Origin of the sequence: Streptococcus oralis (assembly GCF_021497885.1) — a bacterium.
GTDB classification, from domain to species: Bacteria; Bacillota; Bacilli; order Lactobacillales; family Streptococcaceae; genus Streptococcus; species Streptococcus oralis_BQ.
This window is the reverse complement of the sequence record NZ_CP046523.1, coordinates 969663-1027333: the sequence shown is the minus strand read 5'-3', so window position 1 is coordinate 1027333 and position 57671 is coordinate 969663. Positions and strand designations below refer to the sequence as shown.

The following is a 57671-nucleotide window of genomic DNA, read 5'->3' as shown; positions in this document are numbered from 1 at the left end:
ACCACCGTGTCGTAGATGGTATGGCTGGTGCTAAGTTTATGAAAGACTTAAAAGCCTTGATTGAGAATCCAATTTCAATGTTGGTTTAAAAAATACAGTATTTATTTTTAGAGATATAGATAAAGGAAGTAAGACATGGCCTTAGAAGTAATTATGCCAAAAGCCGGCGTGGATATGACAGAAGGACAAATCGTCCAATGGAATAAGAAAGTCGGTGAATTTGTAAAAGAGGGAGAAATCCTTTTGGAAATCATGACTGATAAAGTCAGCATGGAATTGGAAGCCGAAGAAGATGGATACTTGATTGCCATCCTCAAAGGAGATGGTGAAACTGTCCCTGTAACGGAAGTCATCGGTTACCTTGGTGAAGAAGGAGAAAACATCCCAACAGCTGGTGCTGTAGCGCCAGAAGCTAGCCCAGTGCCCGCAGCTAGTGCCTCAAATGACGATGGCAAGAGCGATGATGCCTTTGATATCGTTGTGATTGGTGGAGGTCCTGCTGGATACGTGGCTGCCATTAAAGCTGCCCAACTCGGTGGTAAGGTTGCCCTTGTTGAGAAATCTGAACTCGGTGGAACCTGCTTGAACCGTGGCTGTATCCCAACTAAGACCTACCTTCACAACGCTGAAATTATCGAAAACATCGGTCATGCAGCAAACCGTGGTATCGTCATCGAAAATCCAAACTTCACTGTTGATATGGACAAACTTTTAGAAACAAAATCTAAAGTTGTTAATACCTTGGTAGGTGGTGTTGCAGGTCTTCTTCGTAGTTACGGAGTTACTGTTCATAAGGGTGTTGGTACTATTACTAAAGACAAGAATGTCTTGGTAAATGGTTCTGAATTGCTTGAAACCAAGAAAATTATCCTTGCTGGTGGTTCAAAAGTCAGCAAGATTAACGTTCCTGGTATGGAATCTCCACTTGTGATGACCAGCGATGACATTCTTGAAATGAACGAAGTTCCAGAGAGCCTCGTAATCATCGGTGGTGGAGTTGTCGGTATCGAACTCGGTCAGGCCTTCATGACATTTGGTTCAAAAGTAACTGTTATCGAAATGATGGATCGTATCGTTCCAGCTATGGATGCGGAAGTGTCTAAGAATCTTCGCTTGATTTTGGAACGCAAAGGTATGACTATCCTAACAGGTACAAAATTGCAAGAAATCATCGAGGAAAATGGTCAACTTCGTATCAAGGTTGAAGGAAAAGACGATGTCATCGCAAGCAAAGCTCTTCTTTCAATCGGTCGTGTGCCAGACCTTGAAGGTATTGGTGATGTTGAGTTTGAATTGGATCGTGGACGTATCAAGGTCAATGAATACATGGAAACTTCTGTTCCAGGCATTTACGCACCAGGTGACATCAACGGTACGAAGATGTTGGCTCACGCAGCCTTCCGTATGGGGGAAGTTGCTGCTGAAAATGCCCTTAAAGGAAATCATGCTGTTGCCAAATTGAACTTGACTCCTGCAGCAATCTACACTCTTCCTGAAGTAGCAGCAGTAGGTTTGACTGAAGAACAAGCCCGTGAGAAATACGATGTTGCTATCGGTAAATTCAACTTTGCTGCAAACGGTCGTGCCATTGCATCTGATGCTGCTCAAGGTTTCGTAAAAGTTATCGCTGATAAGAAATACGGGGAAATCCTTGGTGTGCACATCATTGGTCCTGCAGCCGCAGAACTGATTAACGAGGCATCAAGCATTATCGAAATGGAAATCACTGTTGAGGAAATGTTGAAGACTATCCATGGACACCCAACTTACTCTGAAGTGATGTACGAAGCATTTGCGGATGTTCTAGGAATGGCTATCCATTCACCTAAGAAAAAATAAATAAGTTTTTCAACTAAATTTTCTTAAAGTAGTACGGACGGCAGCCACCTCTATTAGAGTTCCATGCCTAAAAATTGAGTCTCTTGTCTCAATTTTTCCGAGAAATGTAACGATAACACGTTACATTTCTTTTTACCACTTTAGAAAATTTGATTGCTATGAACAGAATTTAAAAACTAAATTTTTGGAAATACTATGAAATATATTATCAATCATTCAAACGACACTGCTTTTAATATCGCCTTGGAAGAATACGCCTTTAAACACCTTTTGGATGAGGATCAAATCTTCCTTCTTTGGATTAACAAACCTTCTATCATTGTAGGTCGTCACCAGAATACTATTGAAGAAATTAACCGTGATTATGTCCGAGAAAATGGTATTGAGGTGGTTCGGCGTATCAGTGGTGGTGGGGCTGTTTACCACGATCTAAACAACCTCAACTACACCATCATTTCAAAAGAAGACGAAAACAAGGCCTTTGACTTCAAGAGCTTCTCAACTCCAGTAATCAATACCTTGGCTCAACTCGGTGTTAAAGCTGAATTTACAGGTCGTAATGACCTTGAGATTGACGGTAAGAAATTCTGTGGAAATGCCCAAGCCTATATCAATGGTCGTATCATGCACCACGGTTGCTTGCTCTTTGACGTTGATTTATCAGTCCTTGCTAACGCCCTCAAGGTTTCAAAAGATAAATTTGAATCAAAAGGCGTGAAATCTGTCCGTGCCCGTGTAACCAATATTATCAATGAATTACCAGAAAAAATCACAGTTGAAGAATTCCGTGATTTGCTATTGGAATACATGAAAAAAGAGTACCCAGAGATGACTGAATACGTTTTTTCTGAGCAAGAATTGGCCGAAATCAACCGCATCAAGGATACTAAGTTTGGAACTTGGGACTGGAACTACGGTAAATCACCTGAATTTAACGTCCGTCGTGGTACAAAATTCACCAGTGGTAAGGTTGAAGTTTTTGCCAACGTCATTGAATCAAAAATCCAAGATATCAAGATTTATGGAGACTTCTTTGGTATCGAAGACGTTGCAGCTGTAGAAGATGTCCTTCGTGGAGTAAAATACGAACGCGAAGATGTTCTTAAGGCTCTAGAAACTATTGATATTACACGCTACTTTGCTGGCATTAGCCGTGAAGAAATAGCTGAAGCAGTAGTGGGATAATAAAAGAATCCATTTAAGATGGATTCTTTTATTACATTTAGACTTGATAATCAAGCTGATTAGAGTATAATAGAGAGGAAAAATGAAAAGGAGTTATTCATTAATGTTAGAAATTCCAGTAGAAAGTCTTAATCTATTTGAACAGTTAGACCGCAATGTTGTTGCTTTTTATAGAAATGAAGAAATTTCCCAAACAGAAAGTTTAAATATAAGTATCACACAAGAACATTATGATAAGAAAAATAAAGAGCTGCAGCCTTTAGGATACCAAGCTGTTCAAATACCTTTAGGAATGGCTTTAGATAATGTAATCCAGCAAGCCTATTTCCAAAATCTTATAATTGGCGGTCTTCTTCCCGATGAAATCAAAGTAAAGAAAGAGGACTTAATGCCTTTGAAAGACATTGTTGATAGTTTTTGTATTATGTACGCTGCAGCAAATAACCGACTGGAAAATGGTAAAGCTTATGAACTGATGAAGGATAAGACAGTGTATTTTATTGGTAAACTGTTGACTGACAGTCTTAAAAAAGGTGACGAAATTTCGTATATGGGAATCGAAAGAGAATCAGCTGATGGAACTTCTTATGAAGCAGTAAAATGCTTTCTAACTAAAGAGAGCGCTGAGCAATATAATGATGCAAAAAGACCAGTAAGCCACGCAAATTTAGCTTATCTGAAAGCCTTTTGGGGTAAACCAGTAATTATAGAGCCACACCGTAACTACTGGATTGAGTTTAAATAAATAAAAAACGAAAGATAAAGGAATTGGTCTTTCGTTTTTAAGTGCGATCTATATTACATAATTTATTTTATGTATTTCACAAACTATCCAAAGCATTTTTTTGTTCATCATTGACGATATGGGTATAGAGGTCAGTGACTTGTGTACTGGCGTGACCTAGCTGATGGCTAACTAAAACTTGCGATTTAGTTGCATCATAGAGCCTAGTTGCTAGGGTATGGCGTAGTTTATGGGGTGTTACACGCACTTTGAAATCCTCTGAGTATTTAGCAACCATTTTTTCAACACTGGAAGCATCGATACGATTGGGAAAACCTCTGTAAAGTGTCAGAAAGAGTGCTGTATCCGTCTTTTCAGTCTTATATCGTTGATTTCGAATGGCGAGATAATTCTCTAGGTAAGGCTTGGCAAAGGCAGCGACATTGACAGAATCACGTTTGCCACCTTTTCGAGTGACATCGATAACCATCATTTTGAGATTGAGATCTCTTAGATCCAGATTAACAGCTTCAGATAGGCGGACACCAGACGCTAGGAGAAGGGCGATAATGGCCAAATCACGTTCCTTATTTTTATTAAAGGAGGATAAGGCACGATTTGAGAGCTGGTTTGGATACTCTTGGTCGATATAAGTCAGAAAACCTTCTGTTTCATCACCTAGAAAGAGCTTTTGCTTGATGTTTTCAGCTCTGGCAGCAAGGGTTTCTTTCTTTTTCTTAGTTGAAACTTTCTTCATTACATTACGATAGAAATAAGGCTCCCCTTGGTCGTTTTCAACTTCCTCAGTTAGATACTTGTAAAGACTGGAAAGAGCTGATAAGGTCCGATTGATAGTTGTCTGTGAAACACCTTGTTTGGTTGTATTAGCATTCAGCAAAGGTCGTTCTCGTAGATAAAGGATAAAGGATTCCATATCTTTCTTTGACATGTTTTCCAAAACCGATAAAGGAATATCAGACATTTTATCAGCATTTGAAATCCCAGACTCTAAAACCCAGCTAAAAAATCGATCATATTCCTTAAGGTATTCGTACAAGGTTGTAAAACTATAGGGGACAGCAAGCTTAGATTGGTAGTATTCCAGAACATACCAGGGCATGATTTGTTTTAGTTTGTCGATTCGTTCCAGTAAAATCTCACGTTTCATGTGTTCTCTCCATATATAAGTCTACTAGTAGTATAGCATAGACTCGTATATTTTTCAAGAAAATTATAGTTTTTCGGAAAGATGATATAGGAGCTCTATTGGTTAACCAAAAAAATTTTTCTCGAAATAATGTACTTTATTCACGTGAAAACTAAATCTTTCGCATACTAAAATTCTGTACATTATCAACTTGAAAACTAAAAATACAATCTTTTAAAATAATGTACTTTATAAAAATCTATGATAAAAAAACAAGTTCAAATTTGAACCTGTTTTTAGATTTTCCTATAAGGAACAAAATGTTCTCTTATTAGCCATAGTTTCTCCTTTTATAATTAACCTTTTACATCTACTACATGAAGTATATTATGAAAAAATATTTTCTTCTTTGGTAACGGATAATACTCGCATAATCATATCATCATCCCAACTAGAAATATCAATGTTCACATTTTTATCTTTACACATTGCTTTAATCAATCTTAATAAGGTCTTATTACTATTGTCAGTAAAAAGATTGTCGTAACACTCAATCACCTTTTTATTATCTGAAAAAATAATAGGGATTTTACCCAATGTTTTATTTAACTCAGTAGTATCCCCTTTATGGTCATCTTTCAACATAAATCTACAACTAAAAAATTCGATAACAAAATCTCTCTTCATTTTCTTAACCAAGGTTTTTCGTTGATAATACTCTGAAATAAAGACACCAATAATTCCTGATGTTATAATTGAAGTGATTACAGTATTAATATCCATTCTTAATATCTTTTCGCTTTATAAATACTATTATATCATTAATTATTACTTTTTATCTTAGGAAGTATTCATATTTGTGTTAAAATAGTGTTATAAATATGAAATAGAGGTTAATATGATGAAGAATCCTTGGATTGGTGTAGCTCCAAGAGACTACAATGGTAGCAAAATAATAGTTGCTGATGACGACTGGGAATATATTAAACAGTTTATCGAAAGAAAATCTTATCTATCAAAAGACCCTAAATACGCTTTAAAACTTGAAGTCTATCCTCAACACTTTGTTGGTGATATACAGCACGCTAGTGTGATTATTCTAAGCTTGAATCCTTGCTATAGTCGAGATTATGAAGATGACTATAAATCAGATCTAGAATACGCAAATAAAATAAAAAACAATCTTGAATTAAACTCAACGAATTTTCACGCTTTAGAATTTTCAACTGATAATAATTTAGGATACTGGGGAGAAAAACTGAAAGATTGGATAATAGATAAAAAAGAAATTCTAACTTCATTAAAGACAATTACTAAAAATATTGCTCTTGCAGAATTCTTTCCTTATCATTCTATCTCTTATGATGATCGTTGTGATAAACTAGCAGGAAAAGATTATCTTCCAACTCAAAAATTCCTTTTTGACATTATTAAAAATCGTATCAAACAAAAAGATGTAAAAATAATCTTGACTCGTTCTTTCAAAAGATGGTACGAAGCAATTCCTGAGTTGAAAAATTACGAAAATTGTTTTGAAGTAAACAATCCTAGTAATCCTTCTCTAAAACCAAAAAATATCTTAAAAGTAACAAGAGTATCAGTTGAATCAAAAATTAACAATTTATTAAATGAACTTAATAAAGAAGTTCAAACTCAAGAACAGTAGCTATCAATAAAATAGCTACTTTATTTTTAAAAATGTACAAATCAATTTCTTAGATTTGATAATATGATGAACTATAAAACATACAAAACACCACTCCAGAATAATGTACAAAACAAAAATAAAATACACTTTTTAAAGAATGTACTTTACGCTTCTAATTCAGTTATATCAATGGTTTAGTTCTTGTTAAGTCAATTGTACATAAATTTTTGGTTTTTTATAAAAAGGAATAAAATAGAAAAAAGACTTAGATCTATGAAATACAGAACCAAGTCTTAGGAGTTATTATTGTGAATCATTATCTAGTGCTTTTTCTAGTTTCCAAATACTAAACCAGAATGAAATAGTCAGCAGAATAAGGAAAATAAAAAAGAGATTATCAGTAACGAAACTTCTGTTCATTCTACATAACTGAAGAGCTATATAAGGAGCTATGAGATACAAAATACATTGTATAATTGCTATTGTTTTCTTTTTCATGATTTTAATCTTACTGTACAGATTTGATACAGTAAACTCCTTTCTAGCTTTATGATTTATCATTTCTAACTTAATTATAGTCTTAATTATAGTCTTATTTTTACCAAAGTTCAATTAGTTATATGTGAAATATCTTATCTGAAAAAATAACCGATCTCTGCTCGAGAATCGGTTTCTAAAGTAATTTATTGAAAATCTAGAATTCAAAATACATAACATAAATTATGTAAATATTGCCTACAACAACAAATCTTTGACTTTTCCAATTTCACTTTTTGGAATCACTAGGTGAATCATATCACCAAGATACATTCTAGTTGAGCCGTTAACGGTTTGGTTTTTGCCATTATGGACTTGGGTGGTGATGAGTACGTTATGTGGCAAGTTTAGTTCGTGAACCTGTTTTCCAGCGATTTTGTCAGATACAGGAATTTCAATGAGGGTGACTTCTCCTTCATCTGTCGCTTCTTCTGGTAGCATTTTTTCGAGCATGGCCTCATAGACTGGAGCACCCTTGAGTAGATCCATGACGATGTAGGCGACCAAGGTCACTAAGCCAAGTGGCATGAGGTTGCGAATATCTCCAACCATCTCGGTTACGAGTATCATAGCGGTTAAGGGAGCCTTGGAAATTGCCCCAAAGTAGCCACTCATTCCCAGAATGACAAATATAGGGAATTGCTCCTGACTGACAAGCCCAAGGTTGACACAAATGACACCAACTAGGGCACCAAGTAAGGAACCTAGCGCCAGAATGGGAAGGAAGATTCCTCCTGGGAGGCCACTTCCATAGCTAATCATGCTCCAAACAAAGCGAATCAAAAAGTAAGCTAATAGAACTTGTAAACTAAAATTTTGCTCAGTTAGGGAAAGAACAAGCTGATTTCCACCACCAAGGATTTGTGGCAAGAAGATCCCGACTGGTATGATAAGGATAAAGGCTAGGATTGGATAATAAGCTTTATCCAAATGGATTTTTTGACCAATCCAGTCATAAATTCGATCAACATTGAGTACAGCCTTCTCATAGAGAAAACCAGAAAGTCCGAGAAAAACTCCCATAAAGAGGTAAATCCAATACTGGTCTAGGGTCATAAGAGGAATGTTGTCTGGCATATCCAGTACGGGTGTTAGGCCAAATATGAGCAGAGAAACAAAGTTTGCTACGAGACTGGCTGCTAGAGTTGAGACCCAGAAAAAGCGGGAAAAATGGTGATAGACTTCTTCTACAACAAAGAGGAGACCTGCAATTGGTGCATTAAAGGCAGCTGCTAAACCTGCAGCAGCTCCACTGGCAATCAGGGAACGTTCCTCTACTGGACTAGATTTGAGCCACTTGGCTATACCTTTACCACCAACTGCTCCAAGTTGAATACTTGGTCCTTCTCGACCTAGCATAAGGCCACTGGCAATAGCAAGAATCCCTAATACATATTTCTTCCAGAGAACACTCCACCAGTTAAGAGTCATCAGTCCCTTTAGTTCGGCTTCGACTTGAGGAATTCCTGAACCCTTGATATCTTTTTCTGACCGAGTTAGTTTCGCACTAAGCCAGCAAACGATTAAATAAAATAGACCAATGATAAAAAGATTGCGCACTTGGTGCGCTTGATCTTGATAAAGTCCTTGTATCAGATGGAAACCCTTTTCGATTAAGAAACGAAAAGATCCGACGATTAGCCCGACGACGAGACCAACAATGATTCCTCGTCCAACTTGGGATAATATGGTGCTTGAGGCAAAGGCAAATTCTTTCTTGGAACTGAGTGTTTCTGACTGTTCCTCCATAATCATTTCCTCTTACTTATCTTTCTTAGTTGAAACCAGTGTTTTGACTGGTTCAAAACTGGTTCGGTGAATTGGGGTGACACCTAATTTTTCCAGTCCTTCTAGGTGTTTAGCTGTCCCATAGCCTGCATTAGTAGCGAAATCATAGCCAGGATATTGGTTGTCATAGTCCTTCATAATATTATCCCGTGTCACCTTGGCCACTATAGATGCGGCTGCGATAGAGAGAGAGTTGGCATCTCCTTTAATAATGGAGGTTTGTGAAATTGGTAACTCCAGTTTCATGGCATCAATCAAGAGGTGCTCAGGTTGCGGACTGAGCTGGGAGATTGCTTCCTTCATGGCTAGTTTGGTAGCTTCATAGATATTGACTTGGTCGATGACCTGATTATCCATGATTCCAATGCCGATTGATAAGGCTTGGTCTTGAACAGCATGATAAATTTCCAGATGTTTCTTTTTAGGAATCTTCTTGCTATCGTTGAGGCCTTTAATCTTACAATTTTTAGGTAAAATAACAGCTGCAGCGACTACAGGGCCAGCCAGAGGACCACGTCCGACCTCATCAACACCTGCAATTAGGGTCACTCCTTGTTTATAAAGTTCTTTTTCATAAGAAAGCATAGCTTCCAGGCGAAGGTCTTCATCCAGTTCAGCCTGAATGGCTTTTTTACGCTTGTTGATTTCCTTTTGAACTCCAGAACGACTATCCTTTTCCAGTTCAAGAAAAAGGGGATTGTCTAAGTCTTTGACAGTAGCAAGAAGTTCTTTAATTTCTTTAATCGTCGTCATCGATGTCGTCCAATGTATCTAAGGTATAGTTACCGAGTTTTCCATCACGGACTTCCTTGACGAAGAGGCTGTAAAAGCGGTCGTAGTCGTCACGGAAACCGAGGGCACGTGTCATATCCATGATGATAACAGGCGCTTCTTCTTCTATCTTCATTTGTTTGAAGCGTTCAGCTAGCTTTTCTGGATAATGTTTTTTGAAATAATTAAGACCAAAAATGGTCACCTCATCCATAGGAAGCAACTGGTCTTTGATAGCTCCAGTCAAGGCTAGTTTTAGAGCGACGGTTTCATCTTCGAACTTAGGCCAAAGAATCCCTGGTGTATCTAGGATTTCAAGGTCTTTATTGGTTTTGAGCCATTGTTGCCCCTTGGTAACACCTGGTTTATTGCCGACAACTGCAATCTTTTTCCCAGCCAAACGGTTCATGAGAGTTGACTTACCAGCATTTGGAATTCCGATAATCATGGTCCGCAAGGTTTCAATTTTGATACCGCGTTCTTTCTGGCGTGCAATCTTATCAGCCATGAGCTTTTTAGCCGCATCTGTCACAACTTTTACAGTCACTTGCTCTTTAGAATTGATAGCCAGTGTTTGAATCCCCTGTGATTCAAAATATTGACGCCATTCTTTAGTCATTGATGGATCAGCCAAATCTGCCTTGTTCAAAATCAAAAGTTTGGGTTTATCACCAACAATTTTGGTTAACATAGGATTTTGACTAGATAAGGGTAGCCGAGCATCCACCAAAATTGTCACAAAATCAACAAATTTTAAATTCTCCTGAACCTGTCGCCGAGCCTTAGACATGTGGCCCGGAAACCATTGAATAGTAGCCATAATATTTTCCCCTTCCGACTAAAAAAACGTAATAAAACGTTTTCTTTCTCACCATCTATTCTATCATAAATTAGGTGCTTTTGCACAGACTTTGACTAAAATAAAATCACGCTATATAACATAACTTAATTTATGTAATTAAACGTTTACTTGACTTTTTTTGCTGACAGGTATATACTTAGTGTATACAAATTCGCGGAGGTAGAGCGATGAATACAGTAAAGACTCGGAAGGTGGGGAATTCTCTCACTGTGACCATTCCTAAAAATTTGGGGATGACGGAAGGTCAAGAAATGGTTGTCTACAAAGGAGTTGATGGGGTTATTGTCTTGGCTCCTAAGCTAAAAGATCCTTTTGATGGGATTGCTGACTTAAGAATGACAAATGATTTTCAAGGGGTAAAAATTATTGATAGCGAAATCTGATTATATTCCTGAAAAGCAGGATATCATTTGGCTGGACTTTGATCCATCAGTCGGTCGAGAAATCCAGAAACGGCGACCTGCCTTGGTAGTTTCTAGGAGAGAATATGCCTTGCAAACTGGTTTTGTGGCTGTCTGTCCCATCACTCATGGCCAACAACGTTTGGCAGAAAAAGGCTTGCTCGTTCCTGTCTCGTCGGATAAGGTAGATGGCGCTGTCAATCCATTTCAACTATATACATTTGATTTTCGGATTCGTAATGCTCAAAAAATAACAAGAATGGACACACAATGTTTTCAGAAAGTCGTCCAACTTTACCAATACATTTTTGAAGATACATAAATCCTACCATGCATAGACAAGGTAGGATTTTTTCTATATGAGCAATCTATCTAAAAATGGGTGAAGGCAATTGAGGAGAATGCCTCTAATCCAGCTTTCTTGTGCTGATGATAGATGTTCTGCCTGAAGGCATTCTTTTAGAAAATCTCGGACTCGTTCTGGCGCAATCTCAAACTCAAAGGCCTTCATCTTGTAGAAAAAGTCGATGAGATGCTTAGATAAGTAATCGTCTGAAAAGGATACTTCTCCACTTTTTCGATATTCTAATAAGAGACGAGAAAATCTAGCTTTTTCATCAGGCAAATCCCGAAAATAAGAATTAAGAAGCCAAGTCTGCTTTTGCTTTCGTTCAATCGGATCTTGATTCGCAATTCGCTGATCCTTTTCCAGCTCCTTTTGGTTTTGTTTAGCCTTGATAGCCCGTTCGTCTCTATTTTTACCAAAGAGGATTTTTTCCCACTTTCGTTCTTCTTGGGTCAAGGTTTCTGTAAAGCCAAAGTAATCTTGATAGGCTCGTTCTGCAGGTCCCATAGCAAGAATGAGATTGTCAGCGTATTGCTTGGCGATTTTATCTCTTTTCTTGCGTTCTTTCTCCGCTTGAATCCGTAAATGCTGCTCGTAGTCGATTTTCTCCTTGCCTAGTTTGACAAGGTAGAGTTGGTCATCGGTCTTACCAAGTAGAAAAGGTTTGATACACTTTTCCAGCACTTCTTCCATACGAGCTTTCTTCTTTGGCTCTGCCTTGGTCCAACTTCCGCCTTGAAAGACCTCTAGGAAGAGCTGATAGTCTCTCTCAGGTGCGAATTGATTGCCACGATTGGCTTTGAAAACACCTTTTTCCCAAAACCATTTTAGAAGTCGTTCGTCAAAATCGCTTTTATTGATATTGATTTTTTCCTTTTTCTGGGCCTTTCTGGTTAGTTTTTCAACTTTTCTGAGTAGTTTTTCTTCCTCTTCTAGTTGCCGATCGAGGCTAATACGATGAAAATGGCGAACACAGTCGCTTCCTATAGGGAAGAGACGTTGGCCTGTAACTCCATTAAAGAGTTCGTAGGCGTATTTTATGGCGTTCCCACAAACACAATTACTACGGCCAATACCATTAAAAATCAAGGAAACTTCATTCCATTCCTTGGTAGCTTGATCCCAAGTATCAGCTTTTGAAGCTTGTAAAACTGCATCATGAAGGGATTTTCTAACTGGAAGTGTCATGAGGTCTCCTTTCTAGGTTATACTTTTACAACTTGAACCTCGTCTTTGCCGAGTAAGATCAAGTATTTTTCAATATTTTCAATCGAATAGGCTCGTGATAAGGCTTCTCCGTATAAGGCTAACTGACCACGATAGCGGTCTATGAGTTGACTTGGTTGATCATAGCGGTCTGTTTTGTAGTCGAAAAGAACGATGCGATCCTCATAAAGTAGATAGCCATCAAGGATACCACGGACAACAAAGTCTTCCTGACTCTTTTGATCTTTTTTGAGCATGGAGAAAGGTTGCTCGCGGTAGAGATGGTCGGTATTAGCGAGAATCTCCTGACCAAGTGGTGTGTCAAAGAAAGCGAGAATTTTAGAAAGATTGATCTTGTCTCTCACAGCTGGACTAGTCTGAACTTGTTTGAGTGTTTCTGTTAGACTAGCAAGTGTTGGTTGCTGACTAAGGTCAATTCTCTGCATGAGTTCATGAGTGGCACTACCAATCTCAGCTCCTGTTACCTTTTCTTTGGTTGAAAAATCTGGCAAATCAAAGCTGATTTGCTTTTTCGGTGATTGAGTTTGGTTAGCAATTTGTACCCCTTCCATATCCATAACGGGTTCATAGAATTTCTTGATTTGACTTGGGGTTTGGACACTTGGTAGTTCAATGGCTTCGCGGTGAAGAGTATTATAAACTTCCACCTCTTTCAGCATTTCAAGGGCTTCTTTGATGATTTCTGACTGGCGGTTGTCTGCTTGAGAGCTGTCTTTTAAAGGGCTCTTGTTTTCCAATTCCCCGATAGCTTCTGTAGTCAACTGGTCTTCACCAACAAAGCGATAGCTAAAGTTGAGATTGTCCTTGGTAAAAACTTTACTGATAGCCCAGATCCAATCTTGGAAATTTCTTGCTTGCAGTCTGGTATTGCAATCTAATTTTCCATTGTTTGCTGCTGGGTATTCCTTTGCTTCCAGCTTTTCACGAGAACCCTTGCCAACAAGATAGAGCTTTTTCTCAGCTCTCGTCATGGCAACATACAGCAGACGCATCTGCTCTGAATAGCTAGCCAATTGTAATTCTTCTTCATTCTGCGTATAGGTCAGGCTAGGAATAGAGAGTTTAATGGTTTTAGGATAGTGTGCTTCCACTGCTCCTGTTTCCAACTTGGCAATGTATTTGACACCAAGCCCATTTTGACGGCTGAGAATGACGTCTGACATCGAGTCTTGCTTGTTGAAGTCCTGATCCATATTGAGGATGAAGACATAAGGGAACTCCAATCCTTTGCTCTTGTGAATGGTCATGAGTTCTACGGCATCTTTAGGCGGCGCGACGGCTACGCTTGCAAGATCATGCTGAGCCTCTAAGACTTGATCAATCATACGAATAAAACGCGCCAAGCCCTTGAAATTACTCTTTTCAAACTGGTCAGCGCGAAGAGCTAGGGCGTAGAGATTGGCCTGTCTGGCTGGACCATTTGGCAAAGCCCCAACATAGTCATAATAAAAACGGTCATTATAAATCTTCCAAATCAAGTCATAGAGAGAGTGGTTTTTGGCATATAAGCGCCAAGAATCCAAGATATCCATGAACTGATTTAGTTTTTCAGCTAGGTCCTTGTGAATTAACTCTTTCTGATCAGTTACCTGTCTTTGAGCATTGACCAGTTTCTCATAGAGATTTTCTTGGACCTTATCTTCTACTTTCTGAAGGGACAAGCGTGCCAACTCGTCCTCATCAAAGCTAAACATAGGAGACTTCATAAGTGCTACCAAGGCATAGTCTTGCAGGGGATTGTGAATGACACGAAGGGTGTCTAGCATGACTTGTACTTCTAGGGATTGGAGATAATTGTTTTGCTCACCGTCGGTTTTGACAGGTATCCCGTACTCAGACAGGGCGAGGAGAATCTGGTCATTTCGACTGCGACTGGAAGTCAAAAGGGCAATTTCCTTAAAGGCTACACCATTCTCTTGATGGAGCTTCAGGATTTCCTTGACCACTAGGCGCATTTCCCCAGTGAGTTTCGTTTCTGCTTGGCTCTCTTCTTCCTCTTGCCCACTATCGTCCTTATCGTAGAGGAGAAATTCTGCCTTGTTGTCTGGATTAGGAGTCAGTTTGGTATTGGCAAAAACAAGTTGGTGCATGCTGTCATAGTTGATTTCGCCGACCTCTTGGTCCATGAGACGTTCAAATACATGGTTGGTTGCTGACAGCACTTCTGAACTACTACGGAAATTTTCTTTAAGAAGAATCAACTTGCCTTCTTGAGGATTTTTCGTATAGCGTTGGAATTTCTCATTGAAAATCTGTGGGTCTGCCTGACGGAAACGGTAGATGGACTGCTTGATATCCCCCACCATAAAGCGATTGTGGCCATTCGACAGCAATTCTAGCATCCGTTCTTGAATGTGGTTAGTATCCTGATACTCATCAACCATGACTTCATGGAATCGTTCCTGATAAGCCTCGCGGACTTGTGGGAAATTCTCTAAAATCTCAATGGTGTAATGACTGATATCAGCGAATTCAAAAGCATTTTCCTGGCGTTTACGTTCACGATAAGCCTCCACAAAATCACCCATGAAGGTTTGGAAAGTTTTAGCTAGCTCCCAGGTGTCTTCATGATAACGCTCTTGGTAGTCGAGAATCGTTATCTGGTCTGCTAGTTGTCCTAGTTTAGAAAACAGCGCCTTTCTCTTATCGTTATAGGCATCAGCCAGTGGCTTCAATTCAGCCTTACGACTGGAATTGGCTAGAGCACGACCATTTTTCTCCTTAGAGATGGCGACAACACGCGCAAGCACTACTTGATAAGCTTGGCTATCGGACTCTTGATTTAAGGAGCCAATTTCATCCAGAACCTGTTGAACAGCTTCTAAATAGGCAGCTTTGGGAAACTCCTTGGCATCGTTATCCAGATGATAACGGAAGAAACTTTCCAAGTCCCAAAGCGCCTGTTTGATTTGCTCAGTTAGTTTGTCTTTTTCATTTGCAAAGTCAGCTTTTTCAAACCCTTTGAGAAAAGACTCGTTCAGCCATTTTTGGGGGCTACTGGTGGATTGAAGAAAATCATAGATTTTGTAGACTTGCTGGCGCAAACCTCGTTCATCCTTGCCACGTCCAGCAAAGTTCTTCACCAAACGACTAAATTTCTCTTTATTCTCACCTTGGTAATGGTCTTCAAAGACTTGATGAAAAACTTCGTTCTTTAAGAGCAATTGTTCACTTTCGTTTTGTAAAATACGGAAATTCGGTGCGATATCAATCAGATAGCCATGCTTGCCAAGGAATTTTTGTGTGAAGGAATCCATGGTTCCGATGGCAGCGTTTGGTAGATCTGCCAATTGGCGTCCCAAGTGTTGTTTGAGATCGACATCATTGGTTTCTTGGATTTGTTGGCTGATTTTTTTCTCCAAGCGTTCTTTTAGTTCTGTAGCAGCCTTGACGGTAAAGGTCGAGATAAAGAGTTGACTGATTTCTACACCACGAGTTAATTGATCCAGAATACGCTCGGCCATGACAAAGGTCTTCCCTGAACCGGCAGACGCTGAAACAAGGATATTTTGCCCTGCCGTATAAATGGCTTGGATTTGCTCGGCAGTTTTCTTTTGTACCTTGTTCGAATGCGCTTCTGTTTCTTGCAATTTTTGAATTTCTTCCTCAGTTAAAAAGGAAATGGGCTTCATCGATTCAACTCCTCTCTCATTTTTTCAAACCAAGCTTGCTTGAGCTTTTCTCCGACCAGACGCTTGCCATCAGCCTGTTCTAACTTCTCAAGGAAACGGGCTTGTCCCAAGTGATAATTGGCTTCAAATCCAGTGATGGCTTGGTGTTGCTGGACGTATGGGGCAATACTTCTGCCGTTCTCTGTGTAGGGATTGATAGCGAACTGGCCTTGTAAAATCTTCTCAGCTGCTTTCTTGTAAAGATGGGAATTATAGTCTAGTAAGAGCTGGAACTCCTCATCTGTCAGCTGATTGGCCTTGTTTTTGTTGTAAAATTCTCCCAAATGACTACTTTCTTTTTCTAAAAAGAGCCCCTGGTATTTCATTGACTTGCTGGCTTCTGCTACTGCTCCAGCCAAACTCTTAACGGTCAACAGAGATTGGACAGGCTCTGCCATTTCTAGGTACATAGCGCCGAAAAAGTTCTGTTCCCCTTCTTTTTTTAGGGCAGCAAGATAGGTTGGCAACTGGGAATTTAAACCATTAAAGAAATGAGGAAACTGGAACTGGGTCAAACTAGACTTGTAGTCCACTACTCCTAGCGCTCCATCAGCTTTCAGGCGGTCAATACGGTCAACCTTGCCTCGTACATGGACACTCCGACCATTATCCAATTGAATAAAGGCCTGGTCCTTGCCACCAAATGTTGCCTCCTCTTGGATGGTTTCAATGGCTGGATTATGGCGGAGAATATGGCCAGTTGTCCGCGCAACATCAAGCAGAACTTCCTTGGTAAACTGGGCTTCCAAACTTTCTTGATAAATAGCTTCAAATTCGCGTTCTTGGCTGGTTTCCTTGATGGCTTGTTCCAAACGCTGGTCAAACGGATTTTCATCAGGCAGTTTCAAGGCACGTTCAAAAATACGGTGCAAGAAATTCCCATGACTGCGAGCATCCGGACGAAGGCGCAATTCTTCCTGCAAACCTAAGACATAACGGAGGAAATAACTATATTCATTGCGGTAAAACTCCGTCAAACCAGAGGTAGATAGGTAAAACTCTTTGTTAGCTGGAAAAAGAGCCTGCAAGGTCTCTTTTTCTAATGGCTTGCTGCTTGGGCTAGTTGGGAGTGCAGGATTGGTAAGACCTTTCTGATCAAGTTTTTTCCCCATCACACGTGCTAGAACCTTGACAAAGGTCACATCTTGCTCATTTTCACTAGAACCTGCCTGCTGATGATAGGCAACAAGGCTAGACAAGAGACTGTGATATGAACCCATATCTTCCTTAGACAGCCCTTTGTGATTCATCCTCTTCTCTTTCCGACTAAATCCAAAATGGATCAGCTCTTGAAGATAGGCAGATTCTTTACTTTCACTTTCGTTAAAAAGACTTGGAGCCGACAAGACCAACTGCTTACGGGCAGCATTGACTAAAGAAAGCATGGTGTAGCGATTTTTCTTGAGGTTTTCACTACTTGCAATCAGTAATTGCGCTCCCTCTTCAGTCGCTTGGTTTAGGCTTTGTCTTTCTTCGTCTGTTAACAGGCTGGTGTTTTGCGCAATTTTTGGTAAATGATCCTGAGTCAGCCCGATGGCATAGACAAAGTCAGCGGTCAGAGGGGCAATCAGATCGTAACTCTGCACCAGAACAGTGTCCACTGTCGCTGGAATGGTGCGATACTGGGACAAACTCATCCCAGAATGGAGCAAGGCTAGGAAATCCTCCAGACTAACTTGTGAACCAGCAAAAACGGTCGCAAATTGTTCTAAAACATGGCAGAAGGCTTTCCAAACTTCGGCTTGTCTTTCCTGTTCTAGAAGTTCCATAGTAGCTGTCAATTCTTGCATCTGCTTGCTTAAAGCAGCATTTTTTAAAAAAGCATTCCACTTTTGCAAGAGATTTTCAGTCCTTTGCTTCCGACTGGCAAATAAGGTTTCAAGTGGCGCCAAAACGCGCAGACGAATTGCGTTCAAACGTTCCAAATCAAATTTTCCGTGGTGGGATTTGGTGAAGGTCTGCTGGAAAGCTGGCAAGCCATTGATGCCAAGATAGCGGAGATATTGCTCAAAGGCATCAATATCCGCTTGGCTAAGGTCAGTATACAAACCAGTTCTAAGAAGATTAATCATATCCTCCTGACGAAAACGGTAGCGTTTCAAACGCAAAATAGATTCGACATACTGGGTTAAGGGATGGTGGGCCATGGATTCACTTCTACCAAGATAGAAAGGAATCTGGTACTGGTCAAAAATGGTTTTCAGTGATAACTCGTAAGAAGCCACATCACCCAAGAGAATACGGAAATGCTTGTAACTCAGTTCTGGATTGTCATGTAATTGTTGACGGATGCTGCGGGCTACCAATTCCAACTCCTCTTTTTGCGTCAAGCAAGACCAGATTTGCAAATTTTCACGGTCCTTCTCATCGACATCTAAAGTGAGTTCTGAAAAATCATAAGAAGACTCCAGCAAACGAGAGGCCTTGTCAAAACTATCCATCTTTTCATGAGATTGAGAAAGGTCTTGCGCAGGTGTTTGGTATTTTGCCCCCAAATGATGAAGAAATTCCACACTGGCTTGGTAGAGATTCCCTTCAGTGAACGGACTGGTATAGGCCTTCTTGCTTGCATAAGCACCAATGACAATCTCGACACCTTTTCGATGGAGTAGATCTACTACACGCTCTTCCTCGGCAGAAAAACGGGTAAAGCTATCAATAACCAAGGCAATCTGACTGAAATCACTACTTACCTTGCCATTTTCAATAGCCTCAATCAAATGGGACAACTGACTCCCCTGAGCCAACTGGTTTTGATTAAGATAGGCAGTAACTTTCTCAAAAATCAAGAGTAAATCTGCTCGTTTATCCTCATCAGTCAAACTTTCCAAGTCTAAAAAGTTCATCTGAGCAGTCGTCATCTCATGATAAAGTTCAACCAACTGCTGGATAAATTGAGGATCCTGCTTAATAGCACCATAAACACGTAAGTCCTTGGGATCGAGTCCCGCAAGGCATTTATAAAAAGCCATCCCAAGCCCGATGTCATCTAGACTCGTCTTAGTTGGCAAATCATTCAAGACCAGGTAACGAGCCATCTGAGCAAAACGCGTGACGGTAATCGCAAAAGAAGCCTGCTGGGACAAGCATTCCAGCACGGCGCGTTCCTTTTCAAATGAAAGAGAGTTGGGTGCGATGTAGAAAACACGCTTGCCTGCAGCAACTAGCTCTTCTGCCTCTCTGGTTAGAATTTCAGTCAAAGAAGTCCGAATATCAGTATAAAGTAATTTCATCTCAGCCTCGTTTGCTTTATCAAAGTTTCTTACTCTATTATAGCAAAGTTCGCTTCACAGTCCAAATCCAAAATTCTAGTTGACAATCATTTAATTAGCAAATCAATCATCCTTCATCATCCACTTTCATATGCTGAAAGATATAGAGAAAAAAGTCTTTTGAAACTTCAAAATGTCCATAACGAAGTCGAGAAGTATAGTCTCTCCATTCAGGATGTTGTCTGGCTATTTCTATGAAGCAATCTTTGACTGGTTGATAATACTCGACATTTCGTCTAAAGGGAAAGAATCCTTCAAACTGCTCTACTTGATAGGCTTTGTCATCTATAATCTTACCTACAGCCACAAAAGCCTGTAACTTATCTTGACTGTTCATATCGTATTTTGGACTATAGTATAAAAGATAGTCACCTTTTTTCATACGGTTTAAGGGGCCGCCCTTTCCATGACAGACCTGGCAAAAATTTCCTTCAACTCCTCTTAAAACATGGTTCTTCGAAACAACTCCGACCCAATATCTAGGCATTTTTATCCTCCAACTCTACTAACATGCGATTAAAAACTTCTCTATCGTTAGATAGTTTATCAAAAAATACTTCATCAACACCTTCTACTAAAGGTAAAGCTTGATTGACCTTCTCCGCGCCAGACTTCGTCACTGAGACTAGTTTTGCCCGACTATCCTTTGGATGTTGATCGCGTTTAATGTATTCTTTCTTCTCCAGTAGTCTAGCAATCTGGGAAACCGTCATGACATCCATACCAGAGAACCGAGCAATATCAACTTGCGTTACATATTCCTCTCTATTGGTCAGAAACAAGAGCGAAGTCAAAACGATAAATTGGGGCAAAGTGAGGCCAACTGATTTCAAGACTCTTTTTAAGTTGCTTTCCCACTTGTTGTAGACTTTGATGAAAAGAAGACCTGTAGATTCTGTTTCATCATTTTTGTAAATTGAATTAAAGTGATACTTTGACATTATTTCTCCTTAAATATTAAGTATACATATTATATAAGATTTTATTTTCTTTTTCAAGAAAAGGAAAGCCGAATTTTACAATTCTGTCAGACATTTCATAGTCTATATGCTATAATAAAAGTAAAACACCTAGAAAAGGAAGTCTTATGATTAAACTACTAGCCTTGGATATGGACGGAACTCTCCTTAACGAAGCCAAGGAAATCCCACAAACCCACATCACTGCTATTCATCAAGCTATTGAAAAAGGTGTCAAACTGGTTCTCTGTACGGGTCGCCCACTTTTCGGTGTCCTCCCCTACTACAAAAAACTGGGACTAGACCTCCAGAACGAGTATGTCATCGTCAATAACGGTTGTTCAACTCACCAGACCAGTGACTGGGGGCTAGTTGACTGGCAAGAACTCAGCCCAGCTGACATCGAATACCTCTATGACTTAGCAGAAAAGAGCGACGTCCAGTTAACTCTTTTTGATGAGAAACATTATTTTGTCCTCGGTGGCAAGCCTAATCAAATTGTTCAAAATGATGCCAAGCTAGTCTTTTCAGACCTGACTGAAATTTCCCTTGAGGAAGCGACCAGTGGCAAATATCGAATGTTCCAAGGTATGTTTTTAGGAACAAAAGAACAAACAGACGATTTTGAACAACGGTTCGCTGAGGAACTCTGCCAACGATTCAGTGGAGTTCGTTCGCAGCCTGTTATTTATGAAGCGATGCCTCTTGGGACTACCAAAGCTACTGCTCTTTCTCGACTAGCAGCGATTTTGAATATCGAGCCTTCAGAAATTATGGCCATGGGTGATGCCAATAACGATATCGAAATGCTTCAGTTTGCAGGACTTGGCATTGCTATGGGAAATGCCAGCGATTATGTCAAATCTCTTGCCAACGACGTCACAGCCAGCAACGAAGAAGACGGCGTTGCGCGTGCCATTGAGAAGTATATTTTATAATTGAGAGGCCCAGTTCATATCAACTGGGTTTTGTTTTTTTAAAATTAGAAAACTTTAGAAACTCTTTAGAATTACTTGATGTTTCTTTGATTTCTATACCTTATACTAAAGTTAGAAAATAAATCAAAAGGAGAAAATCATGAAAACAGTACTCGAAATTCATGGACTGACCAAACAATTTGGCCAACAAGCTATTCTTCAAGATCTTAGTCTAACCATAAAAGAGGGAGATATTTATGGTCTAATTGGAAAAAATGGAGCAGGTAAAACTACTCTTATTAAAATCATTACACAATTATTATTTGCGGACAAAGGCACAGTCTCCCTCTTTTCTAGCCAAGAACAAAATGAGTGGACCAAGGCTTTATCTCGAGTGGGTTCTGTTATCGAATCACCTGTAGCTCACAATCACTTAACAGCTTATCAAAACCTTAAATATTATTGTATGATACGTCATATTCCAAATGCTGATAAGGTGATTCATGAGACCTTGGACTATGTTGGTTTGTCAGATACAGGGAAAAAAGTCTTTCGTGATTTCTCACTAGGAATGAAACAAAGACTTGGCATCGCCATTGCCCTTCTATCCAAACCTGACTTCCTGATTCTTGATGAACCCATTAACGGTCTCGACCCAATTGGGATCAAAGAATTTCGTCTGATGATTCAACGGCTCAATCAAGAAAAAGGCATAACTATCCTCATCTCTAGCCATATCTTGTCAGAACTCTATCTCCTAGCTAATCGCTTTGGAATTTTGGATCAAGGTAAGATTATCCGTGAAATCAGTAAAGCTGAGTTTGAAACACTAAGTGAGGATTATATCGTGCTTAAAACAAGCGACAAAGAAAGAGCTTGTCAGGTATTGAAAGAACAAATCCAGCTTCAGTTTAAGGTTGTAAACCCTGAAAATGAAATCCATATCTTTGGAAATGAACAAGATGTCAAACAGATTCTTAAGCAACTAACTTTGGCCGATGTTGCTATTGATGAGATATACTTTGCCCGTCAAAACCTAGAAGAATACTTCACACAATTGGTAGAATAGGAGAAAAATCATGATACATACCATTCAAGCAGATTTTTACCGTCTTTTCCGCTCCAAAGGATTTTGGATTACAGAATTCATTCTCTTTGTCCTCTTGCTAATGGGTGCCACTATCGGGGCTACAGGACATTTAATGTCAGTAAATACAACACCACCAGAGACTCCTACCCATGGTTGGAATGGGATAGAAGCTCTTATCAATGCGTCTAGCAATGATTCAAACCTCGTTTTTCTCTGCATTATACTAACATGTTTAGTTCTCGGAGTGGATTTAATCGGCAAGCTCTATAAAAATAGTTTGACAGTTGGCGTTTCTCGTACAAAGTTTTTCTTCGCTAAATCCTTTGTTCTAGCAAGCATCGCTCTATTACAACTCATCGCCAGCCTTGTGATTGCTTTTGTTCCCTCAACTCTACTAAACGGACTTGGTACGATACCTGATGGTTTTATTGCCAATCTCCTCTTAATGATTTCCCTTCAATTTCTCTGCCTTCTCGCTTGGCTTTCGATTATTTCCTTTATTCTCTACCTAACTCATTCTTATCTTGCCGTATTTATTGGTTATCTGATTAGCTCTATCATCCTTTCTATGCCAATGCTTGTTTTCCCAGACATTGAAATTCTACGATATCTGAGCTTAAATTTTGCCTATGCCATGACTGCTGATAGTCAATCCGTTCTCTATACCATTACGGTTTGCATCGCTATCATACTTTTCTTTTCTCTCAGTGGACTAACTGTTTTCAAGAAGAAAAGCTTATAAAAAGGACCTCCTCTAGGATATAGAGGAGGTTTCTTCTGTTAAAGATAGATAAAGACCGAAAACCATTCTCCATCAGTGGCTAGCTTCATTTCCGCTCCAAGAAGATGAACCAATTCCTCAGTAATATAGAGACCTAAACCAGAGGATTCTTCGGTATCAGACATATTTTCAGAATAAAAACGATTGCTGAGATTATCTATATTCTTGATAGGTTTTTTGACTAGATTATCAATTTCCAAAACAAGCCTATTTTCTTCCTTTTTCAAAGAAAGTCGAGCCTTCTCCTTGCCGTGCTTGAGAACATTTCCAAGGAGGTTTTGTATAATTCGATCAAGCAAGTCCTCATCAGTCGTCGTTTTCAATCCTGGTTCAACATTAAAATCAAGAACAATATGTGAAGATTGAAAAACGTCGTAATAGGCTAAAGTCTTTTTCGTTATAAAAGTTGATAAATCAAGCTCTTCCAGTTTCGGTTTGACTGCACCTTCCATCAAATGACGGTATTCGAGGAGAGTCTCCAAACGTTTGGAAACCAAATCCTGATGATGGGCTATTTTATTTAAGGTTTCTGAACTATTATCGGGGTGTTTTATTAGTTGTTGAGTATATCCTGAAGCGATTGTCAAAGGTGTCCGAATATCATGAGCGATGTTACTGATTGCCATATCTAGGGTGTGTTTTTCACGCTTCATGATTAGCTGATTTTGCTCTACCTCTTGAAATAGATTCTCAATTTGGTTATGTAGACGCAAAATGGTCTTTGAAAAGAAATTTACACCGATCCTCTTCATGCTACCAGAGCGAATCTTTTCTTCGATTTGTCTGCTTAAATCTCTAATTGCTATATGATAGCGAATCAAAGAAATCGCCAAAATGATGTTGATAAGGAGCAACAGAGATATCAAACTGTAAATCATTACTTATCTCCTTTTAATCGAACACCAACTCCCCAAATGGTTTCGATGTACTCGTGATTTGGATCCAGTTGATGCAGTTTTTTACGGAGATTGCTTAGATGGGTGTTGAGCGTATTGTCTCCAGGCAGGTAACTTTCTTCCCAAATTAATTCATAGAGTTCTTCTTTGGTGAAGATCTTTTTAGGATGATGGAGCAACATTTGAAGAATCTGACACTCTTTCTTTGCAAGGCGAATGATTTCAGTAGAGTTGCTTATTTCAAAACTATCCGCATCGAACTGGATATTTTTAAAGTTTTGCACGAGGTTATTAATTTCTCTTCGATCTTCTGACTGATATTCACCACTTTGGCGTAATTGCACAGTGACTCTGGCAAAGACTTCGTCCAAATCAAAAGGTTTTACTATGTAATCATTGGCACCATCTAGGAGATATTGGCTGATGAGCTTTTTATCACCCAAAGCAGTAAGCATGATGACCGGAGTCTGACTAGTTTGTCGAATAGCTTGCAAGACTTGGTCGCCATTTTTCCCAGGGAGCATGATATCTAGCAAAACGAGATCAATGCCACCTTTGTCAAATTGCATTATACCTTCTGTACCAGAAAATGCTTGAATCACTTCGTGTTCCTCTGCAAGAAGGATTCTTAAGATTTCCTGGATTTCATTATTATCTTCAATTACAAGTATGCTCGCCATAAACCTCGTCCTTTCTAAAACCATTATAACATGTTTTATTAGGAATTCCAGATCCAGAAAAGCTCCTCTCACATTTTAAGCAAGAAGGAGCTAATGAAAATTGAATCTACTTAACCAAATAAGCAATCAAGGTTATAATCCATAGATGGGCTGGGTAGAAAATATAAAAGAAATATTTACTCCAGCTGGTTTCCTTTCCTCGCTGTCCATTATACAAGGCCATGAAAGGAAAGACGGTGATAAAGAGCCAGTCAGAATTGTAAAGCATCATTTCCAAGGTTTGGTACCAAGTATCATAGGTATGGATAGAAGTCACTAATAGAAAGGCCCAAAGGAGAGTATAGAGGAGATTTCGCAATCCCTTACGATTTCGACAAGAGTAACTAATCAAGAGAAATGGTAGCATAGTGATACCACCCTCAGTAAAAAGACAACCGAAAATCAAAAGCCCAGCAACTCCAATCCGACGCCACAACTTCTCTTTTTTATCCAGCTCTTTTCGAGGAAAACCAATCCAAAGCATGGTGACACCGATGGCCAAAGTCAAGAAAATGTTATTATTGACCATTACCCCTTTGGATGCAAATAGGGTATTGAGGAGGCTATTTCCAGCAAACATGATAAGCGCCCAAGACCAGAGGCGGATGAGATAGTCTTTCAGATTTCGAGTATGGATAAAACCTTCCATAGCCATATAGGCAAACCAGACTCCCACACAACGAGTCAAGGCGTGGAAAATACCTTCCCACAGAGGAGAAACGATCCCTGTGATATGGGGAATATGGTCCAGAACCATTACTGTCGCCATCAGATACTTCAGCTGTGTCGCATTCCATTTTTTCATAATAAACCTCTTTCTTTTTGATCTACATAGAGTATAGCATACATCTCCACGTATAATCGTACACCCATCTTACATTTAAAAAGCCTATCTTACATTTTTGTAAGACAGGCGTGAATATCAAAAGTTTATTATGAAAGTTACCTTCTAGTCCGTAATTCGTTGGTACATTTCTGGTCTTCTATCACGAAACAGTCCCCAGTTGAGGCGTTCACTTGCTCCCTTGTCAAGGTCATAGGTCGCTAACAGAACAGCTTCACCTTGTCTTTCAGCTTTCTCTAAAATAGCGCCTGTTTCATCTGTCATAAAGGATGAACCGTAGAAGTCAAGACTGGAACTTTGTCCACCATTTTCCTCACTAGGAGTGACTTCTTCCAAACCGTAACGATTGGCTACAATAACTGGGACAATATTAGCTGCTGCGTGCCCTTGCATAGTACGTTGCCAGTGACCACAACTGTCCGTATCTAAGATAGGTTCTGAACCGATAGCGGTTGGGTAAAAGAGCAATTCTGCCCCATTCAACGCAAGACAGCGCGCTGTTTCAGGGAACCATTGATCCCAACAGATACCAATCCCAATCTTAGCGTAGCGAGTATCCCAAACCTTGAAACCAGTGTTGCCAGGCGTGAAATAAAACTTTTCTTGATAATAATGGTCATCTGGTATGTGTGTCTTCCGATAAACGCCCAGTACCTCTCCATCTGCATCAATGACGGCGATTGAGTTGTACAAGACATTGCCATCCTTTTCATAGAAACTAATCGGTAGAACAACCTGTAGTTCCTTAGCAATCACCTTAAAATGCTGAATGGCTGTATTTTCTGTCACTGACTGGGCATACTGGTAGTAGTCATACTGGCGTTCCTGACAGAAATAGGGACGTTCAAACAACTCTGGTAAGAGAATGATTTGTGCGCCTTTGTCTGCAGCTTGACGTACTAAACGCTCCGCTGTTTGGATATTTGTTGCCACATCCTTGGTACATTGCATCTGGATTGCTGCAACTCTTACATTTCTCATCTTTTTCTCCTATTCAGGGATTTGTTGGGTGATGCAGTGGATATTGCCACCACCTAGAAGAATATCTCTAGCTGCTATTCCGACAACTTTACGGTCTGGGAAACACTTACTGAGGATATCTAAGGCTACTTGATCGTTTACATCCTGAAACTGTGGGACTAAGACAGACTTGTTGGCGATATAGAAATTGACATAGGAAGCCGCAAGACGCTCGCCCTTATATCGCTCCTCTTCACCTTCTTCATAGATGTAGCCTGACAAATCCTCTTCGGTTACAACTTGATGAAGCGCTGGGATTGGAAGTTTATGAATAGTGAAGGGACGACCTTTTGCATCCGTTTCCTTCTCTAAAAGAGCTAAATCAGCTACAGACATAGCATACTGGGGATCGTTTTGATCATCTGTCCAAGCTAAGACAAGTTCCGCAGGACCAACAAAGGCAGCAACATTGTCAACATGTTCATTGGTTTCGTCCTGATAAATACCGTAAGGAAGCCAAATAACTTTTTCAGCGCCAAGGCTCTCTAATAAGGTGTTTTCGATTTCCTCTTTACTGAGATGAGGATTGCGACCTGGGCTCAGAAGGCAACTTTCAGTCACAAGAATGGTTCCTTGACCATCGCTGTGTATCGCTCCGCCTTCCAGTACAAAAGGTTTGGCATCGTAAACAGGCATTTCCAAGACCTCAGCAAAACGACTGGCTACTTGGTCATCATCTTCATAATCTTGGTAGAGGCCATCGACTGCACCACCCCAGGCATTAAAAGACCAATCGACGGCCAGCTTTTCTCTTTTATCATTTACGAGAATCGTCGGACCTGTATCACGCGCCCAGGCATCATTGGTAGGAATATCTAGATAAACAACGCTATCTTCTAGATAGGATTGGGCTTCAGATAGATGGTCCTGCTCCACCAAAAGATAAACTCTTTCCCCTTCTGCTATGGTCTTGATAATCTGGCTAAATGCTTTTTTAGCATCTTTTCCTTGAGAGGGCCATGAACCTGGTCGAGTCGGCCAGATCATGAGGGTTCCATGATGAGCTTCGTACTCTGCTGGCATGCGATAGCCTAATTTTTTTGGACTGTCCATCATGATAATCTCCCTTTAAAGTCTTGATAACCAAAAGATTTGACTAAGTTGCACTCACCCTGCTCGTCCATGAGATAGAGACTTGGCAATCCAATACCATTAAAGGTATTATTTTTGACAAAGGAATAAATTGCCATGTCTTCGAAATAAAGTCTGTCACCGATTTGAACTGGATTTTCAAAGCTATAATCACCGATCACATCTCCTGTCAGACAGGTATTAGAAGAAAGTCTATAGGTATGGGCTTTTTCCTGTGCCTCAAAGCCATTTCTCAAAGGTGGACGATAGGGCATCTCAAGTACATCAGGCATATGGCAGGTCGCAGAGGCATCTAAAACCAAGATTTCTATACCGTTTTCGACAATATCCAATACTTCAGTTGCTAGATAACCTGCATTGAGCGCAATGGCTTCACCCGGTTCGATATAGATTTCAAGATTGTAAGTTTCTCGGATACGCTTGATTTCTGAAATCAGCAAATCCACATCGTAACCTTCTCTTGTGATGTGGTGTCCTCCACCCATATTGAGCCATTTAACTTGATGCAAATAGGAACCAAACTGCTCTTCTACTGCTTTCAAAGTTGTCTCTAAATCCTCTGAACCTTGCTCACAAAGAGTATGAAAATGAAGACCATCCACCAAATCCAGCAAATCACTAGGAATTTTATCTAGTGTAACGCCAAAACGAGAACCAGGTGCACAAGGGTCATAGAGCGCATGGTCACCCTGTGTTGAACATTGAGGATTGAGACGTAAACCAACACTGATACCAGCCTCACGACAACGCGAACCATGCTTACGCAACTGTCTCTCAGAGTTAAAGACGATATGGTCCGTTATCTCTAGCAATTCCTCCAAGTCTGCATCCTTGAAAGCTGGCGCAAAGACATGGACTTCACCTTGAAACTCATCTCTAGCTAGCTTGGCCTCATAGAGTCCACTAGCTGTTGTACCTGATAGATACTGGCTAATCAAGGGATAGGTTTTGTAGAGGGAATATGCCTTCTGGGCAAGCAAAACCTTGCAACCAGCTTCTTCTTGAACATATTTTAGGATACGGCAGTTTGCTTCTAACTTGGCTAGGTCAATAACATAGGCTGGTGTGGGTACTTGTTCTAGCTTCATTAGTCCACCATTTGTGGATTTTCAACCACAACCCATGGCAAACCATACTCATTCAAAGCTTCCATAAATGGATCTGGATCCAATTCTTCAAGGTTGTAAACTCCTGGTTGTTTCCATGTTCCGTTCATAACCAATTTTGTTCCAATCATGGCTGGAACGCCTGTCGTGTAAGAAATTGCTTGTGAACCAACTTCTGAGTAACATTCCTGATGGTCGCAAACATTGTAGATGTAGATGGTCTTTTCAACGCCATCTTTGACACCTGTAAAGATACAACCGATATTGGTCTTACCAACAGTACGTGGTCCAAGGCTAGCAGGATCTGGAAGCAAGACTTTCAAGAATTGGATTGGAACGATTTCTTGACCGTTAAAGTTAATAGCATCCGTACGAAGGAGACCAACGTTTTCCAAGCATTTCATGTGCGTTAGATAAGATTGACCAAAAGTCATAAAGAAACGAATCCGTTTGACTCCAGGAATGTTCTTAGCCAATGATTCAATTTCTTCATGGTGAAGGAGATACATGTCTTTTTGTCCAACTTGAGGGAAATCGTACTCACGCTTGATAGACATTGCTTCGACTTCGACCCATTTTCCATCTTCCCAGTAAGAACCTGGCGCAGAAACCTCACGTAGATTGATTTCTGGGTTGAAGTTAGTCGCAAACGGATAACCGTGGTCACCACCATTACAGTCTAAAATATCGATATAGTGAATCTCATCAAAATAGTGTTTGAGAGCATAAGCTGAAAAGACACTGGTCACACCTGGGTCAAAACCAGAACCAAGAAGAGCTGTCAAACCTGCTTCTTTGAATTTCTCCTGATAAGCCCACTGCCATGAGTAGTCAAAGTAAGCTGTAAAACCAAGTTCCTTGCAACGTTTTTCATAAATGGCGCGCCATTCAGGGTCTTCTGTATCCTCAGCCTCGTAGTTGGCAGTATCTATATAGTGGACACCTGTAGCCAAACAAGCATCCATAATGGTCAAGTCTTGATATGGGAGTGCTACGTTCAAAACGGCTTCTGGTTTGTAGCTTTCAATCAAGGCAATCACTTCTTCTGCCTTGTCAGCATCAAGAGCAGCTGTTTCAATCTTTGTACTTGTTTTGCCTTCTAATTTAGCCTTTAAATCATCACATTTTGACTTTGTACGACTAGCAATCATAATCTCTGTAAAGGTTTCGCTATCTTGGCAAATCTTTGAAATAGCAACTTGGGCAACACCCCCACATCCGATAACTAATAGACGACTCATTTTTTCCCTTCCTCTTCTTCTAAAATGTCTTCTACATACTTAGGCAACATAAAGGCTCCCACATGTAAGTTTGCAGTGTAGTATTCTGTGAAAAGCTGGCGTTTTTTCCAGCCTTCCTTATCAAAATCTTTAACAGGGTGGTATTTTTTCGATGCAAATCCAAATAGCCAATAGCCAGCTGGACTGGTTGGGATGTGCGCCTGATAAACCCGACTGATTGGAAAGGCTTGATTGACCTTGCGGTGCATACTTCGGCAAGCTGACTCATCTTCGTCAAAGAAAGGACTACCATGCTGATAAATCATGATACCGTCTTCTTTGAGAGCTCTGTAACTGTTTCCATAAAATTCCTTGGTAAAGAGCCCTTCCGTATGTCCAAATGGATCCGTCGCATCATTGATAATGATATCGTAATCATCCTCACAGTTTCTCAAAAATCTCAGTCCATTTTGATAATAAATCGTAACACGAGGGTCATCTAGCCCTGCAGCAAAGTCTGGGAAATACTCACGACAAACCTCAACAAGCATTTCATCTGGTTCCACGATATCGATTTGCTCCAGTTCGGGATAGAGTGTTAATACTTGGGCAACTCCGCCGTCGCCACCCCCTATAACCAAGACTTTCTTTGGATTGGGATGGACAGCCATCGGTACGTGGACGGTCATTTCATTGTAGACAAAATCATCTGCATCTGAAAACAAGACATGGCCATTTAAGATTAATATTTTCCCAAAAGCGGGAGTATCTAATACTTCTATATCCTGCCATTCACTTTTTCCAGCGTAGAGTTGCTTAGCTGTTCTCAAAGATAATTTCACATCTGGAGTATGAACTTCAGAAAACCACAAATCCATCTAGTTCTCCTTTCTATCAATAACGTTGATGTGATTGACTTCTGGATCTTCCGTCCCTTGGAGGGAGCAACCACGTTCTTTGGCAAATAGGATATAATCCACAATTTCTCGTGTAATACGTTCACCTGGTGCTAGGATTGGAATCCCTGGAGGATAGCACATGACAAATTCCCCACAGACCTGTCCAACAGACTCATCCAAGGTCAAACTTCTTCTCTCTGAATAGAAGGCTTCCTGAGGAGACAGCACTAAATCTGGTTGGATATATTCTCCAGCAATCAAGTCCTTTCCATCTCTTGAATAGAGTCTCTTAATATCAGCCAAAGCACCGACCAGACGCTCTATATCTTGGATGCGATCGCCGATGGAAATATAAGCCAAGATATTCCCGATATCCCCAAACTCAATCTGAATATCATATTCGTCTCGCAGGAGGTCATAAACTTCGATACCTGTTAAGCCAATACCCTGAGTGTAGACTGACAGCTTGGTCACGTCAAAATCACAGACCGACACACCGTCTATTAACTCTTTTGAGTAGGCATAGTAACCACCGATAGCATTGATTTCACGACGAGCATACTCGGATAGTTCAATAACCTTCTCAAAAGACTCTTTACCACGAAGAGCTAGATTACGACGTGAAATATCAAGACTTGCCATCAACAAGTAAGAGGCAGATGTAGACTGGGCCAGGTTAATGATCTGTCGAACATATTCAGGATTCATACGCTCCCCGATAAGCAGTATGGAGCTCTGGGTCAAACTCCCACCAGACTTATGCATAGAGACCGCCGCCATATCAGCGCCAGCGTCCATAGCAGATAGTGGCAATTTGTCTGTAAAATGCAAATGCGCTCCATGAGCTTCATCTACTAAAACCAGCATGCCAGCTTTATGAGCCATTTCCGTTAAACCCTTGAGGTCTGAACAAATACCATAGTAGGTAGGATTGTTGATTAGGATAGCTTTAGCATCCGGATGTTCCTTGATGGCCTGTGCAACACGGTCATTTTCAAGACCTAAAGCGATGCCAATTTTAGGATCTACACTCATCTCGATATAGATGGGAATGGCACCACATAGAACCAGCGCATTGATAGCAGATTTGTGAACATTTCGCGGCAGAATAATCTTATCTCCAGCCTTGCAGGTGGAAAGAATCATAGTTTGAACAGATGATGTTGTTCCACCAATCATGAGAAAGGCATGCGCTGCTCCAAAAGCATCCGCAGCCAGCTCCTCTGCATCTCGAATAATCGAAATGGGATGGCCTAGATTATCCAAGGGTTTCATAGAATTGACATCAATGCCAACACATTTTTCTCCCAACAATTCAACAAGTTCTGGATTTCCGCGTCCCCGCTTGTGACCTGGTACATCAAAGGGAACAATCCTTTTCTTTCGTAACTTAATCAGACCTTCATAAATAGGGGCCTGATTCTGATCTAATTTTATCAAGACATACTCCTTTACCATATTTTTAGCGCCTAAAAAAATGAAGGCGACCAAAGCTTGACTTATGAAAAAAGAGCAGGTTTTCACCTGCTCTGCAATCTTCTGACGTTTTTATTTTGGTTTCTGTTGAGTATGTCTGTTCCCGATGTTTCCTAACTCTCTAGTAGCAAATATTACGTACTTTATTGATCGTTTCACAAGATGACGTGTGCTTTCACCACACTAAAATTTATGAATTAGGACAAGCGTCCTAACATCAACTTATAAAAGTAGGCTTTTAACCCTATCAATAATGTGGCTTTTCAACCACGCTTCGGCATTCAACCCTGCCTGTCCGTAGGCATTTTTTACTCGGGTTTATATTTGCTAGAAAACATCATCTCATTTTCTAAGCCTTATAACTATATCATGTTTACAAGAACTTGTAAAGTACTTTTTTTAAATTTTCTTAAAATTTGTTCGCGAATAGTTAAATTGCCACCCAAAAGTTAAAGTCCAATCAACTGAAAACGATTAAAAAAGGAACTAATTTTTAGTTCCTCTCAAAATTATTTAATCTTATGCTTATTCATTTTCTCTTGGAAAATATCTGTAATGATTTGGCGTAATTCTTCTCTTTCCTTCTCAGGAATCTCACCACTTCTCTTGGCAACTGCATAGAGAAGTGGATGTTCAATAGAAATTCGCTTTATTGTCCGAGTTGTTGCGTGTTTTCGCACGAAAAAGGGAATGCGTTTGATCCATTCCTGAGGCACTAGAGCAAGGATTTTCGCAGCGGTTTCCTTATCGCTAATTTCAGATGTTGTCAGTCCCTGCTTTATCATGTCCTGTTCTTTTTCAGTAAAATCTTTTAATTCCATGATTCTTCTCCTAGTTAGTAAATGACTCTATGGTAGATTATATACTAATCCTGACCAAAGTACAAATAGAATAACATCAAAAAAACTTAGTAGGTCTTTATTTCACTAATCATCGCGCGCTACTTCTCCAACTAGCTCAAAGTCTATCATATGGTAGTTTTCATCCAAGCGAATTAAGGAGAAATACTCATTCCAAAACAGGTGGTCACTGTGACTTTTCCACTGGATACCATACCATAGTTGGGTCAAATCGACAGGATGTGCAGGCGGAACTGACCATAATTTATTACCAAAGGTTGTTCGCATAGCTCCTTCTTCAATTCTAGTCAGTAAATCTACACCATTCAGCTTATAGGAGATAGCTTTTGATTTTGCTGCTTTGATACGATCTTCATCCAGCTTAAACTGGATAATTTTACAGTCCTCTAAGACAGTTTCTTTTATTTCATCTCCATATAATGCAATACTTCCAAGGATTAAACCATCTTTTCCAAGAAGATAGGGAGCATACGACACAGCATTACTATCTCGATGAAAACCTTTTTCGATAAAAATACTCTTATCAGCCTGATATTTTTTGATTTTCCCCGAAGAAAGAGCCTCATCATAATCGTTACTAAAGCTGTCATTCTCCCTGATGTAGATGTCAAAACCTTCTTTTAGAAGGTCACTCACACTTGTTTGTGTTAGCGTGATTGGCTTATCATCTATCTTTAGTTCAGGCGCTTTGGGAGGTGAACCGATCTGACCGTATGCAATCATAACAAATAATGCCACCATAAAAGAAACCACAAGCGCAATCATCGCTTTGCCCGTGCGTTTTCTAGCATTAAAAAGTGCCATAATCGGTGGTAGGATCACAATTCTTGCCAAAATAGCATTACCAGTTCCTCCCCTACTCATGATTTGTACTACAAAAACGCCAACAATCGCAATCATCGACAAGTAAACTAGAAGTTCGCCAAGCCCCATCTTATCTGTAAGAGTTTGTTCATTTACTGGCTCATCTAAGACGGATTTCCCATTCACTACCAGCCTTTTGAGGAAGAAATACATTCCGAGTCCAATCCCCAAAAACGCTAGTCCAAGAAAAACTAGGGATCCGATTGCAATCATTCTGCCCATCTTTATTTTCTCCTTAGTTGATACATTCAGCCTTTATATTCTTTTTTAAAGTTCTATTCGCAATCAGTAGCACAAGCAAAAGAAAGGGGATTCCATTAAGAACAAATATAGGGAAGGCCTTAATAGCAATCCATAAAATCGTCCCTTTTTTCTCAATCCAACTACTCCCCCAATCACCATTGATTAATGGAAATAGTGATTCTATGTAGCCTTGATACCATCGGAAGAATGGATTTTGGGAGCAATTCGCATTCAGCCAGATAATTATCAAACAAAACAGAATCAAGTAGACCAGACCGACAAATACACTAATCCGTCTGGTGATCTTTGTCGCCTGCCGACAGATTCTTTCTTTGGCCTCTTGATCAATCCCTTCCAGAGCACTATTCTTGAAAGTTTCTTTTTCAAATCTGTAGAGTAGATACCGATAGAGGTAATCCTTTCGCATATCGCCTTTCATATAAAACCTCGTCTGAAGCTTGGAGAACGAATTAAAAATCTTCTAATTCAAGGAATTGCAGTCTAGATAATTTGTGATTATTGGTGAAGGGAACATAGGGATCTTGTTCAGAGCATATCGACATACCATGTTTTTTCATCACCAAAACCATAGAATTTCTCATCAATCAACCATTTGCCATCTATCAACCTAAGCACAAACTTATGTTTCATTTCCAAAGCTTCCTCATAGTATAGTATGACCGTTGCCAGATCCCTTTTTCGCATGGTAAACCAAACGGAAAAATTCTCGCCTCGTAAATACGAATACTCACTTGGATGGCCATAGGAGTTCCTAGCCCCTTTTAATAAGAGTTTCTCGCTGACACAGCCATCCAGGAGAGCCAGATAGCGTTGATGGTATTCGTCCATCAGTTCATTCCACTCGGGATGGATCTGATGTGAAGGTATCTTGAGTAGCCTTTTTTCAGCATCGAGTTCCTTGTTGCGTTCATAAATCTCTTCTTCCAAAAAGGTTAATTTCTGTAATAATTCCAATAACGGAGGCAAGAGTTCATCTACCATTTTTTTGTATTTTTCTGGGGTGCTTTTTAACGTCAGTTCCATTATTTTCTAACCTCGATATTCATGTACCAGTTCTGCTAATTCTCTATCAGACAGACTACCATCAGTATAGAGTTTTTTCAACAACTTATCATCAAATTCAAAAGAATAATATCCTATCACAAATTCTTTGAACCTATCGTATGTATCAAAGGTGTATCCCAATAACCAAGTTCCACCATTATTATTCTCAATGTTATTTTGATGAATGGTACCATCATACCAGATACAAAATGTTGTTTCTTCTCTTTCTTTTAAAGTTAAAAGATTCAGCCATTTTTCATCAATACCTTCATAAATCCTGTCGATAATGTTCTGATTCCATTGGTCAGCTGCAAACTGATTGAGACTATTTTCATGATCAAATCCCTTTATCAAGACCACTTCTTCTGTAAAAATCACATCCAAAGAATCCCCAGCACCGTTATCAATGCTGTATCGGCTAGTGAAGTCCGTTACTTTCTTTCGTATCAATCTCAAATAGTCTTTTGAAGGATCTGTTAAATAATCATCCAAAACATACAAGGCCTCAAGGCTTTTTTGCATATTGTCCCGGTCTAAGTGCTTCATATCTCACCTTTTCTACCCATCTTTTCCATTACTTGCTAAAATCGCAATTCTTATAGCGAGAAGAAACAAAGCCTGAAATCGAAATCTGAGGAATATTCCATTCATTAGCTAGGTAAATCCTGCACTCAATTTCATCTCCTTTAGGAGTCCTTGCAATAAATTCGTATCTTCCTAATTCTTCATTGTTTCTATTTCTTTCAATCCTTTCGAAATAGCTTTCTTTAAAAACTTCTGAAACTCATCCCAAATCAGCTCAACCTCATTAAGCGATAATTCGACTTTTAGACCATATCCCAATCCAACCTTACATCTCATCTTTCGACCCGTTTCATCAGCTTTGCAAGTTTTTACGCTTCCTTTATTATGAACCCAATCAATACTATCCAATTGATTGATCTTACTAGCTAATGAGTCTTTGAACCCAGTCATTTGTCCTAGAAAATACTTAGATGCAATCTCAAAAATCTCTAAATTCTCCAATGCCATCATCCTCTCTTATAATTTGAACATTTCTTGGCCAGTTTACACTAGTTTCCTAATCCGCATCTACCCAGAGATGATATTTTTTACAGTCAAGACATCTGAATAGATAGCCACAAACGGAACCATCTTTTACAAGATAATCTTCTACATCTGCAAACTCATCGCGCGCGTGGTATTCTGCTAAGACTTCATCAGCAATATCCATTGCTTTCAACTCCCGAGTTCCTACCGTTCCCAAGTAGGCACAGTAATCATCACAGCATGAGAGCCAATATTCTCCCTGCCAGCTTGGGTATCCTGGTGTTTGGTAGAAAAGAATATTGTTTTTCTCTTCATCTGGCTCTCCAGTCCATTCTGCTCCCTGAACAAATTCTGCATCAAATTTTTTAGCTGCTTCCCCATTTGCGATACACATCGGACAGAGATAGTCTACATCATCTATACAGTAAGGACGCATAGCATAATAAACTCTTGATTTTTTACCACAGCAAGGACAGATTTGTTCTTCTCCCTCCACAAAGGCATCTGTAGCCAGTGGATCAGGATGATAACGAAAATACGGTAAATCTTTCAAACATTCCTGTCTTTCAGCTTCTTCTACCACTGTTAGTGGACGTGGCAAAGCGAAATCATCCCCACGATTATTACTCAACTCTTGTAAAGTGGCAAATTTCTTCAGTTGTTTTCGGTCTGCTTTATCAAAGATATTCGAAAACACTCTAAAAGCACTCTCCATCATACCAAGTTTTTGATACACATCCACCAATACCTTCTTCGCCTCTATCTCCTCAATCTCAGAGAGTCTATCTGCAAATTGATAGAGAGCTAAAACGCTTGATTTGTCACCATCTTGAAGATTGAAATCCTCTTTTAAACGTATCCATTCTGTTAGGTATTCTTTCATTTTTTTACCTCATTTTAAACTTTCATTTTTAGGTGGTTAGTAAATTTCATAAATAACCTCTTTTCTTTATTAGCCTGAAACTGCTTGTCGAATTTCACTAACAGGTAAAAAAGAATAGTTTAGTCAGTTCCAGTTCTGAAATAGTTTCATTATGTATAAAACACTTCTCGTTTTTCTTCTATTATACCACTTAAAAGATAAAAGCCTGTAGTTTCAGTGTACTGCAGGCTTACTATGTAGAAAGAAACAATGATGACAACAACATTCATACATTTCAGGTGCTGATATTGATAATATGTTTCTTTGTAGTTTTAGAGCTGGAGAAACTTATCTATCAAATAACTCTCAAATGTTTCTATATGATTGGTGTCTAATGCTTACTTAGAAATCTAATAGCAGATTTTTGAGCCTTTTCTATTTTTTCAAGGTCCATATTTTCTACTGCAGAAGATGATATCCATCTCTTGCCAAATAATATTTGAGCTGCTTCTATCATCATACCGCAAGCATAGAGGTCTTTTTCTTCGGTAATAGCTTGAATAAAACTGGCCTTTGCTTCTTTTGATATGATTTCTACTTTTACTCTATGAAAGGACAGTTGCATGAGACTTGTCGCAGACCATGCACGACAAAGAGCATCTGCATCATCTAACATTTGTCTTGTCAAAAGACCAATTTCTTTTTCTGTTCCTACCCAACCTAAAGCTATGACCACCTTTTGACGAAGAATAGTATTCTTTATATCTAAAAATGAAATGAGAATAGGAATCAATTGGTCACAAAGCGACCAATAAAAATCTCGATGCTTTGATTTAGAAAGGATTTCCGCTATAAGATACGCAGTCAATACACTTTGTTTTTCATCTTTAACTTCATCCAACTGTTCAAATAGAAACTCTAATCCATCTCTTCCATGTTTATCAAAGCTACCTTCTAAATGCAGGTTTCTACCTTCATTCCAATCTTTGCAAATCAGTTCATAATGATATGCGATTTCTTGGGAACTACCCAAATTAGCTACAAATTTGATTCTTTTACCAGAAGGAAAGCTTTCTTTTTCCAAGTCAAGATATGCTTTTTGTAAATCTTCTTTATCCATTTTTTGCCTCAAGCTATTTTATTCTTTTAGAAACGTTTGATAAACCTTTTAACAAATAGTGACCATGACATTACCATTGAGCTCTAAAATCTTCTTGTAAAAATCCTTCATTGCTTGGAAATACTCGCAGATTTCTTCTATAATTTCTTCCTCTTCATCATCATAATCCCAAATATCAGGATAAAGATCAGCATTTTTACAAGCTTGCATACTAAAATGCGCCATGGCTTCTTCAATATCAAAGTTTTCCAAAGCTGAACAAATCTCTACTACTTTTATTTTTTCTGTATAAGCAATATATTCCGTAACATTTTCAAGAGGTGTCACACCCAAAACAGCAACGCTCAAAGGATCATTTTCACTAGGATTTGAAGTGCCAACACCTGTCAGCACAAAATGAAGAACATCCCACATTTTATCTATATCAAGTAGAAGTTCTTCTTCCTCTACTATCTCAAATTGATCATCTTCTTCAGCATTAAAACTTTTCATTTGATGTAAATACTGATCATTGATATATCTATAATTAGCAATCATTCCCATTTGTTTTTCCTCCAAAATTTCTATGTTGAATGGCATTTTTATATAAGCTCAATTTCGCCCAGGTTTAGTTTTTGCCTGATTTATTGTATCCTCAGATGTTTTCCCTATAAAGTGTTATAATAAAGGTGTATCCAAAATGTGGATTATAGTTTAAAAAGGAGAATAGCAATGGGCTTTTTTATATTTGCTTTGACTTTTTATTTTATTTTTTTCCTATTCTTAGTCTGTACGATTTATATCTATTTTAAACTGGCGAGTGCCGTTAGCGCCGGCGAAGAAGTTCCTAAGTGGATGTATCAGTTTGGGCAAGGTTTTCAAGGACGTTACCATATTGAATATGAAGATATCACTAATAGGGACGCTCTAAAGGAAGTAAACCTATTTATTTTCTATTTTCTTCTGGCTAATATCCTCACTCTAGTGGCACTGTATGTTAAAATGGACAATTTTTCAGCAGCCCTTTATACGTGTTTAAAGGCTCAATTTGCCATTGTTGTAGCAAGTATTCTGTTTAGAAACCTTATCAACTTAATGTTATTTATAGTAAAGCGTCCAAGGAAAAACCATCACCGTTATTCATCATCTAATGCGGTTGTTTTTGCTGTCTTTTTGACTACTTTCATCTTTACTTTTTGCATCTTCATTACTGGCTTTCCTGCTCAACCTTTTGGAATACAAATCGATAAGACCAATGTGGTGGTCGGAGAAACAAGGGCTTCAGAACTACTGGACCAGGGGTTCAGCTTTACTGGAAAAAATCCTGAGAGCGAGATTGTGAACAAACGCAATGACCACTTCTACTACGGAGAACTGCTTGAAATAGTCCGAGATGGTAAATCTTACGGTCTTATGAGCATTACACCAAAGTGGAAAGATTCTGATAAACTCGAGAACTGCGTCGTCACATACTATGAAATCTCAGCAGACAGCCCGCAACTATCCCAAGTTAAAATCAGCGACCAAGACCTCTCCAAACTCACAATCACTGATTTTAAAACGAGAAACTTAACAGATATCTTTTCACTAAAACCTGCTGATGCTAAAGAAGTAAAACAGGACACCTACTTCAGTCTGAGGCTGCAAACTGCTGACTATGTACTATGGAACAGCTATCAATTTGTGGCAAATTTCAATAGTGATCAGTCTCCCAATCGATACGGAGTAAGAGCTCAGAATACAATCTGGGAGTGAGAAAATCCCTACTCCTGATAGGATAAGGTAACGCTATCTATCTCTTTGAAATAGCTCTTCATCTTAAATAAAACTCTTATATTTTTATAGGGAACTCCGTCGCTCTCCTCTTCACTAGTGGAGGGCCTTTTTGTTCCAAGCATATCATATAAATCAGCGGTTAATTCTTTTCTTTTATCAAATTCAAAATAGACATCCCCAATATACATACTTGCTGGATCAGAGATGACAGCCTTCATCAACGTTCCATCTAAAACAGAACATTCCTTATCACTTAGATTTTTTACCTGCACTGTAACTTTTGTATAATACTCCAGACTATTATCATTATAGTCTTTGGCCAATATATAGCTTTCGCTATTTTCTCCAGGTTGCAACTTGATCTTTTGAAGTTCTTCTACTGTGGTAGATGATAATTCGAAATGCTTATATAAGCAATCATCGAGTGTATCGCTTCCAAGTACAAAGGAGGTCGTGTTTACTACAAATACAAATCCCTTTGAATTCTCAGGGTGTGTTCGTAGTTGGGGCTCCAATTCTTGACGAATTTCCTCAAAAAGTCTTATGTTTAATTTCCCATTTTCTGCGTTGCAAACTTGTCGATAAATACTGGTATCGTTTGAACCATCAAGATTCCTCCTCGAGCTCTTTAATCGAATACCACTGATATCCATTCGTACCCCGAAACAATCAGTTTCAGCTAAAATAGGATACTTCAGGCTAGTATAGTTGATAAAGTCCAACATCTTGTCATAGGATTCTTTTAGCTGATCTAAATTTGTTACTTCTGTAGAATAGACAAAATTTACAGGATGCAGATAGGAAAGGACATCATCACCTAGATTATGATTTTCCTTATATTCCGCAAGAGCTCTTGTGCAGAATGTTTCTTCAAAATCAGAATGAATAAAAGGTGATCCCATTGCTAGCCAATCATGGGACACACTACAAGTAAAGGGAATATTTGGATAATCCTTCAATGTCACAAACCAATAATAGGGATGCCTGGGATCTTCTTTCATCTCATAAGTATTTTCTCCATAGACCTTATTGAGATATCGAACCAGTCGCTCTTTGTCCTCTTTATGCGAAGCACAGGCACTTAGTAGAAGGGCGCCAACTATAATAATAAATAGATAGGAAATTTTTTTAAATAGTTTCATTTTTTCCTCTTCCTTGCTATCTAATCAATATTCTCTACGATAAAGGGACTTTTATAAGTTGAATTCTTTGACTTGCTTCCTTCTAATGATAGTATGAGTGAATAATAAATTCTTCACTTCTTCAACATTAGTTTGACTATTTAAATTCGAGTAAGTTACACTAGATTGAGTAAACTCAGATTTGAATTGTATTTTTTCACACTTTTCTCTTGTAATTAACTGTAACTCACCGCACTCTAGCATCTACAACCTCTGCGATATAAAATACTCTCATCAAATAAATTTGCTCAAATCCTCAAATGAATAATCTTTATAGATTCGATTTGGTTTAAGTACAGAATCAGTTGTAACAGGCAAGTTTTCCAGTAATGTTTCCGCATTTAGTCCTTCTGGTAAGGAAATCAATTCTTCAGCCATGTTTTCCTGTCTATGCGCAGTAAATAGAAACTCCCCTTTTTCCCAATCTATTGCAAAATTATTCATCACTTCAGATTTGGATATGTCTAACAATTCTTCCTGCTGTGCTATAAAGTTTTCATAGATAAATTCATAAAGTGCTTCTTTATCTATTTTCACAACTCTAAGTGTGTTGGCATCCATTGATTTTCATACTCCTTTTAAAGCGTGACCCAATTATTGTTTTAACATGAATTGACTTGATAACTAAAATTATAATAGCTCGACTTCAATACCAGCCGCATCGAAGATTTCTTTCACGCTATCAAAATTGCTGCTTAAAATAGTTGATTCTTTCAAGTTTGGAAATTGTTGCAGTTCGGATAAACTGAGCTCATTTAAATCAAATGTTCCATCTTCTCCATCCCATTGCGGAATGATATTCATATAAATCTCATTTCCACCATCCATGTAAATTTCTTTGACCTCTTCAGCATATTTCTTAGGAATAGATAATGCTTCAAAATACTCAAGAGCAGGCCTTATAACTTCCATGCTTTCAGTATCAATCTCTTCTTCACTGTATTGATCAGCAAAAGTATATATATCAAAGGATGGTTTCAATACTTGTAAATCGTACATTAAGACCTGAATGACGGCCAATTTAAAGTTCAAATGATCAAAATACAGGATTTCTTCAGAATCCACTTTTGCTTCATCATTTTCTAAATCAAGTTTCTTTTCAGAAACAGTCTGATTTTCTTTAGCCTTGTCATGTGACTCCTGATTGAACCGCTTGTTTCTTTTTCGCTTAAAAAAATTAAACATGATTTCTCCTTACTAAGTTTCATCTAAATAAATTTTTACTTTGAGGTATTCCTTGTCTTTAGCATCGGCAAAGTCCTCAGAGTTTCGAATATAGTCAAAGATATTCTCATTAGGATCTTCGTCCCATATAGACTCTCTAAACTCTGCATTCTCACTAGTCGGCTTATAGAAAATATCTAAATGGATTTGATAAAATTCTTCATCGTCATTAGGAACTTGTCGAACCATGGACGTTTGGTCAGTGATCTTTTCTTTTAAAGATTGGACTAGATGGTTCATCGTTCTCTTTTTTCTAAGGGTTTGCCTCTGGTATTTCCTTTATTATACTACATAAATAGAAAAAAGACTGAAACGAATGGTCCCCCATCATTACAGTCTTTTTAATCATATCTTTTATTGAATGACAAATCCTTTTGGCAAAATAACCAGTTGCTGCTCCAATTCTTGGCAATGACTGGCTAGTGCTACAGAATTACGATCTACAAGATAGGTTTCAGTTGATTGGTTAAAAATTGCTCGAAGATTTTGCCCATCATGATTCCATTCCAGAGACACTACATCAGGCTTGATTTCTTGCAGACTATAGGTTCCATGTTGGATAATGCCTGAAGCATCCTTACGAAGCTGAATCAATTTCTTCATGAAATTAAGCATCTCATTGCTGTCGGAAACACGTTCCCAAGGCATAACGCGACGACAATCTGGATCTGGCCCTCCGTCTAATTCTAGCTCGGTTCCATAGTAGAAACACGATGTTCCCCTTTGTAAAAAGAGGCAGGCTAGGGCAGACTTAACAAGTTGGCTATCTCCCTTGGCAGTTGCCAAAATGCGCTCTGTATCATGCGAATCCAGAAGATTAAACATCACTTCCGAAATCTGCTGTCTATAGTACATCGACTGGTTATTGATCTCATCGATGAATTGACTGGTCTTCTTAACCCCACGCAAGAAATAATCCTTGATACTCTCAGAGAGAGGATAGTTCATAACTGCGTGGAACTCATCACCATTTAGCCAAGGCTGAGAAGTGTGCCAAACTTCACCAAGAATATAAAGATCAGGCTTTTTAGCCAAGACAGCCTTACGGAAATCTCGCCAAAATTGATGGTCGACTTCATTCGCCACATCCAGACGCCAAGCATCAATATCAAACTCTTCAATCCAGTATGTCGCAACCTTTAACAAATAGTCTCTCACTTGAGGATTGGCCGTATTGAGCTTAGGCATATAGCTCTCAAAGGCAAAGGTGTGGTAGGATAGTTCTCTTTTATTAACAAGATTTTCTTTAACGACTGGAAAGTCTTGAATATGGAACCAGTCTTTATAAATAGAATCTTCACCATGTTTGAGAACATCCTGCCACTGTGGAGATTGATCTCCGATATGGTTGAAAACAGCGTCCAGCATGATTTTCATGCCTCTCTGATGGGCTTGATCCACCAGTTGACGGAAGGTTTTCTTGTCTCCAAAATGACAGTCAATTTCGAAATAGTCCGTCGTATTGTACTTGTGATTGCTTGGGGATTCAAAAATCGGACAGAGATAAAGTCCTGTAATACCCAAATCTTGCAAGTAATCCAGATGGTCAATAATGCCCTGCAAATCACCACCAAAGAAATCGCTCGTCTTTGGTTTGATAGACGAATCCCAAGCTAGCGCCCCTTCTGGCGAAAGAGCAGGATTGCCATTGGCAAAGCGTTCTGGGAAAATCTGGTACCATACCGTCTCTGCTACCCAGTCAGGAACATGGCAAGCATCAATCTCATGGATATACGGAATTTTAAAGCCATTCCCCTCGTAATGAAGATTTTCGAGCGTGTTTTCAACACATCCCTTATCGCCATACAAGATACTCTGCCCTTGCTTATCCTTGAGTTCAAAGAGATACTGGAGTCGTGCATAGCCAACTGTAACCTCCACTTGCCAGTAATCAAACAAAGCATCGGAGGTAAGTTTCCTCATCTCCTTGATTGCTTCATAACGATCCTCTATAAAGATAAAAGGATCACCATAATGTAAGTTGATGCTTTCAATATCATCTTTCTTAGTCCGGATACGAATGTGCATTGTCTTATCCTTATAAAGATAAGCATACTCCGACTCTGGTCTATGGTAAATGGCTGTTAATTCCATTGTTTTGTCTCCTAATTTACTTTAATTCACTTATAACGCAAACGTTTTCACAACCGTGATTCTAGTATACTACTTTAAAATTTTATTTGCAAGGCTCGTTTGTATTTTCCAATAGTTTGTTTATGAAAATAAAAAAGCAGTAAATCTCACAACTTACTACTTTTTAAATGATGATTTACAAATGTCTTTCCAGCCATTCAATCTTCTTAAAATCTTTATTGCTATTTTGATTGTTTCGATAGGAGTCTTGAGAAGATGCTTTGTAAATACTTAGATACTGTTCCAGACTTGGAACACGAAAAGTGATGTTCTCAAGATGAATAAGCTCTATATCCGATTCCGAAACTCCTGCAAAATCAGGTAAGGAATCGATACTTCCAAATTCAACACTCAAGCCATCTTTTTGGAATTCATGCTCATGAATATCTATTAAAGTGTAGCCCAAGTGGTTCATAACTTTCATTATCTTGTCCCAGTCATAAATCCTGAGATGATCAGGCGCTTCCCATCCTCTTGGATCGCCAGGCACATGAATGTCAATATCAGACGGCTTCCAATCTTCATTTGAACGGTATTCAAACCCCAAAGACCCCATAAGCGTCGGTGTGATTCCGACTTGGTTTAAATGGAAACAAGTGGTTTTAAATTCTTCAAATAAGAGACTCATGTTTACTCTAAACCTCAAATGCTAATTTCATCTAAATGTTCGTTATTTCTACTTTATTATATTAAAAATCTTCAATAATCTCAATTCGAAAAACAAGTCATAGAATCTAAGTAAAAAGATGAATCGCTTGCCTTGATAGTTAAAAATCAGCAAATATAAAAGATTTGCTGATTCGACATTATTTTTTGCAATTATAGAACCAGAGAATTGTGGCTTTTATTCTAAGGCCTTGTTTTAGGCTTCTTCTGCTTATGAAACGATTGGCTAGCTAGATTATATCGTCGGCAGCTACTACACTGCACATCTCTTAAAAGATTATTACAACGGCTTCCAAGGATATAAAATCTGTAATTCTTTCCTTTCGACCATAAATTGATTCATTTTTTGTCACATTTTTTCTAAACTGAATGACTACTTGTTAAATTACAGAAAATTGTTGTTTGATTTCAGAGAGTTCTTGTAACTTTCTTTCCAAAACCACTGGATTCATTCCATTTTGAACTGCAATTTCATAATACTTATCAAACTCAGGATGATTATTTTGTTTTACAACTGCTAAAAGTTCTGCAAAATATCCCCAAACATTATTATAGCTCCTTGTTGAAGTATAATCTTCTCTTTTCGGCATCCATTGCAGTTTTACAAAATATTTGTAAAGTATCTTGCTCCATGTTTCTATATCATCGTCATAACAAAAAAACTTATTTTCAAACAAACTGCCGAAACGCTTATCCCAAAATTTTACATTATCAGGTAAATACCACGTATTACGGGTGTCACGACATATCAATTCTATTGCTATTCTTTCAAGTATTACAGCCGGGTCTCCTCCTACACAGTCATAACTTCCAGCAACCATGCTTTGTGCGGCTTCTTCTTTTAATTCTTCATAAGCTGTGCTGCTATCAAGCAAGACCAAAGCAATTTTGGCACGGTTACCGAATGCTTTTCCTGCACTCAATATTCGATACTTCTCAATTTGGTTCATAGTTCCTCCAGCAATTATTTTTCCTTATGTTGATTCATCTTTTTATAACAATTCCTTATACAGATATCACAATCCTCTCTAAGATTGATTTCTCTTAGTTACTTTTGTTGAATAAAATTATTTTCTTGATTGATAGAATTCCTTATACTTTGGATCGTCAGACTGGAAATATCGGTTGCCTACACCTTTTTGTTTGAGCAGATTCTTCCATAGTTCAAATGCTTCGTCTAAGTTTCCAAGTTCAAATTCATACTTTGCCTTCATGTGTTCAACCTCAGAATCAAACAAGTGCAGCTCATCATTGTTTTCGATCATTCTGTCCAACCAAGATTTTGCTATCACCATATCTCTATTTCCGATCGCATGCTTGAAAAAGCTTTTCGCATAGTTGTATCCCTGATTCCATTTTGCTCCCGACTCTGGAAAAGCGTTCCAACCTTGTTCTGCAAGAACGAATCCCTCCTCGAACTTGTTTTCGCCTATCTTGGTTACAGCTTCCTTACCATAAGCAATAACCTCTGCATATCTTTCATCATCCAACAACATCCTACATTCCTCCTCAAATTTTTATTGTTATGTTATCTTTTCAGTCACATGATTGCATTCGTTTTTATCTCAGCAAATACGAATCTAAAAGCAAACCGATTATCGCGAAGTAAAAACATCGTAAATCTTACTATTGTCATCCTATTTTGCACAGTGCAACTTCTTTTAACCCTCTGTTATAAAGCGAAGTAATGCAACTATCTCCACTGATATTTTGCACCTTATGCTTGCTCATTCCTCTCGGAAGACCGATATCAAAATATTTTCTTACAGTAAGTGAAAAAAGTTTTTGCTTTCCCTTCCACTCATCTGTCTTAAAAAGAGGTGTCATTACTACGTAGTCGGAATCGGTGAACACTCCGTTCACACCGCCTTTTTTACTGGATTGTTTCAAATTGTCCGATTCTAAAAACTTTTCAACTACTGTTCCGTCTGCAGAGATTTTGGCAAGTGCATAGTAATCCATGCCCCATTTATTTACCGATGTTGTACTTTCTCCCGAAAGAAAAGCATAGATTTCTCGGTTAGCTATTTTCAGACTGTCTATTTTTGGTGTCTCATCTCTTCTGTCATCACGATGTGTGAATGCCTTTTTATCAATATTTGAAAAAGATTTCCATTCGGCATATTTTTTAGTAATATCAAATTCCAAAAGAGCAAAACATCTTGCATCTCCGTAATACACATTATTTTCAAAGCAAACCGGAATCAGCGAACTGTCCGATGTAACCTGAAAATATCTCTGTTGAGCTTTTTTAGGCACTATATTTTGTAAAACTGAATGACCGTTCTTTATCGATAATCGTTCAGGTGAGGAAAAATCACCAGTATAATATTCGCATTGTTGTCCTTTTTTTATGATTCCAAAACCTTCTTCAAAACGGAAAAGTACAGGGTAATTTCTTCTATCTTCAGAACAATTACAAATCTCTATTTTTTTGATATCTGAAGAAGACAATACAAGAACACAATATTTATCACTATCATCTGTTTCACTTGTCAGAATCAACACCCTACCGTCAGAAAGTAGAGCTGAACTATGCACAAAGCTATACTGCTTAGGCAGTTCCCATTTTTGTAAAAGACTTAATTTTAATTTCTCCATCACTCCTCCTACGAACCACTTGACTCTTCTGCAAATTTTTTCACTATCATTGCTTAGACGAATTTCAGGTAAGGCGCTTTGTAGAATTCCGTTTCCAACCTGTAATGTTTTCGAATATTTATAAACCAGCTTGCCTTTTGGAAAATATTTTTTCTATCACCTTTCTTGATAATAATCTTCTCTCATTTTTGGTATGATTCGAAATATTCTTCCAACTGATGATATATCTGCATATCTTCATCTGAGCTGTCACATAAAACCGCGAACTCCTTCCGCTTCTCCGCATTGATAAAAACAAAATTATGTTCACCAAAATAAGGCTGATACCCTATATTTACTAATGACCAAAGTTCTCCCTTTTTAAAACTAAAAATATCTTTTTTAACAAGATAAGTTTTCCCTACTTCCATTTTCATAATAGCCCTTCTCCTTAAAATACTAAACTATCTTTTACACATTTAAAATAAATGACTTCAATGCTCCTCTAACATTAGCCTATCTAAGCGTTAAATTATCCATCATATTTTCTTATAATTATATCATTTTTAGAACATTTTATCAGCTGTGCTTAAGACTAGTTTCATCCTGTATCTTTATATTTATCCGAAAGATATTCTTCATTTTCTCTTACTCCTATTTTTATAAAGAAAAAACAGCAAACTTATTTTTATTTGCTGTTTCTGGAATTATCAGTATTATTCTTGTTCATATACCAACCAGGAATAATTTGTTTCATATCATCATACCATTCCAAAATTTCCTTTGCTTGATTTTGCATTACTGATACTTCTTCTTCTCCATAAGCAATAGCCCGTGGAAGAGCTCCAACTAGGTTGCTTAGAATGTAAATTGCAAGAAGTTTCTAAAATAAATCCGGAACCTCGTCATCAAAATATCCATCTATCATACCAGATGCAAAAGAGGGAGATACTTGAGGTCTATCTTTTAAAAATTTACAAACTCCAAGAGAAGCAACTTTTTCCATAAAATCAAATTCAATTTTCTTAGAATCTAGCTTCTCTTTATCAGAAACACGCATAGCATAAACTTCCTCCCTGTGAACTATTGGTTTATACTGACATTTCTACTTGCCATACTCTTGTATTTTATCAGCATATTCGGTCAAAAGATTCTTTGAATAAATTTTTTCATTACTTGAATTTCTAACTTCTTTCCAAAGAATAGAAGCTACTTTTAGTTTATTCGAGTAATTGCCACTATTTTCGTCTGCACAGAAATCCTTTAAAAACTGATTCCATTGACAAACCGAATGGTCATACTTGGCATAATCTGAATCTCCATAGTAAACTTTTAGCATATCTTGGATTGTAAAACTCAAATCATGTTCTCTTTTGACCTTTCTCCAAGCAGTAGCCATATCAGCAGTAAACTTGAAGGGTGAAACCTCTGTTAAAGTTGAGAAATATTCTCTAAAGCGTGCATTAAAGGCGAATCCACATTCAAGTAAGGGCGTGTCTAAAGTAACGACTTCTACTCGTTTCTTTTTTCTTTTTACTGATGATTTTTTAATCAAATTCCCCTTGAAGTACTGCTCAATAATATCATTGAGTTCTTGTTTTGTACCTCTATATTCAAGCCCTAATGACTTGCATATCTGTGAAAGTTCATCACGATACCAATAGTATTTATTAAATTCATCAAAGGATGAGATTTTTTCAAACTCAGGTCTGCTTTCTATCAATATTTTACCTCCTTAAAAACAGTTTAGGTTTTCATCTCAAAATAATGGAATTTTGGCTTCTTTATTTTGAGGATTAGCAACGTTTCACTAACAAACTCACACACTCAGCAGTTCGGACTTACCGTATCATCCGTGAAAAAACAATCCTTCCGAAATAATGGAAAGTCTTTCGTTTTGATATTGTTCCATTCGTAAACTGAACCTACAATATCACCAATAATTGCTTCTAGCATAAGTTTCCTCTTTATGGCATATCAGATTCGTTACACATTTCTAATGAATCACTCTTTAAAAATGGCACCACCAAATCAATCCACTCATAAGGCAGGTAAGCTGATAAATAACCGTGGTTATACCCCTTTGCTTCATACAAAATTGTATTTGAATGTAGCTGATGAAATAATTTCGCTGATTCTTTCACACAGTTCAATTCTTTTTCACCATAGATATACAGAACCTGAGCCTTGCTAGCAGAAATCATATCTTTCAGCTTGTAACATCCCATATAGTTTTTGTAAATGGTCACCAATGTTTTGACAGGGGTCCTTGGCAAATCCTCCAAATAATAAGCTTTTATTTCCTCTGGATAAGCCAGTTTAGGATAGAGTTTGTTCATCATGCTTAACTGAAGTTTGCAAGAGAATTTATTGAACATCAGTTTACCAAATAGAGACACTAGAAAGATGCTGATTTTAGCTAACCTTGGTTGAGGAATACAGAGACTTCCATCTATGATGGCCTTCTCAGCAATTTCACTGTCTAAAGACAAAAGCTCCATGGCAATTTGACCACCAAGTGAAACACCACCGATTGCAAACAATTTCCCACCACAGTTTGCTTTGATATAGTCTAGAATCTCCAAAGCAGAATCTTCAGTAGAAACATAATCAAGTTGATATTCCTCGCCGTGGCCATTCAAAGTGGGTAGAATAACACGGTATTCTTTTGACAAGATTCGTGCTTGACGAAGATAATTCCACCAAGAACTGCCACCACCGTGTATCAGTAAGATAGGAGGCAAATTCTTATCCCCAAATTCATGGAATTTCATGTTTAAACTCCTTACTTTAGGACCTTCACTAGCTACATCCTTGTTTAATTGGCTCGTACAAGCAAAGCTACACACTCAACGTGCGAAGATAGTCATCAAACTTCGAACTTTCCCGTGCAAGTCGGCTTTGCCTAATATTTTCAAGAATCCGCTCTTTATCAAAGGGCTTCTCTGCCACTCTCACTACATCATCCGCAAGTTTGCTTGAGAAGTGCATCACCTCACGTAGAGTCTTACTCTCAACGCTGAAGGTAGGCATGGTTCCCATACCTCCCGCAAAGGCAACTGCCTCTTTACGAATGCCAACTGGGATTCGAGTGTCTAATAATTTCTCCCCAAATTTCCCAATGACATTATTGCTCTTCGCTAGGATATTGTCAACCTTTGATCCCCATTTTTCGACATTTGCGAGAATTCTTGATTTGGTGCTGTTCTTGGCTAACTGAATCATCTCAGCTGCCTTAGCTCCTAGTTTCGTCCCCTTCGCCATCTTACCTACAGCTGCTGGACCGACAAAAAGACTAGCAACTTCAAAGGTCAATCCTCCTACGTCATAGGCATCCATATGGGTAACTTTATCCCAGAGGGCTTTTCCTGTCTCTTGAGCACGATAAACTGCCTTATCCGCATAGCTCGCATTGGGATCCTAGCCACGCTGAGCCGCACCTGAATCCGTCAGAGCAGTGTAAATTCCTACTCCTAACTCCGCAAGGCTAGACAAGTTATCTGCCGTTCCTTGCAAGTCCCGCTTCATCCACTCTGGAGTTTTACCTCCTGTTAGGCGATTGACGCCATCAATACTGGCAATACCAATGATCTGAGTCAAATCTACAGCTCCGATGGCAGTCTCTGAAACCATACTTCCAGCTGCACCAATAAAATCTTCCGCAAACAAGAGAGAATCTTTCAAGTCCTGTGGTGGAACAGGCAGATTCCGTGTGCCCTCAACAACATCACCCCACCAGGAGGCAATCTCATTCGAGCGATCCTTCAGCCAAGCTTGGATGGGGTGATGACGGCAATAAAACTCCTAAGTTATTGTTTCATCTATAATCTACACTTGTAATAAAATTTAAATAATCTGAGGATTTTACAGAGCCATCATAAGCATAGTTATAGAGTAGTACAACTGCATTGCCTTTATTTATAGTCAGACTCTCTAATGCGTTCAATTCACACAACAACTGTTCCTCATAGGAAGCAGTGCGCAAAATAATAGATATATCGTTTGTTTCATTTGGCAAAACTGCTTTTTCAATTAAATCTTCATCTATATCATTAATATCTATCTTAAAATCGTTGAAAAAATCAGAAACAACGATCTCTCCCTCATTATCATAAGTTAGATCAATATAATTTTCTAACTCAGTTAAATTTTTGAAATTACCTATCCAAATAGATACCGTATTGTCTGTTTCCATTTTATTAAATCCTTTCTATTAGCTATGGAATTCTTAGCCCCTTAGGTAATACCTGAACTCCTCCCTCAAGACGATAATTAGCCCAGATATTTAATCTTCTCACAAACATATCATAATCTTTCGACGAATCAATAATTTCCAGCAATTCATTATGTGCTTTTGTAGAACCTAAACCACCATGGACTCCTTCAGGGTTAATAAACTTTACATCTGAAATTGCAGTACGTAACTCTCTAATTTTTTCGGCAGTTATATCCCAATACTTGAATTGCGGAGTCCTTGAAACTAAATGCCACTCATGCATTCCACCAGGATATCTTAATTGACGTTCAATTTTCTTACGTAGTTCCTTTTTCTTCCAAATAAAGTCTAACTCTTCTACCGTTAGAGAATTGAAAAATTTTTCAAAATCTCCACTTTTAACTGTTGGAATATCCTTAGCTGTTATATTTTTTATATCATCATAGAAGCGCTCTACTTTCCCAGAACCACCTACACCTCTCACTGCATCATCCGCATGTTTACTTGAGAAGTGCATCACATCACGCAGCTGCCATTTGGCTACTTAAAGCACTAAAAAGCTGTTCAGTACTGCTGATCGTGGTCCGCTGAACATAACTTCAATTATAACAAAATGTCTTGAAATCCTATTTCTGATATTTGTTCATTAATATATTTTATTCCAACACCGTTTTCAATATCCCATTCACAATCACAAATGAAGCCTGCTTCACGTGTATTATCATCAAAATTCATCGGAATCATAATTTGTTTTACTGTCAAAAATTTAAAGATTTCACTCGGATTATCTTTAGCATTTAATAACTTCTGACCAAAATTAGAATCTGAATCCAGTCTATCAATTACCTCATCAATTATTGAATTATAATATCCAACAATACCATTCTCGGCTTGGGTAACACAGTTCTGAATATCACTGAAAAAAAATTCAAAAGCTTTGATTTGATTTTCATCGAACACCGCATCTTCATCTGCATCAATAATTATTTCAACAGAAAATTCCTTTTTAAAAATATTTAATTTAATACTCTTAGTCCAACCATTATTAAATGTCAATTCCCCAAAAACAGGATGTACTATCTTCATTTCACACCTCTTTTTCTACTGCAATAATTCCAACAACTTTTTAACTTCTGAAACACCGCCTAAATGCCCAAATTTACTATTTATGATACTCGGAACTAGTTGCATACTCGTCATGTCATTAAGTTCGTGCCACGTTAGTTTATTTTCTTTTCTAAACTTAACAATTTCTCGACGAGTTTTCCCTAATTCTCTAGCAAGGAGCTCATCAGCTTGTCTAAAGTTAGCATTTCTGTCAATACCCATATCTGTAATTTTCACTTCACCTTTAGAGACAGGTGAAAAATCTGGTATCGCATTTTCATACTCTATACCTTCTAGATTTACATCATCTAAAATTTTTCTAACTTCATCTTTGTTTGAAACAAATGTAGACTCTCCTCTTTCACCTGTCCAATGACCTTCATTTACAGGAGTCTGATTCAATCTTTCTTGGTAAGTGCTAACAGGCTCTCCTTTTTTCGCTTTTTCCAATACAGCTTCAAGATTTCTCTCCGTCCTACCAGAACCACCTACTCCTCGTACTACATCATCCGCATGTTTACTAGAGAAGTGCATCACATCACGCAGAGTCTTACTCTCAACGCTGAAGGCAGGCATGGTTCCCATACCTCCCGCAAAGGCAACTGCCTCTTTACGAATGCCAACTGGGATTCGAGTATCTAATAATTTCTCCCCAAATTGCCTAATGACATTATTGCTCTTAGACAGGATATTGTCAACCTTTGAACCCCATTTTTCGACATTTGCGAGAATTCTTGCTTTGGTACTGTTCTTGGCTAAGCTAATCATCTCAGCTGCCTTAGCTCCTAACTTGGTCCCCTTAGCCATCTTCCCTACAGCTGCTGGACCGACAAAAAGACTGGCAATCTCAAAGGTCAAGCCTCCTGCGTCATAGGCATCCATGTGGGTGACCTTATCCCAAAGGGCTTTTCCGGTCTCTTGAGCACGATAAGCAGCCTTATCCGCATAGCTGGCATTGGGATCCTGGCCACGCTGAGCCGCTCCTGGATCCGTCAGAGCAGTGTAAGTTCCTACTCCTAACTCCGCAAGGCTAGACAGGTTATCTGCCGTCCCTTTCAAGTCCCGCTTCATCCACTCTGGAGTTTGACCTCCTGTTAGGCGATTGACGCCATCAATACCGGCAATACCAATGATCTGAGTCAAATCTACAGCTCCGATGGCAGTCTCTGAAACCATACTACCAGCTGCACCAATAAAACCTTCCGCAAACAAGAGGGAATCCTTCATCCCTTGAGGAAGCGGTAGATTTCGTGTGCCCTCAACGACATCGCCCCACCAGGAACCAATCTCATTCGAGCGATCCTTCAGCCAGGCTTGGATGGGGTGATGACGGCGATAAGAAGCTTCTCGCTCAGCGGCTTCTTGTTCTGCCTTGCGTTTAGCAGCCTCAATCGCTTCTGCCTTGGCTTTCGCATACTGCTGATCCATCTCATAAATCGCTTTACCGAGTTCTTCATGCGCCACAAAGTTAGTTAAAACAGGATCACTATAACTCAGACTCTTCACTCTTCCAGCAGCCGCCATCTGGCTACTTAAAGCACTAAAAAGCTGTTCAGTACTGCTGGTTGTCGTCATCTTATCAAAGGCATTGACCTTATTCTTCGTATCCTGAACATACTTCCGGGCTGTTTGGGTATTGGTATAGAAGGTGCTACTTAAGGGAGCACTCAGGTGATAGAGACTCGAAATCCCATCATAGATACTCTTAAAATTGGTATCCATCACCTTGTGTTTCTCATCGGCTTCATTTAGCTTCTTGATCGCATCATCCAAAGTCTCTTCTGCTAAAACTGCCGTTGCAGAGGTTTCGCCAACAAAATTCTGAAAATCCGTGATCGTCTTGGAAAACTCAGAACCTAGAAATTCTAAGCCATTCTTTAAGCCAACAATCACGGGGTTATGAACATTATTGATTTCATTCGTAATCGCTTTCCCAACTTCTCCATGCATGGAATTACTGGTGATGATGGCATTCATCCCATTTTTAGCAGTATCCAACTGACTCTGAGCAGTTGCGACCATCTTCATATAGGCCTCTTGGACTTTCTGAAGCTCCGCAATATCGACATAAAATCCCATTAGTCTTCCTCCTAGTGAACATAAAAAGCGAGGAATCAATATCTATTCTTCAATCTCCAAATTCATTTTCTTCGTCATCCAAGACTATTTCCCCTGAACTTTCCCATTCTTCTTTTGTGATTTCGCCACTTTGATACATGAAGTTTTTATTCAATTCAACTAAAATATCATCAAAGTCATCAAAACAATCGATTATCCCCCTAATTCCAGTTAATAGATTATAGAAAGCAATAGTGTAATCTGAATTCTCTGAAGAGGAAATTGTAGTAATATCTATCTTGTTAAACAATCTTAATCCTTCATAAAAACGATCTTCATATTTTTTTAGAAAGATATTTATCGTATTGTCTATATCTCTGATACTTTCTTCTCTAAGTAGCACACCTTTATTATTCTCATTAAGAATAGTCAATCGTTTCATTACATCTTTTAACTCTGAACTAATCATTTTAATCTCCTCCCAGAAGCTAAATTAAATTTTTTACTATTAGAAGTTCCATCAAGATTAAGAACATCCTTTACTTTACCTCTTTTATTGAATACCTCAAAATGATCTTTATGCAGACCATCTAAGTACAACTTATCTCCTTTTTTCAAAATATCATCTATATCTTTAGTCACCTCATAAACACTTTGCCCGTCATATTGTTTCTTCGTCTTTCTAAGATTGTCCCTAATCTTTTTTCCAAAGTCTGTCTCAAAAAACTCCGACATATTATTGACAGCTTGTGTGACTCGCTCCGCCCTACCAGAACCACCTACTCCTCGTACTGCATCATCCGCCGGACAAAATCTTTAATGCGTTTAGAAAAACAATAAGTATCTATTCTTTAATTTCCAGATTCATCATCCTCATCGTCTAAAATTATTTCGTCTGAACTGACTAACTCCTCTTTGGTAATTTCTCCCATTTTAAATCTGCGTCTTTTGTTTAGATCAAAAATTATTTCATGCAAATCTGCAAAGTAAGAAGAAAAGTTAGCCATCGAAGACAATAACTCGTAGTAGAATTGACTGTATTGCTCATCAGCTATACTTTGATCAATTATTTCTTCCTTGAATTCTGAAATACCTGACATAAGCTCTTGAAAGTCATCAGATAGATTATCATCTATCAATTCTTTAAAATCTTTTAATTTCTTATTTTCTTCTAACGAGTATCCTAGCCTCGAATTGAATCGTTTACACACCTCATAAAGTTTATAGATTTCTTCCTTCAATGTAATTTCCTTCCTTTAGCTTTTAATAACTTATCTGTGTTTAAAGTACCATCAAGATTAAGTACAGATTTCAAATTACCAAGTTTATCAAAAACTTCAAAATGGTCCATATGTAAACCATCCAAATACAGGTAATCTCCTTTGCACAAATTTCTATCAACCTTCTTCATCACTTCATAAACACTCTGCCCGTCATACTTCTTCTTAGTCTTTCTAAGGCTTCCCACAATCTTTTGTCCAAATTATGTTTCAAAAAACTCAGACATATTATTAACAGCTTGTGTGACTCGCTCCGCCTTCCCAGAACCACCTACTCCTCGTACTGCATCATCCGCATGTTTACTAGAGCAGTGTAAGTCCCTACTCCTAACTCCGCAAGGCTAGACAGGTTATCTGCCGTTCCTTGCAAGTCCCGCTTCATCCACTCTGGAGTTTGACCTCCTGTTAAGCGATTAAGGCCATCAATACTGGCAACACCTATGATCTGAGTCAAATCTACAGCTCCGATGGCAGTCTCTGAAACCATACTTCCAGCTGTACCAATAAAACCTTCCGCAAACAAGAGAGAATCTTTCAAGTCCTGTGGAATAGGTAGATTTCGTGTGCCCTCAACGACATCTACCCACCAGGAACCAAGCTCATTCGAGCGATCCTTCAGTCAGGCTTGGATGGGGTGATGACGGCGATATGAAGCTTCTAGCTCAGCTGCTTCTTGTTCTGCCTTGCGTTTAGCAGCCTCAATCGCTTCTGCCTTGGCTTAAGTTGGACTCCTTCATGATAAATACTACTATATATAACTAATCTAAAATTTCAGATATTTTTACCTCTTTTTCCTCATTTAAATCATAGAAACCGACATGAACCCCCTCCTCGTATAGCCACGCTAAATTCGTCCCATACTTCGCTTCAAAAATTTCTTCCATCACGGGTGCAATAGAAAACATGGTTTTTGCTGATACAATTTCAAAATTTTGGGGATTATTTATGTATTCCTCATCATCGGAACTAG

Annotated in this window: 61 protein-coding genes and 3 pseudogenes (2 of these 64 cut by a window edge); 11 read left to right on the top strand and 53 right to left on the bottom strand. The window is 38.7% G+C overall.

Features of this window, described 5'->3' with window-relative positions; genetic code table 11:
- The 4 genes from GOM48_RS05230 to GOM48_RS05215 form a co-directional block, all read left to right on the top strand.
- Positions 1 to 89, top strand: the 3' portion of a protein-coding gene (locus tag GOM48_RS05230) for a dihydrolipoamide acetyltransferase (protein WP_235096340.1). 955 nt of this gene lie to the left of the window's left edge; 89 of the gene's 1044 nt are visible here — the last part of the coding sequence; its start codon lies off the left edge, out of view; it ends in the stop codon at positions 87 to 89.
- 46 nt (positions 90 to 135) lie between these two features.
- Positions 136 to 1839, top strand: coding sequence for a dihydrolipoyl dehydrogenase (gene lpdA / locus GOM48_RS05225; protein WP_265324765.1), 1704 nt, complete (start codon positions 136 to 138; stop codon positions 1837 to 1839).
- A gap of 195 nt (positions 1840 to 2034) precedes the next feature.
- A complete protein-coding gene (locus GOM48_RS05220) occupies positions 2035 to 3024 on the top strand; it encodes a lipoate--protein ligase (RefSeq protein ID WP_070657676.1) in 990 nt (329 codons plus the stop codon).
- Positions 3025 to 3127: 103 nt separating this feature from the next.
- Complete coding sequence (locus GOM48_RS05215) at positions 3128 to 3769, top strand: hypothetical protein (RefSeq protein WP_235096339.1); 642 nt, start codon at positions 3128 to 3130, stop codon at positions 3767 to 3769.
- Positions 3770 to 3845: 76 nt separating this feature from the next.
- Here the strand turns inward: GOM48_RS05215 and xerS are convergent, their stop codons facing one another.
- Positions 3846 to 4916, bottom strand: coding sequence for a tyrosine recombinase XerS (gene xerS, locus GOM48_RS05210; protein WP_235096338.1), 1071 nt, complete (start codon positions 4914 to 4916; stop codon positions 3846 to 3848).
- A gap of 366 nt (positions 4917 to 5282) precedes the next feature.
- The gene (locus GOM48_RS05205) at positions 5283 to 5678 is read right to left on the bottom strand and encodes a DUF6680 family protein (RefSeq protein WP_235096337.1); all 396 of its coding nucleotides are present in this window, start codon (positions 5676 to 5678) and stop codon (positions 5283 to 5285) included.
- Between the two features lie 115 nt (positions 5679 to 5793).
- On the opposite strand from GOM48_RS05205, the gene GOM48_RS05200 reads away from it, so the two are divergent.
- On the top strand, positions 5794 to 6561 hold the full coding sequence (locus tag GOM48_RS05200) for a hypothetical protein (protein ID WP_235096336.1): 768 nt from the start codon (positions 5794 to 5796) through the stop codon (positions 6559 to 6561).
- Positions 6562 to 7278: 717 nt separating this feature from the next.
- Here the strand turns inward: GOM48_RS05200 and GOM48_RS05195 are convergent.
- From GOM48_RS05195 to ylqF, 3 genes are read right to left on the bottom strand one after another with little or no spacing between them, the layout of a single operon-like run.
- On the bottom strand, positions 7279 to 8829 hold the full coding sequence (locus GOM48_RS05195) for a ClC family H(+)/Cl(-) exchange transporter (protein ID WP_235096335.1): 1551 nt from the start codon (positions 8827 to 8829) through the stop codon (positions 7279 to 7281).
- A gap of 12 nt (positions 8830 to 8841) precedes the next feature.
- Positions 8842 to 9621, bottom strand: coding sequence for a ribonuclease HII (locus tag GOM48_RS05190; protein ID WP_235096334.1), 780 nt, complete (start codon positions 9619 to 9621; stop codon positions 8842 to 8844).
- Complete coding sequence (ylqF, locus tag GOM48_RS05185; RefSeq protein ID WP_125399489.1) at positions 9608 to 10459, bottom strand: ribosome biogenesis GTPase YlqF; 852 nt, start codon at positions 10457 to 10459, stop codon at positions 9608 to 9610. The genes GOM48_RS05190 and ylqF overlap by 14 nt, the downstream gene beginning before the upstream one ends.
- Positions 10460 to 10668: 209 nt before the next feature.
- On the opposite strand from ylqF, the gene mazE reads away from it, so the two are divergent.
- Entirely contained in the window at positions 10669 to 10884 is a 216-nt protein-coding gene (gene mazE / locus GOM48_RS05180) for a type II toxin-antitoxin system PemI/MazE family antitoxin (RefSeq protein WP_235096333.1), read from the top strand.
- Entirely contained in the window at positions 10868 to 11224 is a 357-nt protein-coding gene (locus GOM48_RS05175; RefSeq protein ID WP_235096332.1) for a type II toxin-antitoxin system PemK/MazF family toxin, read from the top strand. Before mazE ends, GOM48_RS05175 begins: the two co-directional genes overlap by 17 nt.
- A 33-nt stretch (positions 11225 to 11257) precedes the next feature.
- Here the strand turns inward: GOM48_RS05175 and GOM48_RS05170 are convergent, their stop codons facing one another.
- From GOM48_RS05170 to GOM48_RS05150, 5 genes are all read right to left on the bottom strand, one after another.
- Complete coding sequence (locus tag GOM48_RS05170; RefSeq protein ID WP_235096331.1) at positions 11258 to 12436, bottom strand: hypothetical protein; 1179 nt, start codon at positions 12434 to 12436, stop codon at positions 11258 to 11260.
- Positions 12437 to 12453: 17 nt separating this feature from the next.
- Positions 12454 to 16107 (bottom strand): helicase-exonuclease AddAB subunit AddA, encoded by a 3654-nt coding sequence (addA, locus tag GOM48_RS05165; RefSeq protein ID WP_235096330.1) that lies wholly within the window; start codon positions 16105 to 16107, stop codon positions 12454 to 12456.
- On the bottom strand, positions 16104 to 19379 hold the full coding sequence (gene rexB / locus GOM48_RS05160; RefSeq protein ID WP_235096329.1) for an ATP-dependent nuclease subunit B: 3276 nt from the start codon (positions 19377 to 19379) through the stop codon (positions 16104 to 16106). The genes addA and rexB overlap by 4 nt, the downstream gene beginning before the upstream one ends.
- A 106-nt stretch (positions 19380 to 19485) precedes the next feature.
- Positions 19486 to 19905, bottom strand: a complete 420-nt coding sequence (locus GOM48_RS05155) for an EVE domain-containing protein (RefSeq protein WP_235096328.1) — start codon at positions 19903 to 19905, stop codon at positions 19486 to 19488.
- A complete protein-coding gene (locus tag GOM48_RS05150; protein ID WP_235096327.1) occupies positions 19898 to 20359 on the bottom strand; it encodes a MarR family winged helix-turn-helix transcriptional regulator in 462 nt (153 codons plus the stop codon). The genes GOM48_RS05155 and GOM48_RS05150 overlap by 8 nt, the downstream gene beginning before the upstream one ends.
- 146 nt (positions 20360 to 20505) lie before the next feature.
- On the opposite strand from GOM48_RS05150, the gene GOM48_RS05145 reads away from it, so the two are divergent.
- The 3 genes from GOM48_RS05145 to GOM48_RS05135 all read left to right on the top strand — a co-directional run bounded on the left by GOM48_RS05145 (position 20506) and on the right by GOM48_RS05135 (position 23126).
- On the top strand, positions 20506 to 21315 hold the full coding sequence (locus GOM48_RS05145) for a Cof-type HAD-IIB family hydrolase (RefSeq protein WP_235096326.1): 810 nt from the start codon (positions 20506 to 20508) through the stop codon (positions 21313 to 21315).
- Positions 21316 to 21454: 139 nt separating this feature from the next.
- Positions 21455 to 22363, top strand: coding sequence for an ATP-binding cassette domain-containing protein (locus GOM48_RS05140; RefSeq protein WP_235096325.1), 909 nt, complete (start codon positions 21455 to 21457; stop codon positions 22361 to 22363).
- Between the two features lie 10 nt (positions 22364 to 22373).
- Entirely contained in the window at positions 22374 to 23126 is a 753-nt protein-coding gene (locus tag GOM48_RS05135; RefSeq protein ID WP_235096324.1) for an ABC transporter permease, read from the top strand.
- A gap of 38 nt (positions 23127 to 23164) precedes the next feature.
- Here GOM48_RS05135 and GOM48_RS05130 read toward each other — a convergent pair whose 3' ends face one another.
- From GOM48_RS05130 to GOM48_RS05045, 18 genes and pseudogenes are all read right to left on the bottom strand, one after another.
- Positions 23165 to 24043: a sensor histidine kinase gene (locus tag GOM48_RS05130; RefSeq protein WP_235096323.1), complete on the bottom strand. Its 879-nt coding sequence runs from the start codon at positions 24041 to 24043 to the stop codon at positions 23165 to 23167.
- Positions 24043 to 24741, bottom strand: coding sequence for a response regulator transcription factor (locus GOM48_RS05125; protein WP_235096322.1), 699 nt, complete (start codon positions 24739 to 24741; stop codon positions 24043 to 24045). The genes GOM48_RS05130 and GOM48_RS05125 overlap by 1 nt, the downstream gene beginning before the upstream one ends.
- Before the next feature lie 106 nt (positions 24742 to 24847).
- The gene (locus GOM48_RS05120) at positions 24848 to 25585 is read right to left on the bottom strand and encodes a TraX family protein (RefSeq protein WP_235096321.1); all 738 of its coding nucleotides are present in this window, start codon (positions 25583 to 25585) and stop codon (positions 24848 to 24850) included.
- Positions 25586 to 25729: 144 nt separating this feature from the next.
- Positions 25730 to 26605: an N-carbamoylputrescine amidase gene (aguB, locus tag GOM48_RS05115; RefSeq protein ID WP_235096320.1), complete on the bottom strand. Its 876-nt coding sequence runs from the start codon at positions 26603 to 26605 to the stop codon at positions 25730 to 25732.
- Between the two features lie 9 nt (positions 26606 to 26614).
- On the bottom strand, positions 26615 to 27700 hold the full coding sequence (gene aguA, locus GOM48_RS05110) for an agmatine deiminase (protein WP_235096319.1): 1086 nt from the start codon (positions 27698 to 27700) through the stop codon (positions 26615 to 26617).
- Positions 27697 to 28824, bottom strand: coding sequence for a carboxynorspermidine decarboxylase (gene nspC, locus GOM48_RS05105; protein WP_235096318.1), 1128 nt, complete (start codon positions 28822 to 28824; stop codon positions 27697 to 27699). The genes aguA and nspC overlap by 4 nt, the downstream gene beginning before the upstream one ends.
- Positions 28824 to 30083 (bottom strand): saccharopine dehydrogenase family protein, encoded by a 1260-nt coding sequence (locus tag GOM48_RS05100; protein ID WP_235096317.1) that lies wholly within the window; start codon positions 30081 to 30083, stop codon positions 28824 to 28826. The genes nspC and GOM48_RS05100 overlap by 1 nt, the downstream gene beginning before the upstream one ends.
- Positions 30080 to 30940 carry a polyamine aminopropyltransferase gene (gene speE / locus GOM48_RS05095; RefSeq protein WP_000366713.1) on the bottom strand — a complete coding sequence of 287 codons (861 nt, stop codon included), beginning with the start codon at positions 30938 to 30940 and terminating at the stop codon, positions 30080 to 30082. The genes GOM48_RS05100 and speE overlap by 4 nt, the downstream gene beginning before the upstream one ends.
- Positions 30941 to 32401, bottom strand: coding sequence for an aminotransferase class I/II-fold pyridoxal phosphate-dependent enzyme (locus tag GOM48_RS05090; RefSeq protein ID WP_235096316.1), 1461 nt, complete (start codon positions 32399 to 32401; stop codon positions 30941 to 30943).
- A 545-nt stretch (positions 32402 to 32946) separates the two neighbouring features.
- Positions 32947 to 33258 (bottom strand): hypothetical protein, encoded by a 312-nt coding sequence (locus GOM48_RS05085; RefSeq protein WP_235096315.1) that lies wholly within the window; start codon positions 33256 to 33258, stop codon positions 32947 to 32949.
- A gap of 105 nt (positions 33259 to 33363) precedes the next feature.
- Positions 33364 to 34383 (bottom strand): hypothetical protein, encoded by a 1020-nt coding sequence (locus tag GOM48_RS05080; RefSeq protein WP_235096314.1) that lies wholly within the window; start codon positions 34381 to 34383, stop codon positions 33364 to 33366.
- Positions 34384 to 34396: 13 nt separating this feature from the next.
- The gene (locus tag GOM48_RS05075; protein WP_235096313.1) at positions 34397 to 34843 is read right to left on the bottom strand and encodes a hypothetical protein; all 447 of its coding nucleotides are present in this window, start codon (positions 34841 to 34843) and stop codon (positions 34397 to 34399) included.
- A gap of 107 nt (positions 34844 to 34950) precedes the next feature.
- On the bottom strand, positions 34951 to 35448 hold the full coding sequence (locus GOM48_RS05070; protein WP_235096312.1) for a hypothetical protein: 498 nt from the start codon (positions 35446 to 35448) through the stop codon (positions 34951 to 34953).
- A 6-nt stretch (positions 35449 to 35454) separates the two neighbouring features.
- Positions 35455 to 36015 (bottom strand): hypothetical protein, encoded by a 561-nt coding sequence (locus GOM48_RS05065; RefSeq protein ID WP_235096311.1) that lies wholly within the window; start codon positions 36013 to 36015, stop codon positions 35455 to 35457.
- 28 nt (positions 36016 to 36043) lie between these two features.
- Positions 36044 to 36501 (bottom strand): annotated as a pseudogene (locus GOM48_RS05060) (hypothetical protein).
- Positions 36502 to 36550: 49 nt separating this feature from the next.
- Entirely contained in the window at positions 36551 to 37402 is an 852-nt protein-coding gene (locus GOM48_RS05055; protein ID WP_235096309.1) for a CbrC family protein, read from the bottom strand.
- A 370-nt stretch (positions 37403 to 37772) separates the two neighbouring features.
- Entirely contained in the window at positions 37773 to 38501 is a 729-nt protein-coding gene (locus tag GOM48_RS05050) for a HEAT repeat domain-containing protein (protein ID WP_235096308.1), read from the bottom strand.
- A 48-nt stretch (positions 38502 to 38549) separates the two neighbouring features.
- Complete coding sequence (locus GOM48_RS05045) at positions 38550 to 39044, bottom strand: YfbM family protein (protein ID WP_235096307.1); 495 nt, start codon at positions 39042 to 39044, stop codon at positions 38550 to 38552.
- Between the two features lie 168 nt (positions 39045 to 39212).
- Here GOM48_RS05045 and GOM48_RS05040 point away from each other — a divergent pair, with 168 nt between their 5' ends.
- A complete protein-coding gene (locus tag GOM48_RS05040; protein ID WP_235096306.1) occupies positions 39213 to 40235 on the top strand; it encodes a hypothetical protein in 1023 nt (340 codons plus the stop codon).
- 8 nt (positions 40236 to 40243) lie between these two features.
- Here GOM48_RS05040 and GOM48_RS05035 read toward each other — a convergent pair whose 3' ends face one another.
- From GOM48_RS05035 to GOM48_RS04920, 25 genes and pseudogenes are all read right to left on the bottom strand, one after another.
- Complete coding sequence (locus GOM48_RS05035; protein WP_235096305.1) at positions 40244 to 41398, bottom strand: hypothetical protein; 1155 nt, start codon at positions 41396 to 41398, stop codon at positions 40244 to 40246.
- Positions 41399 to 41671: 273 nt separating this feature from the next.
- Positions 41672 to 41998 (bottom strand): hypothetical protein, encoded by a 327-nt coding sequence (locus tag GOM48_RS05030; protein WP_235096304.1) that lies wholly within the window; start codon positions 41996 to 41998, stop codon positions 41672 to 41674.
- Between the two features lie 69 nt (positions 41999 to 42067).
- Positions 42068 to 42622 (bottom strand): DUF6892 domain-containing protein, encoded by a 555-nt coding sequence (locus tag GOM48_RS05025; RefSeq protein ID WP_235096303.1) that lies wholly within the window; start codon positions 42620 to 42622, stop codon positions 42068 to 42070.
- Positions 42623 to 42634: 12 nt separating this feature from the next.
- Positions 42635 to 42859, bottom strand: a pseudogene (locus GOM48_RS05020) (hypothetical protein); the annotation flags it as partial.
- A gap of 156 nt (positions 42860 to 43015) precedes the next feature.
- A complete protein-coding gene (locus tag GOM48_RS05015) occupies positions 43016 to 44755 on the bottom strand; it encodes a glycoside hydrolase family 13 protein (RefSeq protein ID WP_235096301.1) in 1740 nt (579 codons plus the stop codon).
- A 175-nt stretch (positions 44756 to 44930) separates the two neighbouring features.
- A complete protein-coding gene (locus GOM48_RS05010) occupies positions 44931 to 45422 on the bottom strand; it encodes a phosphoribosylanthranilate isomerase (protein WP_235096300.1) in 492 nt (163 codons plus the stop codon).
- 418 nt (positions 45423 to 45840) lie between these two features.
- Positions 45841 to 46410: a hypothetical protein gene (locus GOM48_RS05005; RefSeq protein ID WP_235096299.1), complete on the bottom strand. Its 570-nt coding sequence runs from the start codon at positions 46408 to 46410 to the stop codon at positions 45841 to 45843.
- Positions 46411 to 46527: 117 nt separating this feature from the next.
- Entirely contained in the window at positions 46528 to 46956 is a 429-nt protein-coding gene (locus GOM48_RS05000; protein ID WP_084975316.1) for a hypothetical protein, read from the bottom strand.
- 136 nt (positions 46957 to 47092) lie between these two features.
- Positions 47093 to 48061, bottom strand: coding sequence for a hypothetical protein (locus GOM48_RS04995; protein ID WP_235096298.1), 969 nt, complete (start codon positions 48059 to 48061; stop codon positions 47093 to 47095).
- 182 nt (positions 48062 to 48243) lie between these two features.
- Positions 48244 to 48477: a phosphohydrolase gene (locus GOM48_RS04990; RefSeq protein ID WP_235096297.1), complete on the bottom strand. Its 234-nt coding sequence runs from the start codon at positions 48475 to 48477 to the stop codon at positions 48244 to 48246.
- A gap of 251 nt (positions 48478 to 48728) precedes the next feature.
- A pseudogene (locus GOM48_RS04985) lies at positions 48729 to 48995 on the bottom strand (phosphotransferase family protein); the annotation flags it as partial.
- A 150-nt stretch (positions 48996 to 49145) separates the two neighbouring features.
- Positions 49146 to 49763: an SAP domain-containing protein gene (locus GOM48_RS04980; RefSeq protein WP_235096296.1), complete on the bottom strand. Its 618-nt coding sequence runs from the start codon at positions 49761 to 49763 to the stop codon at positions 49146 to 49148.
- A gap of 104 nt (positions 49764 to 49867) precedes the next feature.
- Entirely contained in the window at positions 49868 to 49996 is a 129-nt protein-coding gene (locus tag GOM48_RS09805) for an ADP-ribosylglycohydrolase (RefSeq protein WP_321159594.1), read from the bottom strand.
- An 11-nt stretch (positions 49997 to 50007) separates the two neighbouring features.
- Complete coding sequence (locus tag GOM48_RS04975; protein ID WP_235096295.1) at positions 50008 to 50814, bottom strand: alpha/beta fold hydrolase; 807 nt, start codon at positions 50812 to 50814, stop codon at positions 50008 to 50010.
- A 67-nt stretch (positions 50815 to 50881) separates the two neighbouring features.
- The gene (locus tag GOM48_RS04970) at positions 50882 to 51379 is read right to left on the bottom strand and encodes a hypothetical protein (RefSeq protein WP_204956360.1); all 498 of its coding nucleotides are present in this window, start codon (positions 51377 to 51379) and stop codon (positions 50882 to 50884) included.
- A gap of 81 nt (positions 51380 to 51460) precedes the next feature.
- Positions 51461 to 51709: a hypothetical protein gene (locus tag GOM48_RS04965; protein ID WP_235096294.1), complete on the bottom strand. Its 249-nt coding sequence runs from the start codon at positions 51707 to 51709 to the stop codon at positions 51461 to 51463.
- Between the two features lie 148 nt (positions 51710 to 51857).
- Positions 51858 to 52235, bottom strand: coding sequence for an immunity 22 family protein (locus GOM48_RS04960; protein ID WP_084948139.1), 378 nt, complete (start codon positions 52233 to 52235; stop codon positions 51858 to 51860).
- Between the two features lie 22 nt (positions 52236 to 52257).
- On the bottom strand, positions 52258 to 52773 hold the full coding sequence (locus GOM48_RS04955) for a hypothetical protein (RefSeq protein WP_235096293.1): 516 nt from the start codon (positions 52771 to 52773) through the stop codon (positions 52258 to 52260).
- An 86-nt stretch (positions 52774 to 52859) separates the two neighbouring features.
- Positions 52860 to 53342, bottom strand: a complete 483-nt coding sequence (locus tag GOM48_RS04950; protein WP_235096292.1) for a DUF6985 domain-containing protein — start codon at positions 53340 to 53342, stop codon at positions 52860 to 52862.
- 15 nt (positions 53343 to 53357) lie between these two features.
- Complete coding sequence (locus GOM48_RS04945; RefSeq protein ID WP_235096291.1) at positions 53358 to 55442, bottom strand: T7SS effector LXG polymorphic toxin; 2085 nt, start codon at positions 55440 to 55442, stop codon at positions 53358 to 53360.
- A 49-nt stretch (positions 55443 to 55491) separates the two neighbouring features.
- Positions 55492 to 55890: a hypothetical protein gene (locus tag GOM48_RS04940; RefSeq protein ID WP_235096290.1), complete on the bottom strand. Its 399-nt coding sequence runs from the start codon at positions 55888 to 55890 to the stop codon at positions 55492 to 55494.
- A complete protein-coding gene (locus GOM48_RS04935) occupies positions 55887 to 56156 on the bottom strand; it encodes a hypothetical protein (protein WP_001288447.1) in 270 nt (89 codons plus the stop codon). The genes GOM48_RS04940 and GOM48_RS04935 overlap by 4 nt, the downstream gene beginning before the upstream one ends.
- Before the next feature lie 116 nt (positions 56157 to 56272).
- Positions 56273 to 56662 (bottom strand): hypothetical protein, encoded by a 390-nt coding sequence (locus GOM48_RS04930; protein ID WP_235096289.1) that lies wholly within the window; start codon positions 56660 to 56662, stop codon positions 56273 to 56275.
- A gap of 310 nt (positions 56663 to 56972) precedes the next feature.
- A complete protein-coding gene (locus GOM48_RS04925; RefSeq protein WP_235096288.1) occupies positions 56973 to 57224 on the bottom strand; it encodes a hypothetical protein in 252 nt (83 codons plus the stop codon).
- Between the two features lie 235 nt (positions 57225 to 57459).
- Positions 57460 to 57671: the 3' portion of a DUF2185 domain-containing protein gene (locus GOM48_RS04920; protein WP_235096287.1), read on the bottom strand. The gene runs 124 nt beyond the window's last position; the window shows 212 of its 336 coding nt (coding positions 125-336); the start codon falls outside the window, past its right edge; its stop codon occupies positions 57460 to 57462.

Excerpts from the sequence above, each read along its gene's own strand:
- GOM48_RS05085 (WP_235096315.1), bottom strand. The coding sequence starts at position 33,258 with ATGGAATTAAAAGATTTTACTGAAAAAGAACAGGACATGATAAAGCAG.
- GOM48_RS05065 (WP_235096311.1), bottom strand. The coding sequence starts at position 36,015 with ATGAAGCACTTAGACCGGGACAATATGCAAAAAAGCCTTGAGGCCTTG.
- GOM48_RS05040 (WP_235096306.1), top strand. The coding sequence starts at position 39,213 with ATGGGCTTTTTTATATTTGCTTTGACTTTTTATTTTATTTTTTTCCTA.
- xerS (WP_235096338.1), bottom strand. The coding sequence starts at position 4,916 with ATGAAACGTGAGATTTTACTGGAACGAATCGACAAACTAAAACAAATC.
- GOM48_RS05030 (WP_235096304.1), bottom strand. The coding sequence starts at position 41,998 with ATGGATGCCAACACACTTAGAGTTGTGAAAATAGATAAAGAAGCACTT.
- GOM48_RS09805 (WP_321159594.1), bottom strand. The coding sequence starts at position 49,996 with ATGCTAGAAGCAATTATTGGTGATATTGTAGGTTCAGTTTACGAATGG.
- GOM48_RS05005 (WP_235096299.1), bottom strand. The coding sequence starts at position 46,410 with ATGAACCAAATTGAGAAGTATCGAATATTGAGTGCAGGAAAAGCATTC.
- GOM48_RS05055 (WP_235096309.1), bottom strand. The coding sequence starts at position 37,402 with ATGAAAGAATACCTAACAGAATGGATACGTTTAAAAGAGGATTTCAAT.
- GOM48_RS05125 (WP_235096322.1), bottom strand. The coding sequence starts at position 24,741 with ATGGCGAGCATACTTGTAATTGAAGATAATAATGAAATCCAGGAAATC.
- GOM48_RS05120 (WP_235096321.1), bottom strand. The coding sequence starts at position 25,585 with ATGAAAAAATGGAATGCGACACAGCTGAAGTATCTGATGGCGACAGTA.
- GOM48_RS05070 (WP_235096312.1), bottom strand. The coding sequence starts at position 35,448 with ATGGAACTGACGTTAAAAAGCACCCCAGAAAAATACAAAAAAATGGTA.
- nspC (WP_235096318.1), bottom strand. The coding sequence starts at position 28,824 with ATGAAGCTAGAACAAGTACCCACACCAGCCTATGTTATTGACCTAGCC.
- ylqF (WP_125399489.1), bottom strand. The coding sequence starts at position 10,459 with ATGGCTACTATTCAATGGTTTCCGGGCCACATGTCTAAGGCTCGGCGA.
- GOM48_RS04995 (WP_235096298.1), bottom strand. The coding sequence starts at position 48,061 with ATGGAGAAATTAAAATTAAGTCTTTTACAAAAATGGGAACTGCCTAAG.
- GOM48_RS04935 (WP_001288447.1), bottom strand. The coding sequence starts at position 56,156 with ATGTCGGAGTTTTTTGAGACAGACTTTGGAAAAAAGATTAGGGACAAT.
- GOM48_RS04990 (WP_235096297.1), bottom strand. The coding sequence starts at position 48,477 with ATGAAAATGGAAGTAGGGAAAACTTATCTTGTTAAAAAAGATATTTTT.
- GOM48_RS05075 (WP_235096313.1), bottom strand. The coding sequence starts at position 34,843 with ATGAAAGGCGATATGCGAAAGGATTACCTCTATCGGTATCTACTCTAC.
- GOM48_RS05205 (WP_235096337.1), bottom strand. The coding sequence starts at position 5,678 with ATGGATATTAATACTGTAATCACTTCAATTATAACATCAGGAATTATT.
- GOM48_RS05000 (WP_084975316.1), bottom strand. The coding sequence starts at position 46,956 with ATGTTGTTGGATGATGAAAGATATGCAGAGGTTATTGCTTATGGTAAG.
- speE (WP_000366713.1), bottom strand. The coding sequence starts at position 30,940 with ATGGATTTGTGGTTTTCTGAAGTTCATACTCCAGATGTGAAATTATCT.
- GOM48_RS05145 (WP_235096326.1), top strand. The coding sequence starts at position 20,506 with ATGATTAAACTACTAGCCTTGGATATGGACGGAACTCTCCTTAACGAA.
- lpdA (WP_265324765.1), top strand. The coding sequence starts at position 136 with ATGGCCTTAGAAGTAATTATGCCAAAAGCCGGCGTGGATATGACAGAA.
- GOM48_RS05050 (WP_235096308.1), bottom strand. The coding sequence starts at position 38,501 with ATGGATAAAGAAGATTTACAAAAAGCATATCTTGACTTGGAAAAAGAA.
- GOM48_RS04955 (WP_235096293.1), bottom strand. The coding sequence starts at position 52,773 with ATGCACTTCTCAAGTAAACATGCGGATGATGCAGTGAGAGGTGTAGGT.
- GOM48_RS05100 (WP_235096317.1), bottom strand. The coding sequence starts at position 30,083 with ATGAGTCGTCTATTAGTTATCGGATGTGGGGGTGTTGCCCAAGTTGCT.
- addA (WP_235096330.1), bottom strand. The coding sequence starts at position 16,107 with ATGAAGCCCATTTCCTTTTTAACTGAGGAAGAAATTCAAAAATTGCAA.
- GOM48_RS05200 (WP_235096336.1), top strand. The coding sequence starts at position 5,794 with ATGATGAAGAATCCTTGGATTGGTGTAGCTCCAAGAGACTACAATGGT.
- GOM48_RS05215 (WP_235096339.1), top strand. The coding sequence starts at position 3,128 with ATGTTAGAAATTCCAGTAGAAAGTCTTAATCTATTTGAACAGTTAGAC.
- GOM48_RS05025 (WP_235096303.1), bottom strand. The coding sequence starts at position 42,622 with ATGTTTAATTTTTTTAAGCGAAAAAGAAACAAGCGGTTCAATCAGGAG.
- GOM48_RS05140 (WP_235096325.1), top strand. The coding sequence starts at position 21,455 with ATGAAAACAGTACTCGAAATTCATGGACTGACCAAACAATTTGGCCAA.
- GOM48_RS05130 (WP_235096323.1), bottom strand. The coding sequence starts at position 24,043 with ATGATTTACAGTTTGATATCTCTGTTGCTCCTTATCAACATCATTTTG.
- GOM48_RS05080 (WP_235096314.1), bottom strand. The coding sequence starts at position 34,383 with ATGGGCAGAATGATTGCAATCGGATCCCTAGTTTTTCTTGGACTAGCG.
- rexB (WP_235096329.1), bottom strand. The coding sequence starts at position 19,379 with ATGAAATTACTTTATACTGATATTCGGACTTCTTTGACTGAAATTCTA.
- GOM48_RS05015 (WP_235096301.1), bottom strand. The coding sequence starts at position 44,755 with ATGGAATTAACAGCCATTTACCATAGACCAGAGTCGGAGTATGCTTAT.
- GOM48_RS05035 (WP_235096305.1), bottom strand. The coding sequence starts at position 41,398 with ATGAAACTATTTAAAAAAATTTCCTATCTATTTATTATTATAGTTGGC.
- GOM48_RS05170 (WP_235096331.1), bottom strand. The coding sequence starts at position 12,436 with ATGACACTTCCAGTTAGAAAATCCCTTCATGATGCAGTTTTACAAGCT.
- GOM48_RS05195 (WP_235096335.1), bottom strand. The coding sequence starts at position 8,829 with ATGGAGGAACAGTCAGAAACACTCAGTTCCAAGAAAGAATTTGCCTTT.
- GOM48_RS04975 (WP_235096295.1), bottom strand. The coding sequence starts at position 50,814 with ATGAAATTCCATGAATTTGGGGATAAGAATTTGCCTCCTATCTTACTG.
- aguB (WP_235096320.1), bottom strand. The coding sequence starts at position 26,605 with ATGAGAAATGTAAGAGTTGCAGCAATCCAGATGCAATGTACCAAGGAT.
- GOM48_RS05045 (WP_235096307.1), bottom strand. The coding sequence starts at position 39,044 with ATGGGAATGATTGCTAATTATAGATATATCAATGATCAGTATTTACAT.
- GOM48_RS05220 (WP_070657676.1), top strand. The coding sequence starts at position 2,035 with ATGAAATATATTATCAATCATTCAAACGACACTGCTTTTAATATCGCC.
- GOM48_RS04945 (WP_235096291.1), bottom strand. The coding sequence starts at position 55,442 with ATGGGATTTTATGTCGATATTGCGGAGCTTCAGAAAGTCCAAGAGGCC.
- GOM48_RS04960 (WP_084948139.1), bottom strand. The coding sequence starts at position 52,235 with ATGGAAACAGACAATACGGTATCTATTTGGATAGGTAATTTCAAAAAT.
- mazE (WP_235096333.1), top strand. The coding sequence starts at position 10,669 with ATGAATACAGTAAAGACTCGGAAGGTGGGGAATTCTCTCACTGTGACC.
- aguA (WP_235096319.1), bottom strand. The coding sequence starts at position 27,700 with ATGATGGACAGTCCAAAAAAATTAGGCTATCGCATGCCAGCAGAGTAC.
- GOM48_RS04950 (WP_235096292.1), bottom strand. The coding sequence starts at position 53,342 with ATGAAGATAGTACATCCTGTTTTTGGGGAATTGACATTTAATAATGGT.
- GOM48_RS05155 (WP_235096328.1), bottom strand. The coding sequence starts at position 19,905 with ATGCCTAGATATTGGGTCGGAGTTGTTTCGAAGAACCATGTTTTAAGA.
- GOM48_RS04940 (WP_235096290.1), bottom strand. The coding sequence starts at position 55,890 with ATGATTAGTTCAGAGTTAAAAGATGTAATGAAACGATTGACTATTCTT.
- GOM48_RS05190 (WP_235096334.1), bottom strand. The coding sequence starts at position 9,621 with ATGACGACGATTAAAGAAATTAAAGAACTTCTTGCTACTGTCAAAGAC.
- GOM48_RS05010 (WP_235096300.1), bottom strand. The coding sequence starts at position 45,422 with ATGAGTCTCTTATTTGAAGAATTTAAAACCACTTGTTTCCATTTAAAC.
- GOM48_RS05135 (WP_235096324.1), top strand. The coding sequence starts at position 22,374 with ATGATACATACCATTCAAGCAGATTTTTACCGTCTTTTCCGCTCCAAA.
- GOM48_RS04970 (WP_204956360.1), bottom strand. The coding sequence starts at position 51,379 with ATGGATGCCTATGACGTAGGAGGATTGACCTTTGAAGTTGCTAGTCTT.
- GOM48_RS05150 (WP_235096327.1), bottom strand. The coding sequence starts at position 20,359 with ATGTCAAAGTATCACTTTAATTCAATTTACAAAAATGATGAAACAGAA.